Here is a 56810-nt window from a genome sequence, read left to right as displayed (position 1 = left end):
AAGGTCGGCTCGACCCTGTGCTGTGTCGTGACGAAGCCATACGCCAGATGGTCGACATCCTTGCCCGGCGGCGTAAGAACAATCCGATTGTGGTCGGTGAGGCCGGCGTCGGCAAGACTGCGATCGTCGAAGGACTGGCCCTGAGAATCATCGAAGGGGAGGTGCCTGAGTCCCTCAAAGACGTCGAGCTGCTGACCCTGGACATGGGGCTGCTGCAGGCAGGTGCCAGCATCAAGGGCGAGTTCGAGCGTCGTCTGAACGGTGTGATCGAAGAGGTCAAAGCGTCAGCGCAGAGCATCATCCTGTTTATCGACGAAGCGCATACCCTGATAGGCGCGGGAGGGCAGGCGGGTGGCTCGGATGCTGCGAACCTGCTCAAGCCGGCCCTGGCCCGCGGAGAGTTGCGCACAATCGCTGCGACCACTTGGGCAGAGTACAAAAAGTACTTTGAAAAGGATCCTGCGCTGGCACGTCGCTTCCAGCCGGTTCGGGTGCTTGAGCCCACAGTCGCAGAGGCCATCACCATTCTGCGTGGTCTGGCGCCGGTCTACGAGAAAAGCCACGGGGTTTATCTGCGCGATGATGCCGTGGTTGCCGCCGCGCAGCTATCGGCTCGCTACCTGACGGGACGGCAGTTGCCGGACAAGGCGGTCGATCTGCTCGATACCGCTTGCGCGCGGGTTCGAATCAGCCTTGCCGCCGCCCCCGAGCGACTGGAGCGCCTGCGAACCAAGTTTGCCGAGCAGCGACGCCAGCTCGATGCCATGCAACGTGATGCGCGTGCCGGGCTTGTCGTTGACGGGCAGGGCCTGATCGCGCTGGAGGACGGCCTTCAAGCACTTCAGCGGCAGATCGGCACCCTTGAGTCTGCATGGCAACGGCAACGTGCTGGCGTCGAGCGCTTGCTTTCGCTGCGTCGGCAGTTGACTGACTTGCAGACGCAGCACAATGGCGACGCTGCAACCGGCTCGCAGTCATTGCAGAGTGAAGGCCAGGCGATTGAGTCGCTTGAAGGCGAGTTGCAACAGGCTCATTGCGAACTGAGCGAACACCAGGCCGCCGATCGTCTGGTCAGTTTTGAAGTGTGTCCCAGATTGATTGCTGAGGTGGTCAATGCCTGGACGGGCATTCCTCTGTCACAGCTCGCACTGGAATACAGTTCGAAAGTCGCCAGCTTTGCGGCCGATCTGAAAACGCGCATCCGGGGTCAGGACCAGGCAGTGCATGTGCTAGATCGGGCCATGCGTGCGGCTGCGGCCGGTTTGAACAAGCCGGACGCACCGGTTGGCGTTTATCTCCTGGTGGGGCCCAGCGGGGTAGGCAAGACTGAAACGGCTATCGCACTGGCGGATCTGCTTTATGGCGGCGAGCGTTTCCTGACGACCATCAACATGTCCGAATTTCAGGAAAAACATACGGTGTCGCGTTTGATCGGCGCACCCCCGGGTTATGTGGGCTATGGGGAAGGGGGGCTGCTGACCGAGGCCGTCCGGCAAAAGCCCTATTCCGTGATTCTGCTGGATGAGGTGGAGAAGGCCGACCCTGATGTCATGAACCTGTTTTATCAGATCTTTGACAAAGGCATTGCCAATGATGGGGAGGGCCGGGAGATCGACTTTCGCAATACCTTGATCCTGATGACGTCCAACCTGGGAAGCGAGCGCATTACGGCGTTATGTCAGTCAGATCCCCAGCCTGATGTCGAGCAACTTAAGACCGGCATACGGCCGCTGCTGATCGCACATTTCAAGCCCGCGTTGCTGGCCCGAATGCACGTGGTGCCCTACTACCCAATGACAAGAGACGTGCTGCGTGAACTGGTTGAACTCAAGCTGCTGCGACTGGGCACCCGCCTGAAAAACAGAGGGCTGGTCTTCGGCTATTCCAGGCGTCTGGTCACGTTCCTGCTGGATCGCTGCGAGCAAGGTGACACCGGCGCGCGACGTGTCGATCAATTGCTGGACGCGTGTGTCACGCCTCTGATCGCCGATCGATTACTCGTCGCCATGTCCGAGGGTAAAGACATCCACCGGGTTCACGCGACCCTTGACGAAGCGGGTCTTGTTGTCTGTGAGTTCGAATAGCATGGAATCGATGTTCAGCTCGGTCCAGCACCCCTTAGGCTACGCACAGCAGCTGTGCTCAATCTATACGCATTTGTCACAGGCGGCTGACGACGCCATGCTGCTGAATGATTTTGTTCACTCGGCCTCGCGCCTCAGTGGTTGCGAACTGAGCCAATTGTTCATGTTCGACGTAACACCAGGATGCCTGAAATTAAAGGCGCAGGTGCTGGATGGGAACATTCGCTCGGGATCGCCAGATAACGATGTCACTGACCACAGTGCAGAGCACCTATTTCAGTTCGTTGCGCGCAATGGCAAGCCTGTCAGCATCAGTGACCTGAGTTGCGCGCTCTACAACACGTGTTTTCTGCCCGGCAGCGAGTCAGCCTGGAGATCGCTGGTGTGTGTCCCATTGATGAATCGGGATCAGACCGTCGCCGGGCTATTGGTCTGTGCAAGCAGGGAGGTGACGTCACTGGAGGGTTTCGCAGCGTCACTGGGCTCTCTGGGGACGTTCGTGGTGTCACAGCAGGCCTTGCTCAGGCGCCATCAGCCCTTGGCCTCTGCTTCGATGACCGAACCGCAGTCTGCCGTGTCCAGTTACGGATTGATCAGCAACAGTGCAGCGATGCGCCAGACCTGCGAGCTTGTCGGCAAGGTGCTGCAAAGTCCTTATACGGTCTTGCTCACCGGCGAGACCGGAACCGGCAAGGAGGTCGTTGCCCGCGCCATACACGATCATGGGCCGCGGCGATCGAAGGCGTTCGTTGTGCAGAACTGCGCGGCGTTTCTCGAGAGCCTTCTTGAGAGCGAATTGTTCGGCTACCGCAAAGGCGCGTTTACCGGCGCTGATCGTGATCATCGGGGGCTGTTCGACGTTGCGCATGAAGGCACGCTTCTGCTCGATGAAATCGGCGACATGCCGATCGGGCTGCAGGCCAAACTGCTTCGTGTTTTGCAGGAGGGAGAGATACGCCCGCTTGGCTCCAACACCGTGCGCAAGGTCAATGTGCGCATCATCGCAGCGACTCACCGGGATCTGCCAGCGCTGATCGCGCAAGGGCGGTTTCGCGAGGACCTTTACTACCGGCTCGCGCAGTTTCCGGTCGCGCTACCGGCCTTGCGCCAACGAATCGAGGATATTGAACCGCTCGCCAGGCTTTTCGCAGACAACGCGTGCGATGCGCTCAAGCGCGCCCGTGTTGCCTGGTCGCAGTCCGCTCTCGCATCGCTTTCCAGCCATCCATTCCCCGGCAACATCCGGCAATTGAAGGGCTTTGTCGAGCGAGCGGTCTTGCTCAGTGAGAACGGAGAGCTGTTGCCCGAGCACTTTCCTTTTGCGCCAGCGCCTCAGGGTTGTGTGGTTGGCGTGACGTTCCGCGAGCGCATGGAGCAGTTCGAACGTGGGCTGTTGCTTGATTATTTGCATAAGAGCAACGGCAACCGAACCGTGACAGCGAGAACCTTGGGGTTATCGAGACGTACCCTGCTTTACCGGCTGGCGCATCTGGATATCAACAGCGCGCAAAAAGGACGCTGCTAAGCGTCTGCGATCTTCCCACCCTTGGCTAATGGAGAAGTCTGATGAATTTCAGTCACGGCATAGCTGTGCTTTTTTTATGTGTTTTACCGATGTTTCTGGGAGGTTGCAGTGGCCCCTTTAAGTTCAGCGACGACGAATACCGTGCGTTGGGCAACTCCACTTCAATCAATCGCGATGACGGGTCTAAAGAGACGTATTGATGGAACTGGTATTTGAAGTAACCAATCCGTTGGAACTCAAGGAGGGCTGTGCTCGGTCCTGGATGTTCAGGGACGGCAACGGGATTATCGGGCGCAGTGGCGATTGCGATTGGTGTGTTGAGGATGACGGGCCGCATGTGTCCAGACAGCATGCGCGCGTCAGCCATGAGGGCGGCGCGTTTTACCTGACGGATATCAGCCGGAACGGGACCGTGATCAACGGTACCGAGACCCTTCAGGGTGGGGAGAAAAGACGCATAAGACAGGGTGATACCTATCGCTTGGGAAACCTTCAGATACGTGCGCACAGCGTTCAGTGCCGAGGCGAACTTTCCCATCAGGCAATGCCGTCATTTCTTCGCAAGGGTCAGCTGACTGCGGCGCTGGATCCTCTGGATGCGTTGCAGGCGCGTGACAACGCGTATTGCGTTATTGATGAGCTTGCATCCGTCATCGAAAAACGGCTCACGTCGAGTGGTGTCGGTGATCAAGCGCCGGTAGACCATGAACAGGTGCGTTTGCCGGAATTGGTCGCTGCGCCGATGGCTGTCCAGCCCGAGCATTTTCCTCGCCCGCTGGATGGAAACACCGGGCGGTTCTGGCAGCAGTTTGGCGAAGCGCTGGGTGTCGATCTGAGCGCTGTCGATGCGCCGGGGTGCGAGATCCTGGCGGTGGATGTCGCGCGTCTGTTCAAACAGTGCATTGATAGTCTTGAACACAGCTCGGCGACACGTCACGAACTCAAAGCCGAGTTGCGTACATCGCAACAGTGCGGACGCGACAGCGGGTCTGACGCATCGGATATCGGCTTGATCATCTCGCAGCTCGTGCAGCGCCAACCCGAGCAGGCCGCCCGGACGATCACGCGGTCATTTCGCGATTCGCAGGCTCATCAGGTCGCACTTCTGGCGGGGTGTCGGGCCATGGCGCGCTCGACCCTGGAGCACTTTTCTCCGCAACGGCTGCATTGGCACTTCGAGCATGAAGGCAAGTCGTGGTTGCGAACGGCCGGCAGTCGATGGCGCGCTTATGTGCATCACCACAGTGCTTTGGTTCGCGACGATAACTGGAGCGCCGGGCTCTGGGGCCGGGACTTTGTGCACGCCTATGACGAACAGATCCGCTTGATCAATTCCCTTTGACCTGAACCACAGAGATCGACCCATGTATGTATACCTAACGAGGCCATTGCTAGTGGTCTTGCTCATGCTGTGTGGCGGCTGTTCGGCACTTTCGCCTTACTCCACGCAGACCCGGCTGGACATCAGCCTGACGGGAAGTCATCAGCTCAACCCGGACCTCAACGGCCGACCCTCGCCGACGGTGTTGCGCCTGCTCGAGTTGAAGCATCCGGCTGCGTTTCAGAGCCTGGATTTTTTCTCTCTGTACGAGCGCAGCAAGGATGTACTGGCTCACGATCTGGTTGCCAGCGAAGAGCTTGAACTGCGACCCGGCGAGCGCGTCGATTTGAAATTGAAGGTGGGTCCCGCCAGCCGTTATGTCGGTGTGCTGGCGGCCTACCGCAATTTGCCGCAAGCGCGATGGCGCTATGTGATTGAGCTGACTCCCGAAAACCTGACCCGAGCCGAGTTCACGCTCGACGAGGCGGGGCTGCATCGCAGTGACGAATCCATTATCAGGGCAGGGCGTTGAGCATGGATGCGCACAAAGTTGTCTGGCAGGAGGGCATGCTGCTTCGGCCCCAGCATTTTCAGCATAACGATCGCTACTACGACCATCAAATGAGGTTACGTACTCAACTGACCGGGGCTTATGCATGGGGTTTTACGAGGATTGAGATCGATCAGCAGTTTCTGGGCTCGGGCCAGATCGTGCTTCATCACGCATCAGGCGTGCTTGCAGACGGTACCGTTTTCGACCTGGGTGACCGGGACAGGCCGCTGGTGCTGGAAATACCTGCAAACACTGCCAATACCGCTGTTTATCTGGCACTGCCTCTGGTGACGGGGAACTGCATTGAAACGCGCAGTGCCGATCAGCCGGATGTGGTCGCGCGTTTTACGTCCTACGCCGCCAATGTCGCCGATTCCAATGCCGGTGAAGATAACCGAACGGATATTTTCTGCGCGCGGCCCGAGTTTCAGTTGCTGCTTGGGGAGCAACACAGCGAGCACGCTTATGTGAAGCTCAAAGTGTGCCACGTACAGGTCAGTACGGCTGACAAGGCGGTGAGGCTAGACGCCGGGTTTGTCCCGTCGTTCATCAACGTTGGCGGGTCGGCTTATCTGATGTCGTGCCTCAAGGAGGTCGTGGGCCTGCTTGAGCATCGGGGCAATGCCATCGCAGCGCGCATGCGCTCAAGCGGGCAGACCGGCAGTGCCGAGGTCGGTGACTTCATGATGCTGCAACTGATCAATCGGACCGAACCGGTTCTTCAGCACTACCTGACGATTCAGGACGTTCACCCTGAAACCCTCTATCGCGCCTTGCTCGCGTTGCTGGGCGAACTGGCGACTTTCGGCAGCGAAAGCAAAAGACCGCAGTTGCAAAGTGCGTATCAACACGGTGATCAGGGGGCGACCTTTGAAAAGGTGATGCTCGCCATTCGACAGGTGTTGTCGATGGTGCTTGAACAGCACGCTATCGAACTGGAACTGCAGACCCGACAGTACGGCGTACTGGTTTCCCCGCGCGTGGACAGACAGTTGCTGGGGTCCTGCTCGTTCGTCCTCGCGGCTCGCGCGCAGTGTGACGCTGAGGAGTTACGCCATCGCTTGCCCTCGCACCTCAAGGTGGGCTCGGTGGAAAGCATTCGCGAACTGGTCAGTTTGCATCTGCCCGGGATTCGTATGAGGCCGCTACCAGTGGCTCCGCGTCAGATTCCGTTTCACTCCAGCAAAACCTATTTCGTCCTGGAGATCCATGACCACGAACAGGCTCAGATCGAGACCTCTGGCGGTTTTGCGTTCCATGTATCAGGCGATTTTTCCGGGCTTGAATTGCAGTTTTGGGCAGTCAGAAATTGACGGGCAGGGGATGGGATATGCAAAGCAATGAAGACAACCCGACGGTGCTTGCCGATCTGCGCGCAGACGGCGGCCATGACCAGCGGCTGACTGACTCTGCCGATTCACAGCCTTTTGAGAGTCTTCAGGAGCGACTGGATTACAGCGCAAGGCACGCACCCGTAAAACGCCTCGACATCCATATCAACCCACTCGTTGCTGCAGCCAGTGATCTGCTGGTACAGCTTGCACGGCTGGCCGTAGCTCCTGCGGTGGGCGATGTCCGCCCGTTGAACAGGCAGTTGATCGATCAGGTGAAGCTTTTCGAGGCTCACGCTCATCACCACGCCATAGCGCACGATCAGATGCTCGCGGCCCGTTACGTGCTGTGCACGGTGCTGGACGAGGCTGTGCTGACAACCTCATGGGGCAGCACCAGTGATTGGTCGACGATGAGCCTGTTGAGCCATTTCCACAAGGAGACGTTCGGCGGTGAGAAATTCTTTCAGCTACTGGACAAGCTGGGCAGCAACCCTCTCCGGCATCTTCATATGCTCGAACTGATGTACCTGTGCATGGCCTTGGGTTTTGAAGGTAAGTACCGGGTGACGTTGCGTGGCGCTGACGAACTGGAGGGCATTCGAGACGGGCTTTATCGACAGATACGTCAGTTGCGGGGCGATGTGCCGCTGACTCTTTCGCCTCAATGGCGAGGCCTGCAGGAGCCACGCACTGATCACCCACGGCTCGTCCCTTCATGGCTGGTGGTGATGTTTGCCCTGATGACGTTGACGGTGATGTATTCAGGGTTCGCCTGGGTACTGGGCAAACATCGCGAGACCGTCCTCGCGCCTTACCACATCGTTGATTCCGTTGCGCCTGGCCGTGCGTCGCAAAACCGAGAGGCACCATGAAAACCCTTTTTAAACACGTATTTTCCGTGCTGCGCAAAACCTGGGCCTGGTCGTTGTTGACGGTGCTGGGCATGATCATGCTGATCTGGTTTTTCGGCCCGTTGCTGGCGGTGGCAGACCAGCGTTTCTGGGAAAGTGCCGTTTCACGTCTGCTGGCGGCCAGCGTCCTGTTGCTCTGCTGGGGATTGGCGATGGTCGTTGCCAACGGGCGTGCAGGCAAGCGTCAGCAACAACAGCAAGACAGTGAAGTCGACAAAGAACATTTGCATCAGAGTATTGCGATCGATAAAGAGCGTCATGAGCTTGCCCGACGCTTTATGGATGCTTTGCGGCTGATCAAGCATTCGAGCCTGTATGGCAGCCAGGGTGAGTCATGGCGTCGGGCGTTGCCGTGGTACTTGATGATCGGTCCTGAGGGCAGTGGCAAGACCAGCCTGCTGGATTTCTCCGGGCTCGACTTCCCGCTCAACAAGGTCGAGCGAAAGCTGACCCGCGACACCCGCAGCACGGCGTACTGCGACTGGTACCTGACCGATCAGGCCGTCATCATGGATACGGCCGGCCGCTACCTGAGCCAGACCCGGCCCGAGATCGACGGCAGCGCGTGGCGCAAGCTGTTATCGCTGTTGCGTGACCGCAGCCGCGCGTGTCCGCTCAATGGCGTGCTGATCACGTTGCCTGTGGACATGCTGATCGACAGCAAGCCGGGTCGGCTCGAATCGCTGGCCGAAACCGTTCGCACCCGCCTGGATGAGCTCCATCGCCAGTTGCGTATCGAGGTGCCGGTCTACCTGGTGCTGACCAAGGCCGATGCGGTTGACGGCTTTGATGAGTTCTTCGATCAACTGTCCATGGAGCAAAGCCGACAGGTGCTGGGCGCAACCTTTCGCAAAGGCGAGCGCGGCAACGATATCGCGGTGGTCGGACAGGCACTTGAAACGCTGTTGAAAAGGCTGAGCAGCCAGGTCATCACGCGTCTTCACCAGGAGCGTGACGCTCAGCGCCGCGCACGAATGCTGGAGTTTCCCGATCAACTGGAGCGTATCGGCAGCGGCCTGAGCGTTTTTGTCGAAATGGCGTTTTCGGGAAACCGCTACCAGCGCGCGACTCACCTGCGCGGCTTTTACCTGACCCGGGCGCCTCATCGGACCGATCTGTCGGACGCGTTGCAAGACGCAGTAACCAGCCAGGAGAACGGCGGCCTGCCTTTGCATCACGCAGGACGCCCAAGGTTTATTCATGATTTGCTGGCTCAGGTGATCTTTCCCGAGTCCAGCTTGGCGATGCTCGACAAAGAGGTGCGTCGCGTCATCGACTGGAGGCAGCGTGCCCTCTACAGCGGTGCTGCGCTGGTGGTGCTGGCGGCTGGCGCAGTCTGGGCCAACGGGTTCAGCGCCAATCACGACCGCCTGGAAACATTGCGTCTCACCGCTCAGCAACTGCTTCAGCAACGTGCGCAGATTGCACCTCAGGACGATGTGCTGACGCTACTGGATGTCCTTAATACGAGTTACCAGTCCACTCGGGTCTTTCCCGCCAAGCAGACGCTGGGCTTGATCGAACGCAATGGTCTTTATCAGGGCGAGGCTGCCAACAGGGCGCTGTTGGCCAGCTATCAGGCGCAACTGCAGCAGGAGCTGTTACCGCGTGTGGCGCGTCAGCTTGAGGCGCAACTGCAGGTAGATACCGCGAATCGTGAGCGACTGCTGGACAGTCTGCGAGCTTACTTAATGCTCACCCGGCAGGAGCGGCGCGACCGCGTCTGGCTGAAAGAGTGGGTGGCCGCCGACTGGTCGATCCGCTATGCCGGCCATGCCCCGGCGCAGCGTCAGTTGAACGAGCATCTGCAGCGTCTGCTGGACCTGCCCTTTGAGTATCCCGCCAACGCCACGGTGGTGGCGCAGGCTCGCGAGGTGCTGCGCAACGAGTCGCTGGCCAATGTCGTCTACAGAGTATTGCGAGACAAGGCCCGCAGTCTTCCCGATTACAGTCTGGCCCAGCGAATCGGCCCACAGCGGATGTTGCTGTCGGGAGCCGACTATCGAATCCCGGGTTTCTTCACTCGTCAGGGTTATCAGCAGTATTTCGTCGTGCAGGGCGCAGGCGTGGTCAGTGAGATTCTGCGCGACAATTGGGTGCTGGGTGATCGCGCCGAGCTGGACACCACCGACATGCGCAGATTAATGATCGAGCTGGAGCAGTTGTACTTCCGCGATTACGCCCATCACTGGTCAGAAGCGGTGGCGCAGACCGCCCTGCAACCTTTCGAAGGCCCAAGGCAGGGTGCCTTGCAGATGGCCGGTCTGACTGCCGCCAACTCCCCCATGGTGCAATGGCTGGTCGAGATTCGCGACAACACCCGTTTCCCGACCCTGGCCGAGAGCATCGACAAGCTGGCATCCGTCGACACGACAGGTGCGCCGCTCGATGCAGTGGGCAAGGTCGCGTCAGCGGTAGGCACACAGGTGCAGCAGGCGCTTGCAGAGAGCTTGCCGGATGCGCCGAAGAAGGCATTGCAGCGCCGCTTCGACCCGTTGCATCGACTGCTGGATGAAGAGAACGCACCGGGTGCCGACCTGACGACGATGCTGGTTGCCCTGGATGAGCTGCAGCTACAGATGGCGGCGCTGGGCCGATCGGGGCAGCCTGAAGTGGCGGCATACGAAATGGCACGCGCACGCATGACCGGCCAGCGCGATGCTTTGAGCAGCCTGCGCAATGCGGCTACTCAGCTCCCCCAGCCGGTAGGTGGCTGGTTCAATGCGCTGGCAGAGGATGCCTGGAATCACGTGTTGCATCTGTCTTATCAGTACGTCAATCAACGCTACAAGGAAGAACTCTACGGCTTCTACGCGCAGGCGCTCGACAAGCGCTATCCGTTTCATGCGCACAGCAGCAGCGACGTGGCACTCAATGACTTTCGCGAATTCTTCAAGTCGCAGGGCGTTGCCGATCGGTTTTTCACTACTTACCTGAAGCCCTTTGTCAGTGGCGAACCGGGGCACTACCGGTTACGCAGCGTTGACGGCTACAGCCTGCCGATGAGCCGCGCCTATCTTGACCAGATGAGCGGTGTGCAGACGATTCGTGACAGCTTTTTTGCAGGCGGCATTCAGCAACCGCTGGTGCAGTTCAAGCTTGAACCCTACACCCTTGATTCGACAGTCAGCCGCGCCGAGTTTCGTCTGGGCAACCAATCGATGGAATACCGTCACGGACCTCTTTTGCCGGTCGCGTTCACCTGGCCGACCGAGATCGAGGATGGTCGCGCCAGCCTGGTGATGGACAGAAGGGTCGGCCGTCCACTGGGCATCGAGAAAAACACGGGGCCGTGGTCGCTGTTCCGCCTGCTGGAACTGATGCAGACCGAGCCGTTGAAAGGGCGTGATGTGTGGGTGCTCAAGGCCGATGTTGGCGGAATGCGCGCCAACTATCTCCTGTTGAGCCAGCGCGCTGCGAACCCGTTCGACATGTCTGTGTTGCGCAGGTTGCGCATGCCGGCGCAGCTTTGAGGGGGCGTGACACGATGCCGGGCGTGCTTTCAGGTCGCTACAGCGTCGAGCGATTGCTCGGCACTGGCGGCATGGGAACCGTTTATCAGGCACGCGACCTTTTGCACGAGCAGGTCGGCGAGCCTGAGCCCGTTATCGCGATCAAAGTGCTCAACGATCACCTCATGAAGGCCCCGGATGCCGCTGCCTTGCTTTACAGTGAGTTTGCCTTGACCCGGCACCTGCATCATCCTCACGTGATTCGACCCTATGCATTCGAGGTGGACGCTGATTCGGATCGGGCGTTCATGACCCTTGAGCTCATGCGCGGCATGCGTCTTGATCAATGGCTTCATCGACGCCCGCACGGCCTGTCGTGGGGCCAATGTCGCGAGGTCGCGATTGCGCTGCTGGACGCACTGGCGCACGTCCACGACCGAGGCGTGGTGCACGGCGACGTGAAGCCGGGCAACATCATGCTCACCGAGCGCGGCGTGCGACTGTTCGACTTCGGCCTTGGGCGTCCTGTCGACGGCGTGCTCGCCGGGTTGCCGCAGTTGGATCGCCAGCGTCTGAAGGCCTGGACGCCTCGTTACGCGGCACGTGAAATACTCAAGGGCGATCCGCCGACAAAACAGGCCGATGTGTACGCTGCGGCCTTGGTCGTCTACGAAATGGTCGCTGGCAGGCAAGGTTCAAGTGCCACCGGGTCGGGGACGAGGTGTGCAGTTGCAGCGCTGGAAAAACCTGCCGGCATGCCGTCCGGTTGCTGGTCCTCCTTGCGTCAGGTGCTCATAGGTGACGGCCGCGACAGGCCGATCAGCGCCAGGCAATTGCACAGGGTTTTTCAGGCTGCGCCGCACAGCCGACTCAGACAGTGGTTCAAACGCTGATTACCCGATCGCTTGGCAACCGCTATCGTTAAGTCGGCCGTAATCACTCATCAGCACTCAAGGACGCTCAATGCACAGCCTGGACTGGCTCACCCATCACATGGAACACAGCGACACGTTTGCGCAGTGGCTGCATCAACAATTCAACTATGAATTCGCCGATCAGTCGCTCGCTGACTGGCAGCACGAATTCTCCCAAGGTCAGTACAACAATGACTGGACCTGTCTGATCGCGCATGAGCAGGAGCAGTTATTGGGTGGTGCGGCATTCGCCGATAACGACTTGTCCGATCGACCGGATCTTGGGCCCTGGCTTGCTTGTGTGTTCGTAAAACCCGAAGCACGGGGCAGGGGGCTTGCAGCGCAATTGATCGAAGGCATCTGCCGTCACGCCAGGGCTAGGGGTGTGACCCGTTTGTACCTCCACACCCACGACCAACAGACGTATTACGCCAGGCGCGGATGGAGCGTCCAGGAGCGTTTCGATGCTTGGGGCAAGGAGCAATGGCTGATGTCGCGCGAACTTTAGAAACAAGCGACTGGACGTCATTCAATCGAGCAACTGCACCAGCTGCGACTCAAGCGATGCAGGCTGTACGTCCAGCAAGGCCAGCGTCACCGGCAGCTTGAAACGACGGCGTCCCGCGCTGCCCGGATTCAGGTAAAGCCGTTCGCCACGCCATTCGATACACGGCTTGTGCGAATGCCCGGTGACCACCAGTTTCACGGGGTCGCTGGAGGGCTCTTCCAGCAGGGCAGGCACATCGGCGATGTCGTGCACCAGCAGCACCTGCCAGCCATTGAGCTCAAAGCGCAGGTGGTCGGGGAGGGTGTCAGCCCAAGTCGCGCCCATGTCGTTGTTGCCACGCACAATGTGCAAGGGGGCGATGGACTTGAGCTGTTCGACGATCTCGGCGCTGCCGATGTCGCCGGCGTGGATGATGTGCTCGCAACCTTCAAGCGCGGCAATGGCTTCAGGACGAAGCAGGCCGTGAGTGTCAGAGATGATGCCGATTTTCATGAATGATCCCTTATGACGCGGACGCAGTGCGGATGCAGTGCAGTGCTACCACGTGGCAGTCTCTCGTCCAGACAGACCGCTGACTGAATGAACCCGATTTTAATGCGAGAGATGCACCGCCTCTTCGATGCTGCGCAGTGTACAAGGCTTGCGCTGCGTCATCCATAAGCGTACCGTTCGGTTTACTTATGAGGAGGGTCGCATCATGTCAGCCACTTCGAACGCCTGTCTGGTTCACGAACCGATCAAGCCTGTCATCGGGACGCGTGTCTTCAATGACAAGGAACAACTCCTGAGCGGGACGCTAGCGAGTGAAATACGCGACTTGCTGGAGCAACGGGGCGTTCTGGTCTTTCCGCAGATCGGTTTTACCGACGCCGAGCAGATTGCATTTACGCAAACCCTGGGCACCTTTTCCGCCGAGGCCAGCGATGGCCGCAACATCACCAAAATCACGCTGGATGTGAAGCAGAACCCGGCCGGTGCCGAGTTTCTGAAAGGATCGTTTTACTGGCACATCGATGGAACGCGCAATGACGCACCGATTCTCGCGTCACTGCTGTCGTGCAAGGTCACGGCAAGTTGGGGTGGCAACACCGGATTCTGCAACACCTACGCGGCCTACGAAGCGTTGTCCGAGGCCGACAAGCAGCGCTACGAGGATCTGCGCGTGCTGCACGCGCCCTGGGCTTCCTTGCTCTATTACAACCCGGAACCTAGCCTGGCCATGCTTGAGTCGATGCAGGCTATTGGCGAGAAGGAGTTGCCGCTGGTGTGGAAACATCGCTCGGGCCGCAAGTCGCTGATCCTGGGATGTACCGCGCATCACGTCATTGATGTCGACCACGCCGAGAGCGCGCGGATTATCGTCGGACTGCGCGAATGGGCGACCGGCGAATCGTTCAGCTACAGCCATGCGTGGCAGGTAGGCGACCTGGTGATCTGGGACAACACCGGTACGCTGCATCGCGCCGAAGCCTATGACCCAGAGTGTGGCCGGATGATGCACCGAACCAAGCTTGCAGGCGAAGAACCCTTCGAGTGAGTCCAGCTCATAAATGAACTTATGTGTACATTTATGCGTTGACGTGATCGGTTTAAAGGTCTAAAAATACACACCCTGGTACAGTTATGAGTAAGTGTTGCTCATCACACTTTCGCGACATCTGGCCGCCTATCATTGGCCGATTCCCTTACGCTCAATTGTTGTCATTCGACCGGAGAACTGACATGTGCGGACCCAAGGAACCCATTGCAGGTGTGTTTGTACTGCTGCTGTTGGCAGCAGGCGGGTGGGCCGCGCAGGAGCCGTTTCCGCACAGTGGCATCGAAGTGTTGCCTGAACCGCAGATGAGCAGCAAGGCACTCGCCGAACCCATGGCTGCCCTGCAACTGCAATCCGTTACGCTCGATATTCGCCTTCGGTAAGGCTGGCGAAGAAGATACAGCCCACCAGCCTGGCAAACAGTCCGAGGGTCTCGGCGAGGTCAGGGTCTTCGAACAGGGCCAGGCGCGAATCCAGTGCGCATAATGCGCCGAACAACCGGCCATCCGGGAGAAAGATCGGTACCCCGGCATAGCTCTCGATGGCGTATTGCTTGACGATGGGGAGGTTCGCATAGCGACCGTTCTTGCTCACCTCGGGCACGAACAAGGCCTGAGGATTACGTCGAAATTCGCTGCACAGCATCGTCTCCAGCGCGAACGCGTCACCGTCCTCCATGCCGATGTGGCTCGGGTCATACACCGAGCAGGCGACCCAGTCGGCCTCGGTAAACTTTGCAATGCCGGCAAAGCGCATGCCGGTCAGGCGCGTCACCAGCCTCAGCACGTTGGTCGTGGCCTCTATCTCGGCAATCGCCGAACGCTCCTCGGCAGTCAGCAATACGCGAGTGGCCGTCAACTCAGGTGCCATTGATTTCTCCGAATTCAGGGACCCTTTTTGGGGGATGCGCAAGTATTGCATAACGGCCCGACACGACATACGCCAAGTTTGGCAGCGCCTTCATGTGCCCCGTGTGAGGCCATGCGCGCTCAGTAGCGTAATCATAAATCGGCCGGTATTCGTATAGCGGAGTAACACGTTTACCCGCTCGTAGTTAGGGATTATGCGGGTGTATTTATTTTTATGGCAGCGATTAAATAATTGAATTATTTCTTTTGCGAAGGGTCGTGCTAGCGGGTAATAAGAGTGTTTGCTCTAAGTTTAAAGTTTCAATGTGGCAGGCCGAAAACCAATGACTGGAGCAGCGGCAGGGAGCGGCCAATTGCATTAATTCAATACGTCATCAAGAGCCAATTATGCTGAAAACGATACTGGGCAATATCACGGTCAGGTCTAAACTCGTTCTGGGGTTTACGCTGGTTATTCTGTTGACGGTGCTGATTGCATTCACCGGGTGGAATGGCATTCTGACGATGAACGACCGCAGTGAGCGCACTGCAGACATCGGCAAGCTGAGCACGTTGACTCGTGACATGCGCATTGCCCGCCTATTGTTCATCATCAATTACGACGCTGAGCGCGCCAGCAATTGGCTCAAGGCTTACGACAACCTCGACAATCACGTGCGCTACGTCGCCACCGTCTTTACATCAGCGGCCAACGTGCCGCTGATCCAGGCGTCGCAGACAGCCATGCAGGACTACCGCGTCCACTATGACAACCTGATGCGAGCAACTGAGGCCCGGGAGGCGACTCGACCGGTCTTCGCCCGACAGGCTGATTCTGCAGCCGAGGCGTTACGCAAGTTGCAGGCGTCCGCCAACTCCGACGAGGGCAATGCTCAAGCGCGGGAAACAATGGCGCAGGCGCTGGTGCTGTTTCAACAGATGCGTTTTGATGTGCGTGGGTATTCATTTTCATTGAAACCCGACAGCTTGTTGGTTGCGCAGTCCTCAATAAAAAATACGATCGATTTCATGAGGAACTTGCCCGGGGTCGCCGGTCAGGCTGACTCCCTACAGCAAGTTCGGACGAATCTGACGGCCTACCAAAACACGATTGAGCAGTTCGTTAGTGCTCAGGCCAGCATTGATCAGGCTCAAGCGGGTATCTCAAAAAACATTGATATTCTTCTGTCGTCGACGGATCAGCTTTCCAAAAATCAGGTCTCGCTGAGAATGGAAGACATGGCGGACGCCAGAACATTGCTGATCCTCTGGCTGGTCGCCGCGATCGTCGTCAGTGTTCTTGCCGCGTGGGTGATTACTCGCCTGATCGTCGGTCCGCTACTAGAGACGCTGAGACTTGCCGAGCGCGTGGCCGATGGCGACCTGACTCATGACCAGGTCGTCACTCGCAAAGATGAGCTGGGTCTGTTGCAAGGCAGCATGCAGCGCATGACGGGTAACCTGCGTGATCTGATCGGTGGGCTGCACGACGGTGTCACCCAGATCGCCAGTGCCGCGGAACAACTCTCTGCGGTCACCGAGCAGACGAGCGCGGGCGTGAATAATCAAAAGACCGAGACCGATCAGGTGGCAACCGCCATGCATGAAATGTCGATGACGGTGCAAGAGGTCGCGCGCAATGCCGAGCAGGCCTCACAGGCGGCGGTCGATGCCTCCAGAGAAGCACGTGAGGGAGATACTGTCGTTGCCAAAGCCATTGTGCAGATCGAAAGTCTGGCGGGCGAAGTCGAGCACTCCAAATCTGCAATGGATGATCTGAAAAGCGAAAGCGACAAGATCGGCGGCGTATTGGATGTCATCAAGGCGGTCGCCGAGCAGACCAACCTGCTGGCACTCAACGCTGCAATCGAGGCCGCGAGAGCCGGGGAGGCTGGTCGAGGCTTTGCGGTGGTCGCCGACGAAGTCAGAAGCCTGGCCCAGCGTACGCAAACATCGACTGAGGAAATTGCCTCGCTCATCGGTGGTCTGCATACGCGCACCACACAGGTGGCAACCATACTGGAGAGCAGCCGCAAGCTCACCGAAAACAGCGTTGAACTCACACGTAATGCTGGCAGGTCGATCAACAGCATCACGCAGTCTATTTCAACGATCGAGACCATGAACCATCAGATTGCGGCGGCAGCCGAGCAACAAAGTGCAGTGGCCGACGAGATCAACAACAGTGTTCTGAAAGTGCGCGATATTTCCGAACAGACCGCATCGGCGAGCGAGGAAACGGCCTCTTCAAGTATTGAGCTGGCACGTCTGGGCGTTCATCTGCAAGGGCTGGTCAGCCGTTTCAAGGTCTGAGTCCGAAGCAGCGATTGGTCGACCCGGTACGAGCGCAATGCGCGTACCGGGTTATCGCCCCCAGATTTCCATCGCATATTCGACAAAACTGCGCAGCTTCGGCACGCGGTAGCGATCCTGCACATACAACAGGTTCATGGGCCGGATGGGCAACTGATAGTCCGGCAGCAACGCCACCATCTGACCGTCGAGCAGGTCGCGCTGCACCAATGCGTCAGGCAGCATGACAATGCCCATGCCTGCACGGGCCGCCTGATAGAGGCCTGTCGAGGTGTTGATGACCATCGAGCCCTCCACATCCACCACCACTTCGCCTTCAGGCCCCGTCATGCGCCAGCGCCTGCCGACATCACTCCAGTCGTCGCCGGCCGGGTAAGCGAACGCCAGGCAGTTGTGTGCGCGCAGGTCCTGCGGGCAGGCCGGTGTGCCGTGGCGAGCCAGGTAGTCGGGCGCGGCGCAGATGGTGAGGGTGTAGTCCTGCAAAGGCCTGGCAATCATCGGCAAGGAATCGGGCAGAGTGCCCAGCCTGATCGCAATATCGAAACCGTTTTCGATCAGATTCAGTCGCTGATTGCTGAGCACCAGATCGAACCTGACATCAGGAAAGCGTCGGGAGTACTCGACCAGTGCCGGGGCCAGCACCTCGGAGCCGAAGGTCAGCGGTGCGGTGATGCGAAGTGTGCCTGCGGGTTCGCCCTGCGCCTGTTCGGCCAGTTGCTCGGAGGCTGCGACCAGTCCCAGCACCTCCAGACACCGCTCGTAGTAAGCCCTGCCGAACTCGGTCAGGCGCTGACGGCGAGTGGTGCGGATCAGCAGGCTGACGCCCAGGCGCTGTTCCAGCGAACGCAGGTGGTTGCCGACCATGGTGGTGGAGATCGAACACGCCTGGGCGGCGGCTGTCAGGCTGCCGCTTTCGACGACCTTTACGTACACCGTCATTGCCTGAAAAAGGTCCATTATCAATTCCAGCTTTAAAATGATTGAAGTGTTACGGGGTTTATCCAGTATAGGTGGCTAACCATACTGCAAAAACACCTTGTGCACTTATGGAGCGACACAGCATGACCACTGCCTGCCTGATGACTACCTACCAGCCGCTAGCGTTGAGTTTCAGCCACGGCCTTGGCACTCGCTTGTGGGATCAGGCCGGGCGCGAGTATCTGGATGCAGTGGCGGGCGTGGCGGTGACTAATATCGGTCACTCCCATCCGGTGCTGGTGCAGGCGATTCGTGAGCAGGCGGGTCTGTTGTTGCATACCTCCAATCTGTACAGCATTGACTGGCAGCAACGTCTGGCGCAAAGGCTGACGGGGTTGTCGGGTCTTGAACGGGTGTTCTTCAACAACTCGGGTGCCGAAGCCAACGAAACGGCGCTCAAGCTCGCGCGCCTGCACGGCTGGCATAAATACATTGAGCAGCCGCTGGTGGTGGTCATGGAAAACGCATTCCACGGCCGCACGCTTGGCACGCTGTGCGCCAGTGACGGCCCTGCGGTGCGCTTGGGGTACGGGAGCCTGCCGGGAGACTTCGTGAAGGTGCCGTTTGGTGATCTTGCAGCCTTCGACAAGGTCTGCGTCAAACATGGCCACAGGATTTGCGCCGTACTGGTCGAACCGATTCAGGGCGAGGGCGGCGCACGGGTCGCACCGCCCGGTTACCTCAAGGCCTTGCGTGAGCGCTGCACCCGGCGTGACTGGTTACTGATGCTCGATGAAATCCAGACCGGCATGGGTCGCACAGGCAAGTGGTTTGCGTTTCAGCACGAGGGCATCGTGCCTGACGTCATCACGCTGGCCAAGGGGCTGGGCAACGGCATTCCCATTGGTGCGTGCCTGGCGCGGGGTAAGGCGGCGGGGCTGTTCACGCCGGGCAGTCATGGCAGTACGTTTGGCGGCAACCCGCTGGCATGCCGCGCAGGGTGTACGGTCATCGACATCATCGAGCAGCAGGGATTGGTGGAAAATGCCCGGCAACAGGGGCAACTTTTGCTGGAGCGTCTGCAGGATGTATTGAAGGGCCACCCGCAGGTGCTGGAAATCCGGGGCAGGGGTCTGATGATGGGTATCGAGTTGCTACAGGCGATTCCCGACTTGACTCGACTGGCAGCGCTGGAGCACGGTCTGCTGATCAACGTTACCCGGGGCAAGATCATCCGCCTGTTGCCGCCGCTGGTGCTGGATGCCGTCGAGGTGGAGATGATCGTACAAGGCATCGTCGCGACGCTGGACAGCGCCACGGGCGTGTAACTGGAAAGCTCGGCCTGACAGGACCGTTTGCAGGTCAGGGCTATGCCGGGCTGTACCGTGGTGCCTCATATGCGGTAGAACAGGGGAGCATTGCGTGTGTCGACGCAATGGCTACCCCATGGATTCAAAAGGAGCGCACCATGTCAATCCGGTCCCTGACCCTCGCCACCCTGCTTGTCGCCGGCGGCCTTTTCACTGTCGGCCCCGCGTTTGCCGCCGACAGCGACAGCCCGTTGGCGCAGGAGCGTGGCAAGACTCGTCCCCTGATCATCATCGCCCCCAGCACCGTCGATCCGACGCTTGTCAGCATCAAGAAGGCGCTTGATGAACCTGCCAATCGTGAAGCCTTCGCGCAGCGCAACATGGTGCTGTTCACGGTGATCAACACCATTGGCGAACGCAATGGCAAAACCATGGATGCGCAGTCGACCATGGCCTTGATCCGCGAGCTGAAACTGGGCGCTGGCGCGAAAACCAAGGTCATTCTGGTGGGCAAGGACGGGGAGAAGAAGATCGAGAAGGAAGGGGTCGTCGATCCGAAGGAAATCTTCGCCACTATCGACCAGATGCCCATGCGCGAGCGAGAAGCCAGCGCGCCGCCGCCAGAGCCTGAACCTAAACCGGCACCAGCCGAAAAGGCCGGAAAACCGGGTAAACCCGCAGCAGGCAGCAAAACCCTGGACGATTGACCGCCGCAGTGGGGCGTGATTGCGAACGGCAAGCACGCCTGCACTGAATAACAAACGATGCGGTTACTCGCCGCGTATGTACTGCTCAAGCTGTTGAATCAGACTGGCCTGTTCATCAATGGCTTCCTTGACCAGGTCGCCGATGGAGAGCAGGCCCAGCAGTTCACCGTTTTCCACCACCGGCAGGTGGCGCAGATGGCCGTCGGTCATGATGCCCATGCAACCCTCGACACTCTGCTGCGGATCGACGGTGATTACTTTGCTGCTCATGATCGCGCTGACCGGCGTGCCGACCGAGGAGCGACCCTTGAGAATCATTTTGCGTGCATAGTCGCGTTCGCTGACCACGCCGACCACCACACCATTCTCGACCACCGGCAGGGCCCCGATGTTCTTCTCGGCCATCAGCCTGAGCGCATCGAGCACCATTTGATCCGGAGCGATGGTGTGCACTTTCTGGTTCTGCTCGGCTTTTAATTTCAACAACTGGGCGACGGTCTTCATGGCGCTCTCCGGGATGAGGATGACTCAGTGTCTGGGCACAGTACTGTCTGTTACAGAATCGTGCAGTCGGTGCAATCCGGCAAGTCGCAAAGCGACTACAAGCGGTTGAAAACCCGACAGTCAGCTTTGCGACTGGCCAGTCTGAGCCTCAACGGCCTCCAGGAATGACGGCAAGGGCATGGGCCTGTTCAGGTGATACCCCTGAGCCTCGTCGCAGGCCAGTGACTGCAGGCAGGCGAGTTGTTGCTCGGTTTCGACGCCTTCCGCGGTGATGGTCATCGACAGGCTGCGTCCCAGTTGAATGATGGCCTGGACGATCGAGAGGCTCTGGGTGTTGGTGTCGATCTCGTTGATAAAGCTGCGATCAATCTTCAGTGCATCGAACGGGAACATCTTCAGGTAGCTCAGCGACGAGTAACCGGTACCGAAGTCATCCATCGACAGCCTCACGCCCAGCGCCTTGAGTTGATTGATCAGCTTCAGGGCAGCGTGTGCGTCATGAATCATCACCCGCTCCGTCACTTCGAGTTCCAGCCGATGACTGGGCAGGCCGGTCCTGATCAATACCTGGCGCACGCGCTCCACCAGGCCCGGCGTACGGAATTCCACGGCAGAGATGTTCACCGACACGCGCAATGTATCGTCCCAGCGCGCCGCATCGCTGCAGGCCCGATGCAGCACCCAGTCGCTCAGCGCCACAATCAGCCCGTTGTCCTCGGCCAGGCCAATGAACTGATCGGGCATGCACAACCCAAGCGTGGGATGCTCCCAGCGGATCAGTGCTTCGGCACCGGATATCCTGCCGTTGCCGATGGTGTAACGTGGCTGGTAGCGCAAACTGAACTCATCGTTTTTGATGGCCACACGCAGGTTCTTTTCCATCTCGCGCAGTCGTGTGATGCGCGTGCTCATAATCTCTTCGTAAAAGCGCCACGTGTTACGGCCTTCTTTTTTCGCCTGATAAAGCGCCAGATCAGAAAACCGTATCAGATTCTGGCTATCCTCTGCGTGCTGAGGGGACAGCGCGATACCGATACTCAGGCCGATCGACACTTCCTGGTTATTGAGCGTGAAAGGCCGGCCGATGAGGGCGATCAAACGCTCGCACAGGCGCTCGATGTCCTCAATCGTCGCACGGCTTGTCGCCACCATCAGGAACTCGTCACCTCCTTGCCGGGCCAGCAGCCCGCCCGCTGGCAGGCAGCGTGATAGCCGCTCAGCGACTTCCCGAAGCACACCGTCACCCACGCTATGACCAAAGATGTCGTTTATGGGCTTGAAGCTGTCCAGGTCCAGATTCAGCATGGTGACAGCAAAACCTGGCTCATGACGGCGTTCAAACGTGCGATTCAGGAAAGCCTGCATCTGGGTACGATTGGGCAGGCCGGTCAACGCGTCGTGCTGAGACAGGTGAAACAGCCGTGTCTGGTTTTCCACTTCCTGAGTAATGTCCGAGGCAATACCCAGATACCCGACGATGCGCGAATCAAGCACGATGGGCCTGACGGCAATATTGCTGGTTCGTACTGAACCCTGGACCGAATAGTGCGTGCAACGCAGCACGGCGCGCTCATCTGAAGGGCGGTCAGTGCGAACCCAGTCCTCCAGAGACTGGGTTGGACTGGTCAGCAGTTGAGTGAGATGACGGCCTCTCCAGGGCAGCGATGCGTGACCGGTCACGCGGGTGAAACGCTCTGAAAGGTAAGTGATGCGCAGGTCCGCATCGGTTTCCCAGACCCAGTCCGAGGCACTTTCGGCCACGTTGCGAAAACGCTCTTCACTGCTGAGCAGCGCAGCCCGGCTCTGGTTGATGAGTTCGAACTGTCGATCCATCAGTTCGGCGGTCCTGATGGTTTTTCTGGAAACACGTCTGGCGACGAAGGCCAGGGTTATCAGAAACAGGATCAGAACCGGCAGCAACCCCCTCACCAGCTTCATGCCCGGCCGTTCCGGGTCCCAGCGCAACAGAAGGCCAGGGGCGATTTCCAGCGATGGAAAGCGTTTGGCATCCTGGGCATCGGACGCTTCGCGCAGACCATGCACGCCGTAGAGCCGCCCCATGGCTCCCAGTTTCTCTGGTGTCAGTGTGTAGGCCAGTACCAGCAGCGATTGAGCGGAGTCGGTCTGTTGTACCTGATCATCACCTCCGGTGGTGAGTGGCGCAGCGATCAGCAGTACCGGAACATGGTTGACCCTGCGCATCTGCGTAAAGATTTCATCGTCGTCGGCGCGCTCACGGGCGTGGGTCACGAGTTGATCCTGACCGCCGTCCAGCCAGTCTGTCAGTTGCAGCGTAGCCAGCTCGCCTTTGTCCACGGCGTAAGAGGTCTGATTCTGCCCATCGATGACAAACACCCCTTCGAACCCGAAGTCGGTGTACAGCGAGGCGCCAAGGTTGTTGCGCGTATACGCCCACTCCTGGTCGACCTTGATGTGCAGATGCTTATAGGCGTCGCCCCAGAAAGCGTTGTCCTTGAAGGTCGCTACCAGTGCCTTTTCCCGTGATTGCCAGATTTTTTCGACCAGCCGCTCGCTCTGCTGCGCTGCGCTTTGATTCAACTGCCAAGCGATATAGAACAGCGAAGCGATCATGACAGACGATAGCGCGCCCAGCAGGCCGGCCATGGTCAAAAGGGTGCGGCGGGCCAGAAACGTGTTGCCACGAACGGTACCTGGCAGGGGGGCGAGCATATCGAGCGATTTCATGACTGCTATTCCAGGGGCACTAGCGTCCATACGACAGGTTGCGAGCAGAAAGGCTTCGCTTACCCGCTGCGGGTGCGTCCACTCAGATGTGCAGTCCATGGCCACATACGTGTACCGGGTTATCGGCGCAGACAAATGCTTCTTGAACCGACGGTCATGCGCGCACGTGCAGTTATAGCCACGTAGAATCAGGCGCTTAATCGTCTGATTGAGGTTGTACCGTTGGATTTACAGCAGGGCTTCATTCTGAGCAGGCACTGGCAAGACACGCCCGCCGGGACTGAAGTCGACTTCTGGCTGGCGACCGATGACGGCCCGCGCCACATCCGCCTGCCGTGCCAGCCCTCCGTTGCGTTCATTCCCGCCGAACAGCAGGAGCGCGCCCGGTTATTACTAAGGGCCGAGCGCGGGGTGGAGTTGCGACCGCTGCAATTGAGCGATTTTCGCCATCGTCCGGTGTTGGGGGTCTACTGCCAGCAGCATCGGCAATTGATGAACATCGAAAAGCTGCTGCGCAAGGGCAACGTGGATGTCTATGAAGCCGACATTCGCCCGCCCGAACGCTACCTGATGGAGCGCTTCATCACTGCGCCTGTGCAGTTCAGCGGCACAGCGAACGCCGAAGGTGTGCTGTGCGATGCGCAGATCAGGCCCGCTGTGGCGTATCGTCCCCGGTTGAAACTGGTCTCGCTGGACATCGAAACCACGGCGCGCGGCGAGCTGTATTCGATTGCGCTTGAAGGCTGTGGTCAGCGTCAGGTGTACATGTTGGGTCCTGCCAACGGTGGCGACGAGGCCTTGGACTTTCAGCTCGACTACTGTGAAACCCGCGCGCAGCTGCTGGAGCGGTTGAACGAATGGCTGGCATTTCACGACCCCGACGCGATCATTGGCTGGAACGTGGTGCAGTTCGACCTGCGGGTGCTGCACGAGCATGCCCAACGCTTGAACATTGCGCTCAAACTGGGGCGTGGTGGCGAGACCATGGGCTGGCGCGAGCATGGCAGCCGCAATAATCATTTTTTTGCCGACATCAGCGGACGGCTGGTCATTGACGGGATCGAAGCGTTGCGTTCGGCGACCTGGAGCTTTTCGTCGTTCAGTCTGGAGAACGTCGCGCAGACCCTGCTGGGGGAAGGCAAGGCTATCAGTACGCCGTATCAGCGCATGGATGAAATCAACCGCATGTTCGCCGAGGACAAACCGGCGCTGGCGCGTTACAACATCAAGGACTGCGAGCTGGTCACGCGGATCTTCGCCAAGACTCAACTGCTGACGTTCCTGCTCGAACGCGCCACCGTCACCGGGCTGCCCGCCGATCGCAGTGGCGGCTCAGTGGCTGCGTTCTGCCATTTGTACATTCCGCTGATGCATCGCCAGGGTTTTGTCGCGCCCAATCTGGGCGAGCGCCTGCCCGAAGCCAGTCCCGGCGGTTTTGTCATGGACTCGCAGCCGGGCCTTTACGAGTCGGTGCTGGTGCTGGATTACAAGAGCCTCTACCCATCGATCATCCGCACCTTTCTCATCGACCCGGTCGGGCTTGTCGAAGGCCTGCGTCACCCGGATGACAGCACCTCGGTGCCAGGTTTTCGCGGCGCACGTTTTTCCCGAACCCGGCATAGCCTGCCTGCGATCGTGGAGCGCGTCTGGCAGGGTCGGGAAACAGCCAAGCGTGAACAGAATGCGCCGCTGTCCCAGGCATTGAAAATCATCATGAACGCGTTCTATGGCGTATTGGGTTCCAGTGGCTGTCGGTTTTTCGATCCGCGGCTGGCTTCGTCCATTACCCTGCGCGGGCATGAAATCATGCTCAAGACCCGCGAGCTGATCGAGGCGCAGGGCTACACCGTGATTTATGGCGACACTGACTCGACCTTCGTCTGGCTCGGCCGACCGCATGGCCAGGAAGAGGCGGCGGGCATCGGCAAGGCGCTGGTCCGGCAGGTCAACGACTGGTGGCGCGAGCATTTGCAGAAAACCTATGGCCTGGACAGTGCCCTTGAGCTGCAATACGAGACCCACTTCAAACGCTTTCTGATGCCCACCGTTCGCGGTGCAGAGGAGGGCAGCAAAAAACGTTACGCCGGGCTGGTCACCCGCGCTGACGGCAGCGAAGAAATGGTCTACAAGGGGCTGGAAACCGTTCGTACCGACTGGTCGCCCCTGGCCCAGCAATTTCAGCAGGAGCTGTACCTGCGGATTTTCAAGCGTCAGCCCTATCAGGATTATGTGCGCGACTATGTGCGGCGCACACTGGCGGGCGAGCTGGATGACCTGTTGATCTATCGCAAACGTCTGCGCCGCAAGCTGGACGACTACCAGCGCAACGTGCCGCCCCACGTACGCGCCGCGCGGCTTGCCGATGATTACAACGACCTGCAGGGTCGCCCGCGTCAGTACCAGAGCGGCGGCTGGATCAGCTATGTGATGACCCTGGCCGGGCCTGAACCCCTTGAAATTCGCACCGCGCCCATCGACTACGACCATTACGTGAGCCGCCAGCTTCAGCCGCTGGCCGATGCAATCCTGCCGTTCGTGGATGACGATTTCGGCACCTTGATCGGCGGGCAGCTTGGGCTGTTCTAGCCCATTTTCGTTATTTTCATGCAGGCAGGCACTGTCCTGCGCGCTTTTCATCACATAACGCTTGTAAGGATTGAGTGTGAGCAGAGAGCAACTCGAACGGCAGCAGATTGCGATCTATTTCATGGCCGTGCTCGCAGCCGTTGTCGGCGGCCTTTTCGCGCCTGTCGCCGGGCAGGCATTGGGTGTGCTGGTCACGCCTGCGATTGCCGTACTCATGTACGCCATGTTTCTGCAGATCCCGTTCCTGGATTTGCGACAGGGGCTTGGCAACAGACGCTTCCTGCTCGCGCTGCTGATCGCCAACTTCATCGTGATACCCGTACTGGTCTGGTTATTGACCCGAGGGCTGAGCGACTACCCGGCGATTTTAGTGGGGGCCTTGCTGGTGCTGCTCACACCTTGTATCGACTATGTCGTGGTCTTCACTCACCTTGGCAAGGGCGATTCCAGATTGACCCTGGCGGCCACGCCCTTACTGCTTCTGCTGCAATTGTTGTTGCTGCCGCTGTATCTGGCGTTGATGCTGGGCAGTGAGTCATCAGTGGCGATTTCCATCAGTCCCTTTGTCGAGGCGTTCGTGGTGCTGATCGCTGTGCCCCTGGTGCTTGCGGTGCTCACAGCCGCCGGGGTCAAGCGCTTCCCGGTTGTGGCGCGTTGGAACAACGTTTGGGCGTGGATGCCTGTCCCGGCGATGGCCGGTGTGCTGGTCGTGGTGATCGGTTCGCAGATCACGGCGGTGGTGAGCGGACTGGATCAGTTGCTGCCGGTCATCCCTGTCTACCTGGCTTTCATGGTGCTTGCGCCGCTGACAGGCGCGCTGGTCGCCAGGGGCTTCAGGCTGCCTGCGGCCGCTGCCAGATCGGTGGCGTTCAGCACTTCGACGCGCAACTCTTTGGTGGTCTTGCCGCTGGCGCTGGCCTTGCCCGAAGGGATCAGGCAACTGGCGGCCGCGGCCGTCATCACCCAGACGCTGATCGAACTGGTTGGTGAGCTGATCTACATTCGCGTAATTGCGGCGTTGATCCGTGACAAGAAGCAGCGCGAGGCGACGCAGTAGCGGGTGATGTGATCAACGCGGCGTCAGTTGCTCAGCCAGTCGTGGCAGCCATTGCTCGCACGACGCTTCGATTTTCATGTCCAGCAGCTCGTCGGCGCTGGTCTTGCCGTGGTTGATGGCAATGACCGGTTTACCCTGTTCGGCCATGGCCTTGCACAAACGGAAGGCTGACCAGGCCATCAGCGAGGTGCCTACCACCAGCAAGCCCTCGGCCTGTTCGGCGTTGAGCATGGCTTTTGCGGCGGTCGGCGCAGCGACGTTCTCGCCGAAGAACACCACGTCGGGCTTTAGGCGGTTGCCCTCGCAGTGCGGGCAACCTGGTACTTTGAAGCCGGCCTCGAAGGCAGGGTCCAGCAGTGTGTCGCCGTCGGGGGCCTGAATGGCATGCACGCCGAGCAGGTAGGGATTGTGTTCCAGCATCAGTTCTTGAATGGCAGCCCGATCATGACGTTGCTGGCAATCCAGGCACAGCACGCGATGCAGGCTGCCGTGCAACTCGATGACGTCATGGCTACCCGCCTGACTGTGCAGCGCGTCGACGTTCTGGGTGATCAGGCCAGTGATGGCATCATCGTTTTGCAGGTGGGCCAATGCCAGGTGCGCAGCATTGGGCTGCGCCGCACGAATTCTCGGCCAGCCCAGCATGGCGCGCGCCCAATAGCGTTGGCGCGCTGCCGGGTTATTGACGAATTCCTGATACATCATCGGCTGCTTGCCGCGCCGCACGCCTTCCTTGTCCCGGTAGTCGGGAATGCCGGACGCAGTGCTGATGCCTGCCCCTGTGATCACCAGAAACGGCCGCTCGGCCATGTGTCGTGCAAGGACATCGAGCTGTTCGCGGGCAGGGCAGTCCAGCATTTCAAACCTCGGATGGTCGGCAGATCATGGGCGGGACATTACCATCAAACGCACGGCCAGCAAGGTCAGCACGCCAGCCAGCAAACCGGACTGCAGCTTCGGGAAGCGCCGATTGGCAGAGAAAAGCCGGCCAAACGAATGCGCAAACACCCCCAGCAGCACATGAAAGATCAGTGCCAGGAAGGTCAGCCAGACGCCGAGAATCAGCAATTGCTGCGCGATTGAGCCTGCCTCCGGTTTGACGAACTGTGGCAGGAACACGATGAAGAACAGCAGCGCCTTGGGGTTGAGCAGGCTATTGAGCGTGGCGTGCCAGAACACGACCTTCATCGAAACGTCCTGTCTGGCCGTGCCTTGGGTCAGTCTGCCGTTTCGCAGCGTCTTGTAGGCCATCCACAGCAGGTAGGCGGCACCGCAGTAACGAATGATGTCGAACGAGGGCGGCCAGGCCGCCACCAGCCCTGAAACCCCGGTGGCGGTGAGCAGCGTTAGCACGCTGTCCGCCAACGCAATGCCCAGCGCCACGGCCAGGGCTCCACGCCAGCCATAGGCCATGGCGTGGCTCAGCGCAAACGCCATGTTCGGCCCGGGAGAAAGCAGCAACAGGATGATCGCTGCGCTGAAAACGGTGATGGTTTGGAGATCCGGCATCCCAGGGTTCCTTGATCGGCTTGAGGTGACTTCCTTGAGTCAACGTTAACGGAGAAGCTCGCCGACGCTGCGGTACAGCTGGTGTGCATTAATGCGTAACACCTGATTGCTCCGGCCGGACCTGCGTGGCAACCTCTGCGGCTCACTCTCGGAAAGGAATCTACACGCATGCCGTCGTTCATTTTCAAGCAGGTTGACGTTTTCAGTGATCAACCGCTGCTCGGCAACCCGTTGGCCGTGGTGCTCGGTGCGGACGGTTTGAGTGACGAGCAGATGGCAGCCTTCGCTCGCTGGACGAACCTGAGCGAAACCACGTTTGTGCTCAAACCCACCGATCCACGCGCCGATTATCGCGTGCGCATCTTTACCACGCTCGATGAGCTGCCATTCGCAGGCCATCCGACCTTGGGCAGTTGCCATGCGTGGCTGGAGAACGGGGGTGTTGCTCAAGGCGAAGAAATCGTTCAAGAGTGTGGCGTCGGCCTGATCAGGATCCGTCGCGACGGCCAGCAATTGGCATTTACCGCACCGCCATTGTTGCGTTCCGGCCCTGTGGAAACCGATCTGGTCGAACGCGTCCGTGATGGCTTCGGCCTTGATAAAGGCGCGATCCTGGAGGCGCGCTGGGCCGATAACGGTCCGGGTTGGCTGGTAGTCAGGTTGGCCAGTCGTGCCGATGTGCTTGGGTTACAGCCGGATAATGTAAAGCTTGAAGGGCTGAAGATCGGGGCGTTCGCTCCCTGGAATCCGGCAACGGAGGGTGACGAAGCCCAGTTTGAAGTGCGCGCCTTCGTGCCTGGAGACGGTATGGCCGAAGATCCGGTGACGGGCAGCCTCAACGCCGGTATTGCGCTTTGGGTACTGGAGGACGGGCTTGCGGCGGACAGTTATGTCGCCAGTCAGGGTGCTGCGATTGGCCGTAAGGGGCGGGTGCACGTCAAACGCGTAGGTGGCGACGTGTGGGTAGGCGGCGCAACGGTGACGTGCATTGACGGGCGGGTTTCGATTTGAAAAAACCTTGAACCGGCAGGTATCGGTGCGGGTGTTCGTGAAGAGGCAGGTACATCCGACAAATATTCAGGGACTGGAAGACGGTATTTGCGGACAAGTCCGCTCCCACGAGGTCTCGAACGGCGTCTAACCCATTGATGAAACTGGGTGAGCTGGCCCCTTCGCGGACAAGGCCCACTGACTGAAACCGGTTTTCAATCCGTGGGAGTGGACTTGTCCACGAAGACTGACTTTCAGGCGCAAAATTTCGACTGAATGTACCAACCCCTTCGCGGACAAGTCCCACTGACTGAAACCGGTTTTCAATCCGTGAGAGTGGACTTGTCCACGAAGACTGACTTTCAGGCGCAATATTTCGACTGAATGTACCAACCCCTTCGCGGGCAAACCGAGCGCCGCCCGGTCCGCTCCCACGACTGGTGTTCAATCCCGATGTGCAATCTTCTTGCCGCGTCGGGCGGCAATGTCGTTGGCCTGACCGTCGCGCTGTTTGCCGGTTCGGGCCTGGGTGATCAGCGCCGGAATCAGAGGACCCTCTGGCAGATTCTTCCAGAAACGTGAGGGAAAGTGACCCTCCATGACCTTGGGATTGAGCCTTGCCGGGTTGAAGATGTGGCTGTAATAGGTCAGCCACAGTTCGCCATGCGGGTCATCGACCTGTCGCGCCATCGTCTTCCAGGCTTCAGGGCAGCGGCGCTCGTGAATCAGTTGTTTGCCATCGTAGTAAACCCCGTCCTGCGGTGTTGCGATCATCCAGCGGTGCTGACCCATGCGGCCAATGAAGTGTTCACTGGCGCTGTGCAGGATGTCGTGTGCCGGTTCATGCCAGGCCACGTACTCCGGTCGCATCAGTTGATCCTCCTGCTCAGGCGCAGGCAGCGCCACGAAGCGCAGAAAGGCATGCAGGTGATGTGCTTCTCGGCTGATGGACTTGAGTCGCCGATGCAATTCACTGCCCAGCTTGTCGCCCGCCATCATTGCCGTGCGGTCGCCGTGACTGACGCGCCATAAAACCTCATACAGCAGGCTCCAGCGTTGTTCGCCACGATAGCGTGAGGCGCTTTCCAGCAGGTGCAGCAGCTCAAGCGGAACGCGCGCCTGAAAAGGGCCTTGCTGGCTCGGACACTCTTCGTCGCTGCCAAACAGGTCCGCGGCATCGGGCGACTTCCAGCTGACACGGCTGGGGTCTATTCCATGACTCAACAGCCATCGCGCCTGCTGCCGCCAGGTGTCGAACAGGTCATCGCAATCCAGGCAGATCATCCCCACAACCCCATCTGCTGGGGCTGCGGCCGATCACGCAACTGATGATGCAGGAGCTCGCTGGTGGTCTCTGCCTGAGGCGGGTGGTAGTCACTGGTGATGATGAATGGCTTGGCCTTGGCCAGCACACAGCGCATGCGGGTCAGGTCTTCATAGCGGATGCGCCGTTGCCGACGCAGCTCCACGAGTCGCTGTGTCGTGCGAATGCCAATACCGGGTACGCGTGCGATCAGCGCCGGGTCGGCGTTGTTGAGATCCAGCGGGAACACTTGTCGGTTGCCCAGCGCCCAGGCCAGTTTCGGGTCTATATCCAGCGCCAGATCACCCGGGCCATTAAGCAATTCGCCCGCTGTAAAACCATAGCCGCGCAGCAGAAAGTCCGCCTGATACAACCGGTGCTCACGCATCAACGGCGGAGCGGCCAACGGCACACTGTTCGGGCTGTTGGGAATCGGGCTGAACGCCGAGTAATAGACCCGGCGCAGTTTGAAGTTGCTGTACAGCGATTGGGCACTGTGCAGGATGGTGCTGTCGTCCGTCGCATCGGCACCCACGATCATCTGCGTGCTCTGCCCGGCAGGTGCGAACTTCGGCGCGCGCGGTTCGTTACGCACGGTCTGCTCGCCGGTATAGATCGTCTGCATGGAACGCTTGATCGAGGCGACGTCCTTTTCCGGTGCGAGCGTCTGCAGGCTCAGGTCGGTCGGCAGCTCGATATTCACGCTCAGACGATCGGCGTAGCGACCGGCCTGGGCGATCAGTGCGGGATCGGCGTCGGGAATGGTCTTGAGGTGGATGTAACCCCTGAATTCGTGAACTTCGCGCAGCAGGCGGGCGACCTCGACCAGTTGTTCCATGGTGTAGTCCGCCGAACGAATGATGCCGGAGCTGAGGAACAGCCCACTGACGCAATTGCGGCGATAGAAGTCCAGCGTCAGGGTGACCACTTCCTCAGGGGTGAAGCGGGCGCGGGGCACATCACTGGAGCGGCGATTGACGCAGTATTGGCAGTCGTACAGGCAGAAGTTGGTGAGCAGAATCTTCAGCAGCGAAACACAACGCCCGTCAGGCGTGTAGCTGTGGCAAATACCCATGCCATTGGTGGAGCCGAGGCCGGATTTATCCTGCGAACTGCGTTTGGGTGCTCCGCTGCTCGCGCATGACGCATCGTACTTGGCGGCGTCCGCCAGAATGCTGAGCTTGTCGATGAGCTGCATGGAATACCTCTTTACTGTTTGCATGTACAGTATCGGGTTGCAGGTCAACTCTCAAGTCACTGGACAGCAAGCAGACCGAAGGTCGATCTGAATCTGACCCATGATGGCAAATGTAAATGTTATTTTATAACGATTGCGTCGAGGGCTATGTAATACTGTAACGAATAGTTTCAGGTTGATTTTTTGTGAAGACATCCCAGCCTCCTTCAATCGCACGCTCGGTTCTGGCCCAGTCAGCCTGGAAACGGATCGTGTTCTGCCTGTTCGTGCTCGCCTTGCTGTGGCTGGCCATCGCCTGGTCGGTGGACATTCCGTGAGCGCCACCATTGCGCTGGAAAACCTCACGGTCGCCTATGAGCGCCGTCCTGCCGTGCATCACATCAGCGGGCGGTTCGAAGCCGGGAGTCTGACCGCCATTGTCGGCCCCAATGGTGCAGGCAAATCCACTTTGATCAAGGCCATTGCCGGGACCATGAAACCTGCGCAGGGCCGTGTTGATCGTGGGCGTCTGGCGACCCGTACCATTGGCTATCTGCCCCAAGCCGCCGAAATCGACCGTAGTTTTCCGCTTAGCGTTGCCGACACGGTGGCTATGGGTGCCTGGCACAGCATCGGGCCGTTTCGCAGTCTGACGCGCAAGCATGCCGACCTCACTCGGCAGGCGCTGCTGACGGTCGGGCTGGAAGGTTTCGAAGCGCGCAGCATCGGCTCGTTGTCGTCCGGGCAGTTCCAGCGGGTGCTGTTTGCGCGGCTGCTGCTTCAGGATGCGTCGGTGATTCTGCTCGACGAGCCGTTCACCGCCATCGATGCGCGCACCACCCGCGATCTGCTGGAGCTGGTGCGTGTCTGGCACGGCCAGGGGCGGACCGTGATCGCGGTACTTCATGACATTGATCAGGTGCGTCAGCATTTTCCGCAGACCTTGTTGATGGCCCGCGAAGCCATCGCCTGGGGCGAGACCTGCGAGGTGCTGAGCGTCGCCAACCTGCGCAAGGCGCGCAACATGGCGGAGTACTGGAGCGTCGATGAATCAATGTGCGACGCCGGGGAGGAGCGGTCATGATGCTCTACACCCTCATCATTGAGCCCTTCGTCGAATTTGGCTTCATGCGCCGCGCGCTGGTGGCCTGTCTTGCGCTGGGCATTGGCTCCGGTCCGGTCGGCGTGTTGCTGATGCTGCGGCGCATGAGCCTGGTGGGTGATGCCATGAGCCACGCAGTGCTGCCGGGCGCCGCTGTCGGTTTCATGGTGGCGGGCCTTTCACTGCCTGCCATGGGCTTTGGCGGTCTGATCGCGGGGCTGGCGGTGGCTTTGCTGTCTGGTCTGGTCAGCCGACTCACGGCTCTGCGCGAAGACGCCAGTTTTGCCAGCTTCTACCTGACCTCCCTGGCGGCCGGCGTGTTGATCGTTTCGCTGCATGGCTCAAGCGTCGACCTGCTGCACGTGCTGTTTGGCACCATCCTGGCCATCGACAGCGCCTCTATCTATATGGTCGGCGGTATCGCTTCGTTCACCTTGATACTGCTGGCTGTGATCTATCGGCCGCTGGTGCTCGAATGCTTCGATCCGGGTTTTCTGCGTGCCGTCGGTGGACGCGGCTCGCTTTATCACGTGCTTTTTCTGTTGCTGGTGGTGTTGAACCTGGTGGCGGGTTTTCAGGCGCTGGGCACCTTGATGGCCGTCGGCATGATGATGCTGCCAGCGACGGCGGCGCGTTTCTGGGCCAGTTCATTGAGCGCGCTGATGCTGATCTCGACCCTGCTGGCCACCCTGGCGGGCCTGATCGGCTTGATCGTGTCCTACCACTTCGGCGTCGCCTCGGGGCCAGCCATTGTTCTGACCGCCAGTGCGTTCTACGTGTTTTCCCTGCTGTTCGGGCGTACGGGCATCCTGCGCCGACTGTTTCCCAAACCTCACCTGGCTCACTGAAAAAGGTATGTCATGAAACGATTGATGTTATTGAGTTCAATGGCTGCGCTGGCGTTGTCGGCCTTTGCATCCATCGCCCAGGCCAAGCCGCTTGAAGCGGTCGCGTCCTTTACCGTGATCGCCGACATGGTCAGCACCGTGGGCGGGGATCGGGTGCATGTCAAATCGCTGATTGGCCCCAACGGCGATCCGCACGTCTACGAGCCCACGCCGACTGATGCACAGGCGCTGAGGAACGCAGACCTCACCTTCGTCAGCGGCCTGCATCTGGAAGGCTGGATGGACCGCCTTATCAAGGCATCGGGCTACAAAGGCCAGCCGGTGGTGCTGTCCAATGGCATCAAGACCCGCAGCATGGACGAGGATGGCAAGCGTATTACCGATCCCCATGCGTGGAACAGCGCCGCCAATGGCGTGATCTACGTGCGTAATATCGTGACCGCGCTCAAGAAGGCCGACCCTGACGGCGCAAGTGTTTACCAGACCAACGGTGACCGCTACATCGCTCAGTTGCAGACGCTGGATCAGTACGCTCGCGACCAGATCAAGGCGATTCCAAAGGCCAACCGCAAGATCCTCACCTCGCATGATGCGTTCGGCTATTTCGGCGATGCCTACGGCGTAACTTTCCTGTCGCCGCTTGGTTTTTCCACTGAGTCGGAAGCCTCGGCGGCAGACGTTTCGAAACTGATTCGTCAGATCAAGGCCGAGCATGTCAGCGCCTACTTCTTCGAGAACTCGGGTGACCCGCGTCTGGTCAAGCAGATTGCCGAAGCCAGTGGTGCCCAGCCTGGTGGTGAATTGTACGTCGAGGCTTTGTCGCCATCCGACGGCCCGGCTGCGACCTACGCGCAGATGTTTCGCTACAACGTGGACACCCTGGTGGCCGCGATGAAGAACCATCAATAATCACCGTCAATCCTGAGCGGGGTGTAGCGGGTCGATGAAACCCAGTCGCCATACGCCTCGCTCGCGTTCAGGTAATCTGCAACCTGTCCGCGACCGTTTACCCTTGCGTCGTCAGGCGCTGTGTTACGCGCGATGTCGTCCTGTACGTCGCCTGCAAGCGCAATCATCCAGAACGCGTTGAACCCTTCAGTCGTAATGCCTCCGCTTTTGCCCGTGTCTATACAGTCGTCGAGCGACAACCATTCAAGCACGGCGTTGTAATGTCCGACGAGGGTGTAGAGCGGCAGAGGCTGTTGCAGTGTCGCCCGGTCGGCGAACACCAGGCCAGACAAATAGTGGGGAAGGGCGGGTAAGCGAAAAGGGTCAATCCGAGCAGACATGTCGTCATCCTCTATGTTGGGAGGGTGGGGGAATGTCGTACTCCTTTACTGCGCGACCCACAGATCATAACGCGCAACCCTTGATAGACAAGGGCTGCGCGACCGGCTGCCTCAGTTGTTGACGAATTTGAAGACGGTGGTCTGGGTGTAGGCCTTGCCTGGATCGAGTCGAGTGCTCGGGAATTTCGGCTGATTAGGCGCGTCCGGGTAGTGCTGGGTTTCCAGTGTGAACGCGCCCCAGTGCGGGTACACCTTGCCACCCTTGCCATGAATGCTGCCATCCAGGAAGTTGCCGGTGTAGAGCTGTACGCCGGGTTCGGTGGTGAACAATTGCAGTGTGCGGCCCGACTGTGGATCGGTGACTTCAGCGGCCAGCTTCTTCACGTCACCCTTGGTGTCGAGGACCCAGTTGAAGTCAAAGCCGCCTTGCTTGGGTTCGGCGTACTTGAGTTGCTGATTGTCTTCCTTGATGTGCCGACCAAAGGCAGTGGGCTTGAGGAAGTCCATGGGCGTGCCCTTGACGGCAGGCAGTTCGCCAGTCGGGATCAGCTTGTCGTTGACCGGCGTGTAGTGCGAGGCGTGCAACGTGGCGACCTGCTTGAGAATATCGCCGCTGCCTGCGCCCGCCAGATTGAAGTAGCTGTGGTTGGTCAGGTTCAGCACAGTGGGTTTATCCGTGGTTGCACGGTAGTCGATCTTCAGCTCGTTTTTCTCGTTAAGGCTGTAGGTGACTTCGGTGGTCAGCGTGCCGGGAAAGCCCATCTCGCCGTCCGGGGAGACATAGGTCAGTTTCACGCCGACCGACTCACCGGTCTTCGCCTCCTCAGCTTTCCAGAGTCGTTTGTCGAAACCCTGATTGCCGCCGTGCAGCGCGTTGGTCTTGTCGTTGAGCGGCACCTGATAGGTCTTGCCGTCCAGCGTAAATTTGCCGCCTGCCAGCCGATTGCCGAACCGACCGATGGTGGCGCCGAAGTACACCGTGCCGTTGTTCTGGTAGCCCTGCACATCGTCGAAGCCCAGCACGATGTCTTCCACCTTGCCCGCTTTATCCGGGACCAGCAGCGATTGCAAGGTGGCGCCGTAGGTAATGATGCTGGCTTGAACGCCGTGGCTGTTGCGCAGGGTGTACTTCTCGACGGCCGTGCCATCAGGCAGTTGCCCGAAGTTGCTGTGTTCGCTGGAAAGCGTCGCGGCGTGCGCGGTCAACGTGCTGATCATGAGAGACAGTCCAAGGGTGCTGAGAAGAGCATGCTTTTTCATCTGTTCTACCCGCTTTTATTTTTATTGGTAAGACTATTTGATCGGCTTTTTATCCGATGGAAGGATTTATAGCCCAAAAAATGCTGCTTGAAAAATTAATTGTAATACTATTTAGTAATGCAGGCGTTCCGTTTGCCCGGCTGACGACCATCAGTCAGTTTGACAGTCATTGGTATGATGATTACCTTCGATCGCTTGAATCGCCATGCAGGGCATCGGGATATGAGCAGTAATTTCCACGCATCGACGGTGGACTGGCTGGGTGCCTGGATTGCGGCCGGCAATGTGTTGCCGGGGCAGACGCTGAAAGTGGAAGCCGCGCTGTGCGAAGAGCTGGGTGTCAGCCGCACGGTGCTGCGTGAGGCGATAAAGACGTTGGTGGCCAAAGGGCTGCTGGAGGTCGGACCCAAAGTCGGGACGCGCGTGTTGCCGTTGCGGTCGTGGAACCTTTTCGACCCGCAGGTCGTTGGTTGGCTGGCGCGCAAGGGGCTACCTGAAGCGTTCGTCAAGGATCTGCTGGATCTGCGCAGGACCATCGAGCCGATGGCAGTGCGTTGGGCATGCGAACGGGCTTCGGCACAACAGATTCAAGAGATTCGGGAAGCGTATCGTTTGCTTGAGGCTTCGGTGACGGACAAGGGTGATTACAACCTGGCGGATCGGCATTTTCATGAAGCGGTGCTGGCGGCCAGTCATAACCGGTTCATCGAACAGATGCTGCCGGCCCTGGGGGCGTTACTGGCTGTATCGTTCGAAGTGACGTCGGGTATGCCGGGCCAGTTGGGCAAGACCCTGCCGTTGCACAGGGAGTTGGCCGAGGCCATCGCCACTCGCGATGCGGGCCGTGGGGTGTGGGCCTGCATGAGTCTGATTGAGCAGGCGGCGGAGGTGATCGACACCTACTTTGCGCGACAGAAAGGCACCTCTGACGGCGCGTCGTGAACGCCAGAAATACTGTTGCGATGATTGCATCACACTGAAAAGTACCTTTTACAACAATAACAAAGGACATTTTCATGAACTGGTTGCCCGTCTCCGAGCACCGATTCAAGCTGGGCGAAGGCTCCTTCTGGGACGTCGAACAGCAGGCCCTTTACTGGGTTGATATCGCAGGCTTCCTGGCCTGCAGGCTCGTCAATGGCGAGTATCGGCAGTGGCGAATGCCCGAGCCGGTGTCCGCCTTCATACCGACCGCGCAGGGCGATGCGCTGGTCACGCTGGCCAGCGGCGTCTATCGCCTTGATCTGAACGCCATCAAAACTTCCCTCTCGCTGTTCTGTGTCGCGGATCCGGTGTCCGGCAACCGCGCCAATGAATCGCGCTGCGATACGCAGGGCCGTCTGTGGCTGGGCAGCATGCAGAACAATATCGATGCTCAGGGCGGCGATGTTGCGCTGGTTCGCCGTTCGGGCGGGCTGTTTCGTGTCGATCCCGATGCGAGCGTCACGCGGCTGCTCGACGGGCAGGGCATCGTCAACACCTTGTTGTGGAATGCCTCGGGAGACGTGCTGTACAGCGCTGACACCCTGGATGAAGTCATCTATCAGTACCCGATTTTGCCAGACGGCACCCTTGGCCCGCGTCAGGTCTGGGCTGCCGGGCAGTCGCGCGGCTCTCCCGATGGCTCGGCGATGGATGCCGAGGGTTATGTCTGGAATGCGCGTTGGGGCGGGGGTTGTCTGATCCGTTTTGCACCTGACGGCAGTGTTGATCAAGAGATCGACCTGCCGGTGAGCCATCCCACCAGTTGCGTGTTCGGTGGTCCGGACCTGAAGACGTTGTACGTGACCAGCGCTATGCCTGCCGACGCTGAGGGTGAGTTCGACGGCGCAGTTTTAATGGCCGAGGTCGGCATTGAAGGTCAGAAATGCAGCCGTTTTGCAGGTTGATTTCGGACGTCTGGCGGCGAGGTCAGGTGTGGTCGGGCAGGGTGCCCTGCTTGACGTGACATTCGGTTACATTGCGGTCATTCATAATATGGTATGACTATTGAATCGGTTTTCAGGCGCATCTGCACTCGAAAACCGCCACCTTGCTGAACGCTGTAGCTATTCAATAAAAATAAGGAGTTAGCTATGTTGAGTCGTCACGGGATTCGTTCCCTCTGCTGTGCCGCTGTCACCACTGCCATCCTGGGCATGAGTGGTATCACTTACGCTGCCGAAGAGATCAAAATCGGCTTTCTGGTCAAGCAAGCTGAAGAGCCCTGGTTTCAGACCGAGTGGGCCTTTGCCGAGAAAGCAGGCAAGGACCACGGCTTCACCGTGCTCAAGATCGCCGTGCCGGACGGTGAGAAAACCCTGGCCGCCATCGACAACCTTGCAGCCAACGGCGCCAAGGGTTTCGTGATTTGCCCGCCTGATGTCTCGCTCGGCCCGGCTATCGTGGCCAAGGCCAAGGCACTGGGTCTGAAAGTCATGGCCGTCGATGATCGCTTCGTCGATGCCAGTGGCAAATTCATGGAGGACGTGCCTTATCTGGGCATGGCCGCCTTTGAAGTCGGCCAGAAGCAGGGTGCCGCGATGGCCACCGAAGCCAAGAACCGCAAGTGGGATGAGGGTGGCTGGAAGGGTACCTACGCAATCATCAACACCTACAACGAGCTGGACACTGGCAAGAAGCGCACCGATGGTTCTGTCGATGCGTTGAAAAAAGCCGGTCTGCCTGAGAAGAACATCCTCTTCACCGCTCAGAAAACCCTTGATGTGCCTGGCAGTATGGACGCCACCAACTCGGCGCTGCCCAAGCTGCCTGGTGACGCGAAAAACCTGATCATCGGTGGCATGAACGACAACACCGTACTGGGCGGCGTGCGCGCCACGGCCAGCAACGGGTTCAGCGCGGACAACGTGATCGGTATCGGTATCAACGGCACTGACGCGATTGATGAGCTGAAGAAAAAGAAAAGCGGCTTCTTTGGTTCGATGCTGCCTAGCCCGGACAAGGAAGGCTACAACACCGCCAAATACATGTACGACTGGATCAAGGACGGTAAAGAGCCGCCCAAGTACACCGCCATGGACGACGTGACGCTGATCACTCGCGCCAACTTCCAGGAAGAACTGACCAAGATCGGTTTGTGGAAGTGAGCTGAACGGGGGGCTGAAACAGGCCCCTCAATCGCGCGAGGAGGTGGGTGTCATGCAACAGGCTATCAAAACGAATACCACAACAGGTGCCCTGCGCTTCAACGGCATCGGCAAGGTGTTCCCCGGCGTGAAAGCGCTGTCGGACATCAGCTTCGAAGCGCGTCCCGGCAGTGTTCATGCGCTGATGGGCGAGAACGGCGCGGGCAAGTCCACGTTGCTTAAAATTCTGGGCGGCTCCTATCAGCCCAATAGCGGCTCGCTGCAGATTGGCGATCAGGCTTACCAGTTCAAATCCACAGCCGACAGCATCGCGGCCGGCGTTGCGGTGATTCACCAGGAACTGCATCTGGTGCCGGAAATGACCGTCGCCGAAAACCTGCTGTTGGGCCATATGCCGAACCGCTTCGGTTTGATCAATCGAGGTGCCATGCGGCGGCGGGCGGCCGAATTGCTCAAGGGGCTGGCTGATGAGATCGATCCTGGTACGCGACTGGGTGATTTGTCACTGGGTCAGCGGCAACTGGTAGAAATCGCCAAGGCCATGTCGCGTAGTGCCCATGTGATTGCATTCGACGAACCGACCAGCAGCCTCTCAGCACGCGAAATCGACCGCCTGATGGCGATCATCGTGCGCTTGCGTGATGAGGGTCGGGTCATCCTTTACGTGTCGCACCGCATGGAAGAAATCTTCCGTGTTTGCGATGCGGTGACCGTTTTCAAGGATGGGCGTTTTGTGCGCACGTTCGAACAGATGGCCGATCTGGACCACGACCGCCTGGTGACTTGCATGGTCGGGCGCGACATCCAGGACATTTATAACTACCGTCCACGTCAGCATCAAGGACCGAGTCTTCGGGTAACCGGCCTGACCGGGCCTGGATTGCAGGAGCCCGTCAGTTTTGCGGTCGAGAAGGGCGAGGTGCTGGGCTTCTTCGGTCTGGTCGGCGCCGGTCGTACCGAGCTGTTTCGCCTGCTGTCCGGGCTGACCCGCAGCACAGCCGGTTCACTGCAACTGGACGGCAAGCCGCTGACGCTCAAATCCCCGCGTGACGCCATCGCTGCCGGCATTCTGCTCTGCCCGGAGGATCGCAAAAAGGAAGGCATCGTGCCGCTTTCCAGTGTGGCTGAAAACATCAACATCGGTGCCCGCCCTCTACACGTCAGCCTCGGCTGCCTGATTCAGGGACGCTGGGAGCGCGACAACGCGAAGGGCCAGATTCAGGCGATGAACGTCAAAACGCCTTCGCCTGACCAGCAGATCATGTACCTCTCAGGTGGCAACCAGCAAAAGGCCATTCTGGGCCGCTGGCTGTCGATGCCGATGAAGGTGCTGTTGCTCGATGAGCCGACCCGCGGGATCGACATCGGTGCCAAGTCCGAGATCTATCAGATCATTCACAACCTGGTGGCCGACGGCATTGCCGTGATCGTGGTGTCCAGCGACCTGATGGAGGTGATGGGCATTTCCGACCGCATTCTGGTGATGAGCGAAGGTGCCATTACCGGTGAACTCAACCGCGACGAGGCTGAAGAGTCGCGACTCCTGCAACTGGCTCTGCCACGCACGCGCGGCTGAACAACTGGTCCTGGACCATGAACAATAAAAAAGAGGTGCGTATGTCTACCGAATCCAGCCTGCGGGCTCCCCGTCAGGGCTTGAACCTGCGACGTTTTGCCGATGAGTGGGTCATGCTGCTGGCCGCTGTGGGCATCTTCGTGCTCTGCGCGGTGTTCATCGACAACTTCATGTCGCCCTTGAACATGCGCGGCCTGGGCCTGGCGATCTCCACTGTGGGTATCGCAGCGTGCACCATGCTTTACTGCCTTGCGTCCGGCCACTTCGATCTGTCGATCGGCTCGGTACTGGCGTGCTCCGGCGTGATCGCCAGTATCGTGATCCGTGACACCGACAGCATATTCCTCGGCGTGTCCGCGGCATTGGCCATGGGCCTGGTCGTAGGACTGATCAACGGGATCGTGATTGCCAAGCTCAGGATCAACGCCCTGATCGCCACGCTGGCGACCATGCAGATCGTGCGTGGCCTGGCGTACATCTTCTCCAACGGCAAGGCCGTGGGCGTTTCCAACGAAGACTTCTTCGTGTTCGGCAACGGCCAGCTGTATGGCGTGCCGGTGCCGATCCTCATCACCATCGTCTGCTTCATCTTCTTCGGTTGGCTGCTCAACTACACCACCTACGGGCGCAACACGATGGCCATTGGTGGCAACCAGGAAGCGGCGTTGCTGGCGGGCGTGCATGTTGATCGCACCAAGATCATCATTTTCGCCGTGCACGGTCTGATTGGCGCGCTGGCAGGCGTGGTGCTTGCCTCGCGCATGACCTCGGGCCAGCCCATGGTCGGCCAAGGTTTCGAATTGACGGTGATCTCGGCTTGCGTACTGGGCGGTGTATCGCTTAGCGGCGGCATCGGCATGATTCGTCACGTCATTGCTGGTGTGCTGATTCTGGCGATCATCGAGAACGCGATGAACCTGAAGAACATCGACACCTTCTACCAGTATGTGATTCGCGGCACGATCCTGTTACTGGCGGTGATTATCGACCGGATGAAGCGCCGCTAGGACGCCTCAGGTCTGGTCAGAAACGCCCTTGTCAGTAAACCTGGCAAGGGCATTTTTTTGTTTCGTTCAAGTGTCGTTATCTAGACTGGGCGTGCTGAAATCCAGAATCGCACACGTGCCCAGCGTCGGCATCGATTCCAGTGTCAGGCGCCAGTGAAAACGATCACAGATGCGCCGCACCAGAAACAGCCCCAGTCCTTTTCCCGTGCCGGCCTTGGTCGACTGCCTGACCATGGTCAGGTAGCGCCGGGAGGCTTCGGCCGTGTCAAAGCCTTCGCCAGAGTCGGTCACGCTGACGATGCCGGCCTTGAGCCGGACCACGATGGTGCCGTCGTAGGTATTTTCGGCGGCATTGCGCAGCAGATTGCCGATGGCGATGCGCAACATGGCCTCCGGGGCGTGCAGGGTGAGGGTGTCATGAATGTTGATGGAGAACCGGACCGGTTTACCGTCCAACAAGTGTTCATGGTCTTTGATCAGTGCGGGTAACAGGCGGTCCAGCTCGATGGGGTCGTCCGGTCTGGTCACCTTGGGTTCGCGAGACAGATACAGCAGAGCGACCATGATTTCGGTCAGGTTTTCCACGGTGGCGCGCATGCGCTGCAAGGGCGGCGCGGCGCTGGCAGGCAATGTCTGCCGTTCCAGAACATCCAGTGCGCCGCTGATCACGGCAATCGGCGTGCGGAACTCATGACTGGCCTGATCCAGCAGGCTGCGCTCGCGGGTCATGAACTGTTCGACTCGCTCCAGGTGAGCATTGATGCCGCTGGCGATTTCCTGAAGCTCTTGCTGAACGTAGTGCACTGGCAGGCGCTGCGCAGGCCGCTCCGGATCCAGTTGTTTCATGCGCTGCGCCAGCTCCTGAACCGGACGCCGCATGCGCACGTACAGCCAGGCAATCGCGCAGATGATCAGGACCAGATTCAGGATCAGGTAAACCGCGCCGATCAGCGCGATCCGGTTCTGCTCATGTTCAAGATCGCTGATATCGATGGCGGCGATCATGCGCCCGTTGCCCAGTGCCGTCACCAGCACGGCATAGTCCGAGTCTCCAGGAAACCAGTAATCGTTGTCCAGATCACCTTCGCTGTAATAGCCCGGCGCAAGCGCTGTGAATTCAGCAGGAATGCCTGCTGCCGGTGTGTCGCTGTTCACTGTCCAGATGCGGATTCTGCCCAGGTCCTGCGTGTCGGTCTGTGCGTTGGACTTCAGGACGCTTTGGGTGGCGGTCTCCAGCAGTTCCTTCCAGACAGGATGGTCAATAAGCTCCTGGCTCATGAATGCCTGAGTTCCAAGCCCGGTCGTCATGAGCAGACCAAACCCGACCAGAATCAGGCTGATCAATCGGTGCAGGCTGCCTCGGCTGCCAAAAAAGTCGATCATGGCAGCGCACACAGACGAAAGCCCACACCTGCGACAGTGTGCAGCAGCTTGTCCTCGGCGGCACAGTCGCCATCGATGGTCCGTCTGAGCAGGTGCATGTGCGAGCGCAGCAGGTCGCCGTCCGGCACCCGGTCACCCCAGACCAGCGACTCCAGTTCAGACCGGGTGACGACGTCGGGCGAGTTGCGCATCAGCACCTCCAGAAGGGTTCGCCTGATCGGCGAGAAGGGCAGTTGCCTTCCGGCGCGCGCGACGGTTTGTGTGCCGAGATCGAAGGTCAGATCACCCACCTGCAGTACCTGGCGCAGGTGTGGCCTTGACTGGCTTCGGGCCGCCAGTACCCGAAGGCGAATCTCAAGCTCGGGGAGTGCCAGCGGTTTGACGATGTAATCGTCGGCCCCCGATTCGAAGCCTTCAAGCTTGTCGTCCAGTTGATCCTTGGCGGTGAGCAGCATCACGGGCGTCGGGTTTTTGAGCTCGTTACGAAGATGGCGTAACAGCGAGATGCCGTCCAGGCGCGGCATCATCCAGTCCAGCACGATCACGTCATAGGTATTCTCAAGGAGCAGGCGCACGGCAGCCTTGCCATCCGGTGCTGCGTCGGGCGTGTGCCCGCAGGCTTCCAGATAGTCGAACATGTTAGCCGCCAGGGCCAGGTTGTCTTCGACGATTAACACGCTCAAGGAACGCTCGATCATGAGGGGCTGGAACTCTGTAGTGTCGTTGATGAGTCAGTCTGACAGGTGTCAGAACTTCCGCGAAATGCCGATGAACATGGACGTCGAGCTGTCGGTGCTGCGTTCCACCAGAGGGCTGTCGCCAAGCTCGTCCGGCAGGTTGCTGTAACGCACATTGCCTGACACTTCCCACTGCTTGCCGATGGGTTGCGAGAAACCCAGACCGATGTATGAAACGGTGGCGCTGCCCGGCCGGTAGCGAGCGACGCCGCGTTGCTCTTCCTTATCGAGGGTGCCGTAGTAGTAATCCACCAGATTGCCGGACATGTGCGTCGCGCCTATGTGAGGCTTGAGGCGCGTCGTGCCCCAATGGGTCGGATACGCGTATTCAAGGTTCATTGAGTAGCCGTCACTGGTGCCACTGATATCGCTCTTGGCAACCAGCTCCAGTTGACCGCCGCTGCCGCGCAGGCTCGCTGCCAGACCTGCATCAATGCCGTTGTCGCGGTCTTCCAGCAGATCGCGGTCAATTCCGTTCTTTGCCAGCTCACGACGCCCGAAATCGTCACGGTCGATGCCGTCCATATTCAGCGACACGATGGCATCCAGGGAGAAGATTCCGGTATCGACCAGATGATAGCCACCGGTGACACCATGGAAGAAAAAGCTATCGCTGTCGTACTTGATCAGCGGCAGCGGATTGACCTGAGTACCTGCGCCCGCATAGGGACTTTCGCTTACCGCTGCACCGAGTCCCAGACTCAGGCTTGATGGCTCGGCGAACACAGCCTCGAAAGGCACAACAGGAAATACCAGAGCGGCGAGGGCGGGCACGGACAGTCGTTTCATCACAATCAATTCTCTGAGAGAGGAGTTTTAAACTGAGGATGAGTGTGCGGGCAGCGCTGTCGTTTCCTCGTCGCTGTGCTCTATCAGGCTCCGTTTGCGGAACCCGACTCGGGCGCAGGCCGCTGACCATTCTGTTTGCTATTCCGCTGTCGGTGGGCGGCGCCTTTGTCGCGCTGCTGGTGACACGAGGCATGCTGAGTCTGCCGTCCCTGATCGGTCTCGTGATGCTGATGGGCATCGTCACCAAGAATTCGATTCTACTGGTCGAGTATTCGGTGATGGGCATCAGGAAGCAGGGCCTTTCAGTGGTGGATGCGCTGATCAATGCCTGCCACAAGCGGGTTCGTCCGATCATCATGACCACCCTTGCAATGATCGCGGGGATAATGCCGATTGCCTTGGGGCTGGGGGCTGACGCGAGTTTCCGACAGCCCATGGCGATTGCGGTGATCGGCGGGTTGATGACCTCGACCGCGCTGAGTCTGCTGGTCGTGCCGGTGGCGTTTACCTACATCGACCAGCTGGAGCGTCTGTTGCACCGTTGGTTTCGGCTCGAACCTGTCCGCTATGCAGATGGGGTGGCTAGCTCCTGATCTGTGAAACAGGCCGCGTGATGGTCGGGATGATCTGTTTCAGCGTTCGTCGTGCTGTCGACGGCATTGCTTGAGCAGACACTCACGTGGTGCTTCGGGGCGCATGATGTTGAGCTCGCGCCTGAAACGCCGAAAGATGATGCGCCTCAGGGGTGTGCTTGCGCTGCGTTGCTGCCTGCGTTGCTCAGTCACTGTTGTCATTGATTGCTGCGCCAGAAATGCTGATTGTTTGCGATGGGCATTGATCGTTGTTGGCTTGATGCCCGTCAAAAAGTGATCGTGAGGCAAACAGGAAATTCAAAGTAATCAGACGCGACCCTGACCTACGGTGTGTTTTTGCACTCGAGCATGAGCGACGCACAGAGCGCGGCAGGTCCTGAAGCGCACCCGATGCCCGGTCGGGTGCGTGAACCTTGTGCGGGTTAAGCGGTCCCATCCGGGCCCTTGAAAACGGGCATCAATCCTTTCTGCTGTTCCTGTCCTCAGAGCCCGATCCCACCATGCGTCGACCTTTTCGTTTTTCAAGACGTGTCCGACTGTGCCTGATTGCGTTGGCACCCTTGTGCGCCACGCCTGTCGTAGCCAGCGAAGAGCGGCAGTTGGCCCAGAGCATCAATGCCTACCGCGGCCAACCGCAACGCTGTGAAACTCGAACGCCGAAGGCGGCACGGCCGCTGGCGTTGAACGATAACGTCGCGTTACCCCTTGGGTTCAACGGCAGCTCTCGCGACGCGCTCAAGGCGTCGGGTTATCAGGCGGTGACCGTACGCACCTTTCGACTGGTCGGTGCGCAGGATGCGGGGCAGGCGTTCGCAATGCTCAAGAGTCGCTACTGTGCTGCGCTGCTGGATTCGCAGTACGCTGATATCGGCATCACTCGCGAGCGCAACGACTGGCGCATAGTGCTCGCCCGGCCGCTGATCGACAGCAAGCTGAATAACGCGCGAGCGTCGGGCAAGCTGCTGCTGGCACAGATCAATGAGGCGCGCTCCAAACCTCGCCTGTGTGGCAAACGTCCGTTTGCAGCGGCACGGCCTCTGGTCTGGAACTCGACGCTGGAGCTGGCGGCTCAAGGGCACAGTCAGTCGATGGCGAGTGAAAACTATTTTCAGCACCGCGGCTTCGACGGGGATTCACCTGCCGATCGAGCGCGAGCAGCGGGCTACGGCGGGCGGCAGATCGGCGAGAATATCGCGGCCGGACAGAGCTCGGCGAGCAAGGCCATGGCCAGTTGGCTGGCGAGCCCCGGGCACTGCGCCAATCTGATGAATCCGATGTTCACCGAGGTCGGTGCGGCTTACGCGACGGGCGCACAAACCGACTACGGGGTTTACTGGACGATGTTGTTCGGGGCGCCTTGATGCCGGTCAGGTCCACAAGGCGTGTTCAGGCAGCGCGATCTAACCGGCCGCTGGTCCCTCACGGCGGCACTTGATGACCTCTGATGCAGCGTATGGGCCGTTTTGGCTATGAGCTGACAGGCAAAAAAAAGCCCCGCCAGACACGTCTGGCGGGGCTTTGCTTCAAGCGTTACACGCCTTAAAGCGCCATGTCACTGGCTGGGTTGCTTTCACGCTTCTCTGCAGGCTTGGCAGCAGGCGCAGCAGCGGCTGTTGCCTTGTTCACAGGTGGCGGTGGAGTCAGTTGCAGGGTTTCGGCGGTGTAGGCCCATTCCTGTGCAACACGATCCGGATTGTCGTTCAGCTTGGTGCCGTAGCTAGGCACGATCTGGCGCAGTTTTTCCTGCCAGGCCGGGGTCGCTACTTTGTCCTTGAAGACTTTCTCAAGCACGCCGAGCATGATCGGCGCTGCAGTCGACGCGCCTGGCGATGCGCCCAGCAGACCGGCGATGGAGCCGTCCTTGGAAGCAACGATTTCGGTGCCCAGTTTCAGGACGCCGCCTTTCTCTTCGTCACGCTTGATGATCTGAACGCGCTGACCGGCCTGCATCAGGCGCCAGTCTTCTTTCTTGGCGTTCGGGAAGTACTGTTGCAGAGCAGCGAAGCGGTCGTCATCGGACATCATGACCTGGCCAGCCAGGTACTCGATCAGCGGGTACTGAGCGACACCGACACGGGTCATTGGCCACACGTTATGCGTCGTGGTGCTGGTCAGCAGGTCAAAGTAAGAGCCGTTTTTCAGGAACTTCGTGGAGAAGGTCGCGAATGGGCCAAACAGGATGACGCGCTTGCCGTCCAGAACACGGGTGTCCAGGTGCGGAACCGACATGGGTGGTGCGCCAGTGGACGCGATGCCGTACGCCTTGCCCATGTGTTGCATGGCCAGGGTAGGGTTCTCGGTCACGAGCCACGAACCGCCGACCGGGAAGCCGCCGTATTCCTTGGCTTCAGGAATGCCAGACTCTTGCAGCAGGTGCAGGGCTGCACCACCAGCGCCGATGAACAGGAACTTGGCATCGGTCTCGGTTTCGGTACCGTCTTTCAGGTTCTTGTACTTGACGCGCCAGCTGCCGTCTTCATTGCGGGTGATGTCCTGGACTTCGCTCGACAGCTTCAGGCTGAAGTTGGATTTGCTCTGCAGATTGGCCACGAACTGACGAGTGATCTCGCCGAAGTTCACGTCGGTGCCAATCGGGCTCCAGGTCACGGCCAGCTTCTGCGCCGGGTCACGACCTTCCATCATCAATGGAACCCACTTCTTGATCTGCTCGTGGTCTTCGGAGTACTGCATGCCGCTGAACAGCGGGCTCGATTGCAGTGCTGCGTAACGCTTGCGCAGGAACTCGATGTTGTTGTCGCCCCACACGAAGCTCATGTGCGGTGTGGAGTTGATGAACGAACGCGGGTTCTTCAGAACGCCGGTCTTCACCTGCCAGGACCAGAACTGACGCGAAATCTGGAAGGCTTCGTTGATTTCGATGGCCTTGGAGATGTCGACGTTGCCGTTCTTGTCTTCCGGGGTGTAGTTCAGCTCGGCCAGGGCGGAGTGACCGGTACCGGCGTTGTTCCAGCCGTTGGAGCTTTCTTCGGCCACGCCATCAAGGCGCTCGACCATTTCCATCGACCAGCCCGGCTCCAGCTCATTGAGCCAGACGCCCAGGGTGGCGCTCATGATGCCGCCGCCGACGAGCAATACGTCGACTTTCTTGGTTTCGGCGGCGTGCGCAGGCATCATCCCGAGCGACATCGCCAGACCCAGAAGGGCCGTGTTCACTTTCTTCAACATGCTGTAATCCATTTGATAAATGCCATCCGCCGACTGCTTCTGAGGATCCGGGTCTGCGCAGGTCGCAACACATGCGACAAACGCCCGCACCTTCAGGGGCTAGAGGTGGACATACAAGGCCAATACAATACTGCTCAAGACCTCACTTTATGTCCTACTGCGCTGGCTTCTTATCGTCATTGGATTCAGCGTCATGAAGCGACATGTGCTAATGGGTGCAGCGCGACGTTCGGGACCGGGTCCCTTTTACGCGCGTAATGCGCACCTGTTCAGCCTGTTCACGGAGTCTTGGACGCCGCATTGGACCATGGAGACACGCTCTGAGGCGTTTTTTGTGCTCGCAGGGTACGGCACGCCATAGTGCCATATCGGCAAGACGCGGCATTTTCGCACACTGTGTACCTCTGGCGCGAGTTGCGATCTGCATATCTGCCGTCACTTCACCGAGCAGGCCTCTGCGTCACCTGTCTCCATCGTTATCGCCCGATACCCTCACACCTTTAGCCGCAGCACGCGCATGGCCGAAATACGGTACTCGTGAGCGCGACGGTCAGGTTCCACACGCGCCGTTCTGATTGATGAGCGCAATTCATGACTTCAAGTAACGGTCGACGGCTAATCGCGATCTGACGCGGCTGATAAGGTCCCTGGAGTCAGGCCATTAAGCACGACAGACGCGTACGCGTGCCGCTCAGCCGCACACATGTCGCAACATCTGCACCGGCGTCGCTTCGACTGAAACGTTGAACTTTCCGATTGCTCGCCAGTTAAACACTTATCTGAAACGTGATGCCAAATGGCTTCTCCATGATTGCCTGCAACCTCCGAGCACCTTCAACCCAGGGAACTGAACCAGCCCTCAGGTGCGATCGGGCGAGCATGGAGGCGCTGCTGAACCGAATAAAGCCCGCCACTTTTTAGCCGTGGCGGCGATGACAAGGTGAACCCCGATGAGTGAACCCGAGAAGCAAAAAGCCCCGCAGGACCCTATCGAGGGTATCCAGCCATCACGACGCAATTTTCTGAAATTCGGCGCGTCGGGCATTGCCGCCGCGACGCTGTCCACCTGGATACCGTCGGACGGCATGCTGCAGGCCGCACCTGCTCCAGCTCCCGCACCGGCTGTAATCGACGACACCGGTGCACCTGGGGTAGGCGAGCACCGCATCCAGTTGAAGGTCAACGGTCAGACCCATTCATTGAATGTGCCTGCCAATGCGGTACTGCTGGACGTGCTGCGTGACCGGCTGCAACTGACCGGTACCAAGAAGGGCTGTGATCACGGCCAGTGCGGAGCCTGCACGCTGCTGGTCAACGGGGTTGCGATCAATTCCTGCCTGTCGATTGCCATTCAGCATGACGGCGACAGCATCACCACCATCGAAGGCCTGGCTGAGAATGGCAAGTTGCACCCGGTGCAGGAAGCCTTCTGGGAGCACGACGCCTATCAATGCGGTTACTGCACGTCGGGCCAGATCATGAGCGCAGTGGCGATTCTCAACGATCCGAACATTGCGTCTGACGATGCGAGTGTGCGCGAAGCCATGAGTGGCAACATCTGTCGCTGCGGGGCTTACAAGAATATTTTGTCGGCCGTGCAGTCTGCGCGCTCAAAAATGCCGGCCTCGAAAACAGGGGGCGCTGCCTGATGAGAACGTTCGATTATTCCAGGGCTGCGTCACCCGCGCAGGCCGTCAGCACGGCGTCGGGAGAAGGCGAGCGTTTCTATCTGGCAGGTGGGACGACGCTGCTGGATCTGGTCAAGCTTGATGTCATGCAGCCTCAGCAACTGGTCGACATAAACCACTTGGCGCTCAAGCAGATTGAATCGCTGCCTGACGGTCGCCTGCGCATCGGTGCCCTGGTCAGCAATACGGCGCTGGCCAGTGATCCGCGGGTTCGCGAACGCTACCCGGTGGTTTCGCAGTCGTTGCTGGCAGGCGCTTCGACGCAATTGCGCAACAAAGCCACCACGGCGGGCAACCTCATGCAGCGCGTACGCTGCCCTTACTTTCGTGACGGTTTTTCCGCTTGTAACAAGCGTGAGCCCGGTTCGGGCTGTGCGGCCATTGGCGGCCTGAACCGCAGCGTGCATGCGGTGCTGGGCACCAGTGATCATTGCATTGCGACGCACCCCTCGGACATGTGTGTGGGCATCGCCGCTGTCGGCGCTCAGGTGACAGTCCAGGGCCCGAACGGCACGCGTGACATTCCCTACGCCGATTTCCATCTGCTGCCGGGCGATACGCCTGAGCGCGAGCATGCGCTGGCGCCTCACGAACTGGTGACCCATGTAACGCTGGATGCACCGCTGTCCGGCAGTCGTTCGAGCTACCTGAAGCTGCGTGACCGCACCTCGTATCAGTTTGCCCTGGCGTCCAGCGCAATCATCGTGGTCATGGACGGTAAACGCATTGCCAATGCGCGCATTGCGCTGGGCGGCGTCGGCACCAAACCGTGGCGCGCCGTCGAGGCCGAGCGTGCACTCATCGGTCAGCGTGCTGACATGGACACCTTTGCCCGAGTGGCAGCCCTGGCCATGAAAGGCTCCAGGGCTTATGAACACAACGCCTTCAAGATCCCGTTGGGTGAGCAGGTCATCGTCCGTAACCTTCGTGACCTTACGGCGTAGGAGTTTTCCATGAGCGAACAGATCATCGGCACGCCGCACCGTCGTATCGACGGCGGTAAAAAAGTCAGTGGCGAGGCACGTTATGCCGCCGACCATCCCATCAAGGACATGCTGTACGCATATGGCGTCTACAGCACCATCGCCAGTGGCCGTGTCGTTGCGGTGAACGATCAGGACGCGCGCAAGATGCCGGGCGTCGTGGCGGTTTTTCACCACGGTAATTTTCCCGAGTTGCATCGCACCCCTAATGCGCCATTGAGCTTCGCCAAGATGCTCTCTGCGAGCAAGACCGACGAGCATCGTCTGCCGTTTGAAGACGATCGTGTGTATTACCCTGGCCAGTTCGTGGCGTTGGTCGTGGCCGAGAGTTTCGAGCAGGCAAGGGCTGCAGCGCTGCGGGTGAAAGTCGACTATCAAGAGAGCAAGCCGGTCAAGGATCTGCAGGAAGCACTGCGCAACAACGGTGCCCGCGATGGCGGTGCCGGGCATACGCGTGGCAATCCTGACGGTGCGTTTCTAGGTGCGGCCAGGAAAGTCGATCAGACTTACACCACACCGGTTGAAGTCCATAACCCGATGGAAATGCACGCCAGTACCGCATGGTGGCAGGACGGCAAACTCTACGTTTACGAAAGCACCCAGGGTGTCGTCAACCATCGCAACCTGTTGGCCAATGTGTTCGATCTGCCGCCGGATCGCGTTGAAGTACGTGCGCCGTTCATTGGTTCCGGCTTCGGCGGCAAGCTCTGGCCGTGGCCGCACTCGATTGCGGCCTGTGCAGCATCAAAAGTCACTGGGCGGCCGGTCCAACTGGTGCTGCCGCGTGCGCAGATGTTCACCACCGTAGGTCACCGCCCGGAAACCCGTCAGCGCCTGCGTCTGGCCAGCGATGCCAGTGGCAAGCTGGTCTCGATCCGCCACGAATCGTTCAACAGCACGTCGACGCTCGACGACTACACCGAGAACTGCGGCGGCGTGACCAAGAGTCTCTACGGCTGCGACAACGTGCTGGTCAGCCACAGGATCGGTGCGGTCAATCGCGGTACGCCGACCTCGATGCGGGCGCCCGGCGCTGCGCCAGGGTTGTTCGCACTGGAATCTGCCATCGATGAGCTGGCGTTGGCCAACCGCATGGATCCGCTGGCGTTTCGCAAGCTCAACCTGTCCGATAAAGACCAGAGTGCCGGTTTGCCCTGGTCCAGTAACCATCTGCCTGAAGCCATCGATAAGGCCGCCGAGCAGTTCGGTTGGCAGGCGCGCAAAGCCGAGGTGGGCTCGATGCGCGACGGTGACGAGATCATCGGCTACGGGATGGGGGCCTGTAATTGGGAGGCCTATCAGGTGCCGACCGACGCGCGGGTCATCCTGCGCTCCGACGGCACGGCCCTGGCGCAGTGCGGACTGCAGGACATCGGCACCGGAACCTACACCATCGTTGCCCAGACCGTCAGTCAACTGACCGGCATTGCGCTGGACCGGGTTGAAGTGGAGTTGGGTAGCTCGTCATTTCCGGCAGGTCCTGTGTCCGGCGGCTCCTGGGTGACAGCCAGCGTGATGCCTGCGATTGCCGGTGCCACTCGCGAGGCGTTACAGAAGCTTCGTCAATATGCCGTGAGCAAGAACGCGGTGTTTGCGGGCCAGGACGCCGAGTCGATCACCGTTGAGAACGGCCAGTTGGTGTCGGGTGAGCAGCGCGTCAGCTTTGTCGACGTATTGAAGGCGCAGCGTCTGTCTCGCGCCGAAGGCAACTTTCAAAGTGGCCTGCCTGAGTCCGGCAAGTATTCGTTTCGCTCGTTCGGTGTGCACTTTGTCGAGGTGCGCTGGGATCCAGGTATTTCCAGCCTGCGCGTTTCGCGAGTGGTCAGCGCTATCGACGTGGGCAAGGTGGTCAATCCGCTGGCCGCTCGCAATCAGGTGGAAGGCGCAATCGTGATGGGTATCGGCATGGCGATGTTCGAGGCCGCCGAGTTTGATCCGCGCACGGGTTTGCCGGTCAACAACAACTACGCCGAGTACGTGGTGCCCGTGCATGCGGACCAGCCGGAGATCGACGTCATTCTTCTCGATTACCCGGATTACAACATGGGCGAGTTCGGTGCGCGTGGCATCGGTGAAATCGGCGTGACAGGGCTGGCTGCGGCGGTAGCAAATGCGGTCTACCACGCTACCGGCAAGCGGGTTCGCAGCTTGCCCATCACCAAAGAAAAGCTGATGGCGGGGCGGTAACCATGAAGCAACTCGACTTGCAGGTTATCCAGCAGGCACGTGACTGGCTGGCGACTGGCAAAACCGTGTGGCTCTGCACCGTCCTTTCGACCTTCGGTTCCGCCCCGCGCGGGCCGGGGGCGATGCTGGTGGCCTTGAATAATGGCGAGCATCGCGGGTCGCTGTCCGGCGGCTGTGTGGAAGAGGACTTTCTGGAGCGGCTAACCGCCGGGCAGTTCCAGCCGGTCAATCAGGTGGTGCGTTACGGCGAGGGCGGCCTGGCACCTACGTTGGCGCTGCCATGTGGCGGGGTACTTGATGTGTTGATCGAGTGCATCACCCCCAGTCCTGACGCTGATCAGCATTTGGCAAGTTTGGAGCAGGCGCTTGCTGGCCGCACGTTGATGGGTCGAGAGGTCGTGTTGGGCGGTGTACAACGCTCGACGTGCGCTGCTGCGCTGGGCGAGTCTCGCGTGCAGGTCGACGGTGAGCGCATCAGTATCCGTATGGGCGCGGTCTACCGTGTGCTCTTGGCCGGCCTGTCGCCGGTCGCGGAGTTCTGCGCCAGTTTCGCCGTTGCCATGGGCTATGAAGTCATCGTCTGCGACCCCCGCACCGAGGTCACGGCCGGTTTCTCCATGCAAGGTGTCGAAGTGCGTGACGTGCTACCCGCGGTATTCATCGCCGAAGGTGGCTGTCACGCCTCGACGGCCGTATTGGCGTTGACCCATGATCCAAAGCTGGACGACCTGACCATGCTTGAGGCTGTGCGTACCGAGGCGTTCTACATCGGTGCGATGGGCTCGATGCGCACCAGTGGCAAGCGCAAGGAGCGTCTGGCCCGGATTGGTGGCCTGGATGATGAGGCGCTGGCGCGAATTCACGCGCCCATCGGTCTGAATCTGGGCAGCAAAACGCCGGCCGAGATCGCGATTGCGGTTATGGCCGACATGCTGCGCGTGGCCAACGGGATCAGTCGTCAGGCGCTGTAGCGAAGCTTTGGCAAGCGATTGCGAGCGCCGCTTGCGTGTCGGCGTCGCGCAGGATGCCGGGATCTTCGCACGCCAGCACGTCGCAGTGTTCAGGATGACGCTTGATGATCGACTTCGCACCCTGGTCGCCCTCAAGGTTCAGCAGCAGCGGCCAGAACTCACGCCCGATGATGACCGGGTGGCCGCGCTGTCCCTCATGAGCGGGCAGCGCGATACGTTGCGGATCGGCCATGCGCGCAAGGCGTTGCAAGGTGGCGGGCTTGATCCACGGCATGTCCGCCAGCAGAACCGCAACCGCGTCGGCTGTGGATGGCATCAATGCAGCAATGCCGCTGGCCAGGCTGTGGCCCATGCCCAGGTCTGCTAACGGACTGCGTACCACCGTCACGTCGTGTGGAACGCCCAACTGATCAGCGTCATCTTCATCTCTCAAAACCACCCACACATTGCTGAACGCCTGTCGGGCATTGTCGAGGCTCGCACGCAGCAAGGTGCGGCCGCATGGCAGGCAAGCGCGACGTTTGTCGCCCTCGAAACGCCGGCTGCGACCTGCCGCCAGGAGCAGTGCGAACACTTGGGGAATTGGACTGTCTATGCTGGTCAATCCGAAGCCTTTTGAAACAGGTGAAGGGAAAAGGGCCGGTTCGTCATCCACTGCGGCACACGATGACCTATGCGTGAGACGCGCACAATGCCTGATTGCGCCGCCTGTTTGCAGTGACAAGATTACCTATTCGAGGGTTTCACGTGGACAATCATATTCGCCCGGTCGAGCTGGAAAAGGCCTATCGCTTGCTCAATCACGGACCGACCGTTTTGGTGTCGTCCAGTCATGAAGGTGTGCATAACGTCATGTCGGCTGCCTGGGCGTGTGCGCTGGATTTCTCGCCGCCCAAAGTGACGCTGGTGATCGACAAGATGACCAAGACCCGTGGGCTGGTAGAGAAAAGCGGCTATTTTGCGCTGCAGGTGCCCAATCGGGATCAATTGCAACTGACGTTCGACGTCGGCACCCAGAGCATGATCTTCACCCCGGACAAGCTGGACAAGGCGGGGGCCGAGCTGTTTCGAATCGAAGGGCACGACACGCCGCTGGTGGCCGGTTGCTCTGCCTGGCTGATCTGCAAAGTCATCCCCGAACCGCATAATCAGCAGACTTACGATCTGTTCATTGCCGAAGTCGTCGGTGCCTGGGCCGACACCCGCGTGTTCCGTGACGGGCACTGGGAATTCGAGACCGCCGACCCGAAATGGCGCAGCCTGCACTACGTGGCCGGGGGGCATTTCTACACCATCGGTGATGCTGCTGTGGTGGAGACGGACGGCGAGGCTTGAACGTTAGCGACCGGCTGACCGCATAACCTTATAGGCGCGAACGAGGTCGCGCCTATAAGGTTTGTCTACCTCTCGTTACCGGTATCGAGCTCATGCACATCGCGCGTGGGTCGATCCTCGTTCTCTCAGTGACGATCCCGCCATACGGTCTGGGCGTTGGTGAACTCGCGTACGCCGAAGTGCGACAGTTCACGCCCGTAGCCGCTTTTCTTCACGCCCCCGAAGGCCACGCGAGGGTCTGATGCGCTGTAACCGTTGATGAACACGCCGCCGGTGTCCAGTTCGCCAGCCAGTTGCTCGGCCAGTTCCAGGTCTTGGGTGTAAACGGTCGCGGTCAGTCCGAAGTCGCTGTCGTTTGCCAGTTCCAGCGCATGTCTGGCGTCCCGGGCGGTGATGATAGACGCTACGGGGCCGAACAGTTCCTGCTTGAACGAGGTCATCTGGTCCGTTACATCACCCAGCACGGTCGGCGCGTAGAAGTTGCCCTGACCTGCGATTTTCTCGCCACCCAACAGCAGGGTTGCCCCCTCGGCGAGCGTCGCCTGAACCTGAGCGTCCAGTTCGTCACGCAAGTCGAAGCGCGCCATCGGGCCGATGTAAGTTTCGTTTGCCAGCGGGTCGCCGATGACCAGCTTGCGGGTTTCTTCAACGAATTGGCGCGTGAATGCCTCGACCACGCCTTCCTCGATGATCAGACGCTTGGCGGCCGCACAGACCTGT

General features: G+C 59.5%; 49 protein-coding genes and 2 pseudogenes (2 of these 51 cut by a window edge). 34 read left to right on the top strand and 17 right to left on the bottom strand.

Translation table 11 applies throughout. The features are described 5' to 3' along the window. The 9 genes from tssH to H8S56_RS02840 all read left to right on the top strand — a co-directional run. Positions 1–2084, top strand: partial view of a type VI secretion system ATPase TssH gene (gene tssH / locus H8S56_RS02880; protein ID WP_187517813.1) — the 3' portion only. Its footprint begins 535 nt before the window's first position; 2084 of the gene's 2619 nt are visible here — the last part of the coding sequence; its start codon lies off the left edge, out of view; its stop codon occupies positions 2082–2084. A 10-nt stretch (positions 2085–2094) separates the two neighbouring features. Further along, positions 2095–3609, top strand: a complete 1515-nt coding sequence (locus H8S56_RS02875) for a sigma 54-interacting transcriptional regulator (protein WP_187518001.1) — start codon at positions 2095–2097, stop codon at positions 3607–3609. A gap of 199 nt (positions 3610–3808) precedes the next feature. Continuing rightward, positions 3809–4951, top strand: a complete 1143-nt coding sequence (gene tagH / locus H8S56_RS02870; RefSeq protein ID WP_235986743.1) for a type VI secretion system-associated FHA domain protein TagH — start codon at positions 3809–3811, stop codon at positions 4949–4951. A gap of 22 nt (positions 4952–4973) precedes the next feature. Beyond that, positions 4974–5462, top strand: a complete 489-nt coding sequence (tssJ, locus tag H8S56_RS02865) for a type VI secretion system lipoprotein TssJ (RefSeq protein WP_187517811.1) — start codon at positions 4974–4976, stop codon at positions 5460–5462. A gap of 2 nt (positions 5463–5464) precedes the next feature. Further along, positions 5465–6796: a type VI secretion system baseplate subunit TssK gene (gene tssK, locus H8S56_RS02860; protein WP_187517810.1), complete on the top strand. Its 1332-nt coding sequence runs from the start codon at positions 5465–5467 to the stop codon at positions 6794–6796. A gap of 17 nt (positions 6797–6813) precedes the next feature. Then, the gene (gene icmH, locus H8S56_RS02855; protein ID WP_187517809.1) at positions 6814–7689 is read left to right on the top strand and encodes a type IVB secretion system protein IcmH/DotU; all 876 of its coding nucleotides are present in this window, start codon (positions 6814–6816) and stop codon (positions 7687–7689) included. Further along, positions 7686–11201, top strand: coding sequence for a type VI secretion system membrane subunit TssM (gene tssM, locus H8S56_RS02850; protein ID WP_187517808.1), 3516 nt, complete (start codon positions 7686–7688; stop codon positions 11199–11201). The genes icmH and tssM overlap by 4 nt, the downstream gene beginning before the upstream one ends. A gap of 14 nt (positions 11202–11215) precedes the next feature. After that, positions 11216–12073 (top strand): serine/threonine-protein kinase, encoded by an 858-nt coding sequence (locus H8S56_RS02845; RefSeq protein WP_187517807.1) that lies wholly within the window; start codon positions 11216–11218, stop codon positions 12071–12073. 70 nt (positions 12074–12143) lie between these two features. Then, complete coding sequence (locus H8S56_RS02840; protein WP_187517806.1) at positions 12144–12602, top strand: GNAT family N-acetyltransferase; 459 nt, start codon at positions 12144–12146, stop codon at positions 12600–12602. 21 nt (positions 12603–12623) lie between these two features. Here H8S56_RS02840 and H8S56_RS02835 read toward each other — a convergent pair whose 3' ends face one another. Further along, positions 12624–13094: a metallophosphoesterase family protein gene (locus H8S56_RS02835; protein ID WP_187517805.1), complete on the bottom strand. Its 471-nt coding sequence runs from the start codon at positions 13092–13094 to the stop codon at positions 12624–12626. Between the two features lie 205 nt (positions 13095–13299). On the opposite strand from H8S56_RS02835, the gene H8S56_RS02830 reads away from it, so the two are divergent. Continuing rightward, a complete protein-coding gene (locus tag H8S56_RS02830) occupies positions 13300–14139 on the top strand; it encodes a TauD/TfdA dioxygenase family protein (protein ID WP_187517804.1) in 840 nt (279 codons plus the stop codon). A 185-nt stretch (positions 14140–14324) separates the two neighbouring features. Further along, a complete protein-coding gene (locus H8S56_RS02825) occupies positions 14325–14522 on the top strand; it encodes a hypothetical protein (protein WP_024685694.1) in 198 nt (65 codons plus the stop codon). On the opposite strand, the gene H8S56_RS02820 is transcribed toward H8S56_RS02825, so the two are convergent. Next, complete coding sequence (locus H8S56_RS02820) at positions 14497–15009, bottom strand: GAF domain-containing protein (protein ID WP_024685695.1); 513 nt, start codon at positions 15007–15009, stop codon at positions 14497–14499. The genes H8S56_RS02825 and H8S56_RS02820 overlap by 26 nt on opposite strands. Before the next feature lie 386 nt (positions 15010–15395). On the opposite strand from H8S56_RS02820, the pseudogene H8S56_RS24770 reads away from it, so the two are divergent. Continuing rightward, positions 15396–16445 (top strand): annotated as a pseudogene (locus H8S56_RS24770) (methyl-accepting chemotaxis protein); the annotation flags it as partial. Further along, positions 16428–17300, top strand: a complete 873-nt coding sequence (locus H8S56_RS24765; RefSeq protein ID WP_408003769.1) for a methyl-accepting chemotaxis protein — start codon at positions 16428–16430, stop codon at positions 17298–17300. The pseudogene H8S56_RS24770 and the gene H8S56_RS24765, both read left to right, overlap by 18 nt. Before the next feature lie 51 nt (positions 17301–17351). Here H8S56_RS24765 and H8S56_RS02810 read toward each other — a convergent pair whose 3' ends face one another. Further along, the gene (locus H8S56_RS02810; protein WP_187517802.1) at positions 17352–18257 is read right to left on the bottom strand and encodes a LysR family transcriptional regulator; all 906 of its coding nucleotides are present in this window, start codon (positions 18255–18257) and stop codon (positions 17352–17354) included. Positions 18258–18361: 104 nt separating this feature from the next. Here H8S56_RS02810 and H8S56_RS02805 point away from each other — a divergent pair, with 104 nt between their 5' ends. Both H8S56_RS02805 and H8S56_RS02800 read left to right on the top strand, forming a co-directional pair. Continuing rightward, on the top strand, positions 18362–19546 hold the full coding sequence (locus H8S56_RS02805) for an aspartate aminotransferase family protein (RefSeq protein WP_187517801.1): 1185 nt from the start codon (positions 18362–18364) through the stop codon (positions 19544–19546). A gap of 140 nt (positions 19547–19686) precedes the next feature. Beyond that, positions 19687–20235, top strand: a complete 549-nt coding sequence (locus tag H8S56_RS02800) for a DUF4174 domain-containing protein (protein ID WP_024685698.1) — start codon at positions 19687–19689, stop codon at positions 20233–20235. A gap of 63 nt (positions 20236–20298) precedes the next feature. On the opposite strand, the gene H8S56_RS02795 is transcribed toward H8S56_RS02800, so the two are convergent. Both H8S56_RS02795 and H8S56_RS02790 read right to left on the bottom strand, forming a co-directional pair. Further along, on the bottom strand, positions 20299–20739 hold the full coding sequence (locus H8S56_RS02795) for a CBS domain-containing protein (RefSeq protein WP_024685699.1): 441 nt from the start codon (positions 20737–20739) through the stop codon (positions 20299–20301). Positions 20740–20859: 120 nt separating this feature from the next. Next, entirely contained in the window at positions 20860–23445 is a 2586-nt protein-coding gene (locus tag H8S56_RS02790) for a bifunctional diguanylate cyclase/phosphodiesterase (RefSeq protein WP_187517800.1), read from the bottom strand. A 222-nt stretch (positions 23446–23667) separates the two neighbouring features. Here H8S56_RS02790 and H8S56_RS02785 point away from each other — a divergent pair, with 222 nt between their 5' ends. Beyond that, the gene (locus H8S56_RS02785) at positions 23668–26031 is read left to right on the top strand and encodes a DNA polymerase II (RefSeq protein WP_024695157.1); all 2364 of its coding nucleotides are present in this window, start codon (positions 23668–23670) and stop codon (positions 26029–26031) included. Between the two features lie 76 nt (positions 26032–26107). Continuing rightward, positions 26108–27088 carry an arsenic resistance protein gene (locus H8S56_RS02780; RefSeq protein ID WP_187517799.1) on the top strand — a complete coding sequence of 327 codons (981 nt, stop codon included), beginning with the start codon at positions 26108–26110 and terminating at the stop codon, positions 27086–27088. A gap of 12 nt (positions 27089–27100) precedes the next feature. On the opposite strand, the gene H8S56_RS02775 is transcribed toward H8S56_RS02780, so the two are convergent. Beyond that, a complete protein-coding gene (locus H8S56_RS02775) occupies positions 27101–27946 on the bottom strand; it encodes an NAD-dependent protein deacetylase (RefSeq protein ID WP_187517798.1) in 846 nt (281 codons plus the stop codon). 24 nt (positions 27947–27970) lie between these two features. Then, on the bottom strand, positions 27971–28597 hold the full coding sequence (locus H8S56_RS02770; protein WP_187517797.1) for a LysE family translocator: 627 nt from the start codon (positions 28595–28597) through the stop codon (positions 27971–27973). A gap of 168 nt (positions 28598–28765) precedes the next feature. Between H8S56_RS02770 and H8S56_RS02765 the strand changes: the two genes are divergently transcribed. Beyond that, a complete protein-coding gene (locus H8S56_RS02765) occupies positions 28766–29608 on the top strand; it encodes a PhzF family phenazine biosynthesis protein (RefSeq protein ID WP_024695154.1) in 843 nt (280 codons plus the stop codon). Between the two features lie 423 nt (positions 29609–30031). On the opposite strand, the gene H8S56_RS02760 is transcribed toward H8S56_RS02765, so the two are convergent. After that, a complete protein-coding gene (locus H8S56_RS02760) occupies positions 30032–30871 on the bottom strand; it encodes a TIGR03915 family putative DNA repair protein (protein WP_187517796.1) in 840 nt (279 codons plus the stop codon). Next, the gene (locus tag H8S56_RS02755) at positions 30868–32088 is read right to left on the bottom strand and encodes a putative DNA modification/repair radical SAM protein (protein WP_024687275.1); all 1221 of its coding nucleotides are present in this window, start codon (positions 32086–32088) and stop codon (positions 30868–30870) included. Before H8S56_RS02755 ends, H8S56_RS02760 begins: the two co-directional genes overlap by 4 nt. Positions 32089–32273: 185 nt before the next feature. Between H8S56_RS02755 and H8S56_RS24620 the strand changes: the two genes are divergently transcribed. From H8S56_RS24620 to H8S56_RS02740, 4 genes are read left to right on the top strand one after another with little or no spacing between them, the layout of a single operon-like run. Then, complete coding sequence (locus tag H8S56_RS24620) at positions 32274–32405, top strand: hypothetical protein (protein WP_268744492.1); 132 nt, start codon at positions 32274–32276, stop codon at positions 32403–32405. Next, positions 32402–33151, top strand: coding sequence for a zinc ABC transporter ATP-binding protein AztA (gene aztA / locus H8S56_RS02750; RefSeq protein ID WP_024687276.1), 750 nt, complete (start codon positions 32402–32404; stop codon positions 33149–33151). Before H8S56_RS24620 ends, aztA begins: the two co-directional genes overlap by 4 nt. Then, complete coding sequence (locus H8S56_RS02745; protein WP_024687277.1) at positions 33148–34017, top strand: metal ABC transporter permease; 870 nt, start codon at positions 33148–33150, stop codon at positions 34015–34017. The genes aztA and H8S56_RS02745 overlap by 4 nt, the downstream gene beginning before the upstream one ends. Positions 34018–34029: 12 nt before the next feature. Beyond that, entirely contained in the window at positions 34030–34926 is an 897-nt protein-coding gene (locus tag H8S56_RS02740) for a metal ABC transporter substrate-binding protein (RefSeq protein ID WP_187517795.1), read from the top strand. Here the strand turns inward: H8S56_RS02740 and H8S56_RS02735 are convergent. Both H8S56_RS02735 and H8S56_RS02730 read right to left on the bottom strand, forming a co-directional pair. Beyond that, positions 34920–35306 carry a hypothetical protein gene (locus tag H8S56_RS02735; RefSeq protein ID WP_187517794.1) on the bottom strand — a complete coding sequence of 129 codons (387 nt, stop codon included), beginning with the start codon at positions 35304–35306 and terminating at the stop codon, positions 34920–34922. The genes H8S56_RS02740 and H8S56_RS02735 overlap by 7 nt on opposite strands. 111 nt (positions 35307–35417) lie before the next feature. Continuing rightward, a complete protein-coding gene (locus H8S56_RS02730; protein WP_024687280.1) occupies positions 35418–36566 on the bottom strand; it encodes an aldose epimerase family protein in 1149 nt (382 codons plus the stop codon). A 222-nt stretch (positions 36567–36788) separates the two neighbouring features. Between H8S56_RS02730 and H8S56_RS02725 the strand changes: the two genes are divergently transcribed. From H8S56_RS02725 to araH, 5 genes are all read left to right on the top strand, one after another. Then, positions 36789–37508: a FadR/GntR family transcriptional regulator gene (locus tag H8S56_RS02725; RefSeq protein ID WP_024687281.1), complete on the top strand. Its 720-nt coding sequence runs from the start codon at positions 36789–36791 to the stop codon at positions 37506–37508. A gap of 74 nt (positions 37509–37582) precedes the next feature. After that, positions 37583–38455 (top strand): SMP-30/gluconolactonase/LRE family protein, encoded by an 873-nt coding sequence (locus tag H8S56_RS02720; protein ID WP_187517793.1) that lies wholly within the window; start codon positions 37583–37585, stop codon positions 38453–38455. A gap of 186 nt (positions 38456–38641) precedes the next feature. After that, positions 38642–39655 (top strand): substrate-binding domain-containing protein, encoded by a 1014-nt coding sequence (locus H8S56_RS02715; RefSeq protein ID WP_024687283.1) that lies wholly within the window; start codon positions 38642–38644, stop codon positions 39653–39655. A 52-nt stretch (positions 39656–39707) separates the two neighbouring features. Then, positions 39708–41231, top strand: a complete 1524-nt coding sequence (gene araG / locus H8S56_RS02710) for an L-arabinose ABC transporter ATP-binding protein AraG (RefSeq protein ID WP_187517792.1) — start codon at positions 39708–39710, stop codon at positions 41229–41231. Positions 41232–41272: 41 nt separating this feature from the next. After that, positions 41273–42238 carry an L-arabinose ABC transporter permease AraH gene (araH, locus tag H8S56_RS02705; RefSeq protein ID WP_024687285.1) on the top strand — a complete coding sequence of 322 codons (966 nt, stop codon included), beginning with the start codon at positions 41273–41275 and terminating at the stop codon, positions 42236–42238. 66 nt (positions 42239–42304) lie between these two features. Here araH and H8S56_RS02700 read toward each other — a convergent pair whose 3' ends face one another. The 3 genes from H8S56_RS02700 to H8S56_RS02690 are packed head-to-tail and all read right to left on the bottom strand — an operon-like array spanning position 42305 to position 45147. Beyond that, the gene (locus tag H8S56_RS02700) at positions 42305–43621 is read right to left on the bottom strand and encodes a sensor histidine kinase (protein ID WP_187517791.1); all 1317 of its coding nucleotides are present in this window, start codon (positions 43619–43621) and stop codon (positions 42305–42307) included. Beyond that, complete coding sequence (locus tag H8S56_RS02695; protein WP_122695802.1) at positions 43618–44319, bottom strand: response regulator transcription factor; 702 nt, start codon at positions 44317–44319, stop codon at positions 43618–43620. Before H8S56_RS02695 ends, H8S56_RS02700 begins: the two co-directional genes overlap by 4 nt. Before the next feature lie 48 nt (positions 44320–44367). Beyond that, the gene (locus H8S56_RS02690; protein ID WP_187517790.1) at positions 44368–45147 is read right to left on the bottom strand and encodes a MipA/OmpV family protein; all 780 of its coding nucleotides are present in this window, start codon (positions 45145–45147) and stop codon (positions 44368–44370) included. A gap of 116 nt (positions 45148–45263) precedes the next feature. On the opposite strand from H8S56_RS02690, the pseudogene H8S56_RS02685 reads away from it, so the two are divergent. Both H8S56_RS02685 and H8S56_RS02680 read left to right on the top strand, forming a co-directional pair. Continuing rightward, a pseudogene (locus H8S56_RS02685) lies at positions 45264–45740 on the top strand (efflux RND transporter permease subunit); the annotation flags it as partial. A 500-nt stretch (positions 45741–46240) separates the two neighbouring features. After that, positions 46241–47101: a CAP domain-containing protein gene (locus H8S56_RS02680; RefSeq protein WP_024687294.1), complete on the top strand. Its 861-nt coding sequence runs from the start codon at positions 46241–46243 to the stop codon at positions 47099–47101. 178 nt (positions 47102–47279) lie between these two features. Here the strand turns inward: H8S56_RS02680 and mqo are convergent, their stop codons facing one another. After that, positions 47280–48926, bottom strand: coding sequence for a malate dehydrogenase (quinone) (gene mqo, locus H8S56_RS02675; RefSeq protein ID WP_024687295.1), 1647 nt, complete (start codon positions 48924–48926; stop codon positions 47280–47282). 950 nt (positions 48927–49876) lie between these two features. Between mqo and H8S56_RS02670 the strand changes: the two genes are divergently transcribed. The 4 genes from H8S56_RS02670 to H8S56_RS02655 are packed head-to-tail and all read left to right on the top strand — an operon-like array spanning position 49877 to position 54755. Next, positions 49877–50575 carry a (2Fe-2S)-binding protein gene (locus tag H8S56_RS02670; protein WP_024687296.1) on the top strand — a complete coding sequence of 233 codons (699 nt, stop codon included), beginning with the start codon at positions 49877–49879 and terminating at the stop codon, positions 50573–50575. Next, positions 50575–51558 carry an FAD binding domain-containing protein gene (locus H8S56_RS02665; protein ID WP_024687297.1) on the top strand — a complete coding sequence of 328 codons (984 nt, stop codon included), beginning with the start codon at positions 50575–50577 and terminating at the stop codon, positions 51556–51558. Before H8S56_RS02670 ends, H8S56_RS02665 begins: the two co-directional genes overlap by 1 nt. A gap of 9 nt (positions 51559–51567) precedes the next feature. Then, entirely contained in the window at positions 51568–53784 is a 2217-nt protein-coding gene (locus H8S56_RS02660; RefSeq protein WP_187517789.1) for a xanthine dehydrogenase family protein molybdopterin-binding subunit, read from the top strand. A gap of 2 nt (positions 53785–53786) precedes the next feature. Then, entirely contained in the window at positions 53787–54755 is a 969-nt protein-coding gene (locus H8S56_RS02655; protein WP_024694944.1) for an XdhC family protein, read from the top strand. Here the strand turns inward: H8S56_RS02655 and H8S56_RS02650 are convergent. Beyond that, entirely contained in the window at positions 54736–55359 is a 624-nt protein-coding gene (locus H8S56_RS02650; RefSeq protein ID WP_187517788.1) for a nucleotidyltransferase family protein, read from the bottom strand. The genes H8S56_RS02655 and H8S56_RS02650 overlap by 20 nt on opposite strands. Before the next feature lie 143 nt (positions 55360–55502). Between H8S56_RS02650 and H8S56_RS02645 the strand changes: the two genes are divergently transcribed. Then, a complete protein-coding gene (locus tag H8S56_RS02645) occupies positions 55503–56090 on the top strand; it encodes a flavin reductase family protein (RefSeq protein ID WP_187517787.1) in 588 nt (195 codons plus the stop codon). Between the two features lie 125 nt (positions 56091–56215). Here the strand turns inward: H8S56_RS02645 and H8S56_RS02640 are convergent, their stop codons facing one another. Continuing rightward, positions 56216–56810 carry the final stretch of an aldehyde dehydrogenase family protein gene (locus tag H8S56_RS02640; protein ID WP_187517786.1) on the bottom strand. Its footprint extends 797 nt past the window's final position, so the window shows 595 of its 1392 coding nt (coding positions 798–1392); its start codon lies beyond the right edge, outside the window — the gene reads right to left on this strand; its stop codon occupies positions 56216–56218.

The sequence above is a fragment of the Pseudomonas triticifolii genome (assembly GCF_014358015.1).
GTDB lineage: Bacteria > Pseudomonadota > Gammaproteobacteria > Pseudomonadales > Pseudomonadaceae > Aquipseudomonas > Aquipseudomonas triticifolii.
Note: the sequence above shows the minus strand (reverse complement) of the source record. Positions and strands in the feature narration are given on the sequence as shown.

What these genes read in the sequence shown, in the direction of transcription:
- H8S56_RS02835 (WP_187517805.1), bottom strand. Translation starts at nt 13,094, where the DNA reads ATGAAAATCGGCATCATCTCTGACACTCACGGCCTGCTTCGTCCTGAA.
- H8S56_RS02840 (WP_187517806.1), top strand. Translation starts at nt 12,144, where the DNA reads ATGCACAGCCTGGACTGGCTCACCCATCACATGGAACACAGCGACACG.
- H8S56_RS02745 (WP_024687277.1), top strand. Translation starts at nt 33,148, where the DNA reads ATGATGCTCTACACCCTCATCATTGAGCCCTTCGTCGAATTTGGCTTC.
- tssJ (WP_187517811.1), top strand. Translation starts at nt 4,974, where the DNA reads ATGTATGTATACCTAACGAGGCCATTGCTAGTGGTCTTGCTCATGCTG.
- H8S56_RS02735 (WP_187517794.1), bottom strand. Translation starts at nt 35,306, where the DNA reads ATGTCTGCTCGGATTGACCCTTTTCGCTTACCCGCCCTTCCCCACTAT.
- H8S56_RS02790 (WP_187517800.1), bottom strand. Translation starts at nt 23,445, where the DNA reads ATGAAATCGCTCGATATGCTCGCCCCCCTGCCAGGTACCGTTCGTGGC.
- H8S56_RS02820 (WP_024685695.1), bottom strand. Translation starts at nt 15,009, where the DNA reads ATGGCACCTGAGTTGACGGCCACTCGCGTATTGCTGACTGCCGAGGAG.
- araH (WP_024687285.1), top strand. Translation starts at nt 41,273, where the DNA reads ATGTCTACCGAATCCAGCCTGCGGGCTCCCCGTCAGGGCTTGAACCTG.
- H8S56_RS02825 (WP_024685694.1), top strand. Translation starts at nt 14,325, where the DNA reads ATGTGCGGACCCAAGGAACCCATTGCAGGTGTGTTTGTACTGCTGCTG.
- H8S56_RS02720 (WP_187517793.1), top strand. Translation starts at nt 37,583, where the DNA reads ATGAACTGGTTGCCCGTCTCCGAGCACCGATTCAAGCTGGGCGAAGGC.
- H8S56_RS02805 (WP_187517801.1), top strand. Translation starts at nt 18,362, where the DNA reads ATGACCACTGCCTGCCTGATGACTACCTACCAGCCGCTAGCGTTGAGT.
- H8S56_RS02690 (WP_187517790.1), bottom strand. Translation starts at nt 45,147, where the DNA reads ATGAAACGACTGTCCGTGCCCGCCCTCGCCGCTCTGGTATTTCCTGTT.
- araG (WP_187517792.1), top strand. Translation starts at nt 39,708, where the DNA reads ATGCAACAGGCTATCAAAACGAATACCACAACAGGTGCCCTGCGCTTC.
- H8S56_RS02715 (WP_024687283.1), top strand. Translation starts at nt 38,642, where the DNA reads ATGTTGAGTCGTCACGGGATTCGTTCCCTCTGCTGTGCCGCTGTCACC.
- H8S56_RS02830 (WP_187517804.1), top strand. Translation starts at nt 13,300, where the DNA reads ATGTCAGCCACTTCGAACGCCTGTCTGGTTCACGAACCGATCAAGCCT.
- H8S56_RS02670 (WP_024687296.1), top strand. Translation starts at nt 49,877, where the DNA reads ATGAGTGAACCCGAGAAGCAAAAAGCCCCGCAGGACCCTATCGAGGGT.
- H8S56_RS02770 (WP_187517797.1), bottom strand. Translation starts at nt 28,597, where the DNA reads ATGCCGGATCTCCAAACCATCACCGTTTTCAGCGCAGCGATCATCCTG.
- H8S56_RS24765 (WP_408003769.1), top strand. Translation starts at nt 16,428, where the DNA reads ATGCAGCGCATGACGGGTAACCTGCGTGATCTGATCGGTGGGCTGCAC.
- H8S56_RS02875 (WP_187518001.1), top strand. Translation starts at nt 2,095, where the DNA reads ATGTTCAGCTCGGTCCAGCACCCCTTAGGCTACGCACAGCAGCTGTGC.
- H8S56_RS02655 (WP_024694944.1), top strand. Translation starts at nt 53,787, where the DNA reads ATGAAGCAACTCGACTTGCAGGTTATCCAGCAGGCACGTGACTGGCTG.
- tagH (WP_235986743.1), top strand. Translation starts at nt 3,809, where the DNA reads ATGGAACTGGTATTTGAAGTAACCAATCCGTTGGAACTCAAGGAGGGC.
- H8S56_RS02795 (WP_024685699.1), bottom strand. Translation starts at nt 20,739, where the DNA reads ATGAAGACCGTCGCCCAGTTGTTGAAATTAAAAGCCGAGCAGAACCAG.
- H8S56_RS02755 (WP_024687275.1), bottom strand. Translation starts at nt 32,088, where the DNA reads ATGCAGCTCATCGACAAGCTCAGCATTCTGGCGGACGCCGCCAAGTAC.
- H8S56_RS02700 (WP_187517791.1), bottom strand. Translation starts at nt 43,621, where the DNA reads ATGATCGACTTTTTTGGCAGCCGAGGCAGCCTGCACCGATTGATCAGC.
- H8S56_RS02660 (WP_187517789.1), top strand. Translation starts at nt 51,568, where the DNA reads ATGAGCGAACAGATCATCGGCACGCCGCACCGTCGTATCGACGGCGGT.
- H8S56_RS02725 (WP_024687281.1), top strand. Translation starts at nt 36,789, where the DNA reads ATGAGCAGTAATTTCCACGCATCGACGGTGGACTGGCTGGGTGCCTGG.
- H8S56_RS02810 (WP_187517802.1), bottom strand. Translation starts at nt 18,257, where the DNA reads ATGGACCTTTTTCAGGCAATGACGGTGTACGTAAAGGTCGTCGAAAGC.
- tssK (WP_187517810.1), top strand. Translation starts at nt 5,465, where the DNA reads ATGGATGCGCACAAAGTTGTCTGGCAGGAGGGCATGCTGCTTCGGCCC.
- H8S56_RS02695 (WP_122695802.1), bottom strand. Translation starts at nt 44,319, where the DNA reads ATGATCGAGCGTTCCTTGAGCGTGTTAATCGTCGAAGACAACCTGGCC.
- H8S56_RS02800 (WP_024685698.1), top strand. Translation starts at nt 19,687, where the DNA reads ATGTCAATCCGGTCCCTGACCCTCGCCACCCTGCTTGTCGCCGGCGGC.
- H8S56_RS02775 (WP_187517798.1), bottom strand. Translation starts at nt 27,946, where the DNA reads ATGCTGGACTGCCCTGCCCGCGAACAGCTCGATGTCCTTGCACGACAC.
- H8S56_RS02760 (WP_187517796.1), bottom strand. Translation starts at nt 30,871, where the DNA reads ATGATCTGCCTGGATTGCGATGACCTGTTCGACACCTGGCGGCAGCAG.
- H8S56_RS02680 (WP_024687294.1), top strand. Translation starts at nt 46,241, where the DNA reads ATGCGTCGACCTTTTCGTTTTTCAAGACGTGTCCGACTGTGCCTGATT.
- H8S56_RS02845 (WP_187517807.1), top strand. Translation starts at nt 11,216, where the DNA reads ATGCCGGGCGTGCTTTCAGGTCGCTACAGCGTCGAGCGATTGCTCGGC.
- H8S56_RS02740 (WP_187517795.1), top strand. Translation starts at nt 34,030, where the DNA reads ATGAAACGATTGATGTTATTGAGTTCAATGGCTGCGCTGGCGTTGTCG.
- tssM (WP_187517808.1), top strand. Translation starts at nt 7,686, where the DNA reads ATGAAAACCCTTTTTAAACACGTATTTTCCGTGCTGCGCAAAACCTGG.
- mqo (WP_024687295.1), bottom strand. Translation starts at nt 48,926, where the DNA reads ATGTTGAAGAAAGTGAACACGGCCCTTCTGGGTCTGGCGATGTCGCTC.
- H8S56_RS02765 (WP_024695154.1), top strand. Translation starts at nt 28,766, where the DNA reads ATGCCGTCGTTCATTTTCAAGCAGGTTGACGTTTTCAGTGATCAACCG.
- icmH (WP_187517809.1), top strand. Translation starts at nt 6,814, where the DNA reads ATGCAAAGCAATGAAGACAACCCGACGGTGCTTGCCGATCTGCGCGCA.
- H8S56_RS02665 (WP_024687297.1), top strand. Translation starts at nt 50,575, where the DNA reads ATGAGAACGTTCGATTATTCCAGGGCTGCGTCACCCGCGCAGGCCGTC.
- H8S56_RS02730 (WP_024687280.1), bottom strand. Translation starts at nt 36,566, where the DNA reads ATGAAAAAGCATGCTCTTCTCAGCACCCTTGGACTGTCTCTCATGATC.